Annotated in this window: 52 protein-coding genes and 2 pseudogenes (1 of these 54 cut by a window edge); 28 read left to right on the top strand and 26 right to left on the bottom strand. The window is 71.9% G+C overall.

Annotation, left to right across the window (positions count from 1 at the left end):
• The 8 genes from AB0D27_RS22205 to AB0D27_RS22170 all read left to right on the top strand — a co-directional run.
• Positions 1 to 747 carry the final stretch of a hypothetical protein gene (locus AB0D27_RS22205; RefSeq protein WP_362511370.1) on the top strand. The gene continues 894 nt to the left of window position 1, outside the view, so the window shows 747 of its 1,641 coding nt (coding positions 895-1,641); its start codon lies off the left edge, out of view; its stop codon occupies positions 745 to 747.
• 161 nt (positions 748 to 908) lie between these two features.
• Positions 909 to 1,751 carry a nitrilase-related carbon-nitrogen hydrolase gene (locus AB0D27_RS22200; RefSeq protein ID WP_362511367.1) on the top strand — a complete coding sequence of 281 codons (843 nt, stop codon included), beginning with the start codon at positions 909 to 911 and terminating at the stop codon, positions 1,749 to 1,751.
• A complete protein-coding gene (locus tag AB0D27_RS22195; RefSeq protein WP_362511364.1) occupies positions 1,748 to 3,031 on the top strand; it encodes an aspartate aminotransferase family protein in 1,284 nt (427 codons plus the stop codon). Before AB0D27_RS22200 ends, AB0D27_RS22195 begins: the two co-directional genes overlap by 4 nt.
• 161 nt (positions 3,032 to 3,192) lie before the next feature.
• Positions 3,193 to 4,755: a PucR family transcriptional regulator ligand-binding domain-containing protein gene (locus AB0D27_RS22190; RefSeq protein WP_362511362.1), complete on the top strand. Its 1,563-nt coding sequence runs from the start codon at positions 3,193 to 3,195 to the stop codon at positions 4,753 to 4,755.
• Positions 4,756 to 4,856: 101 nt separating this feature from the next.
• Positions 4,857 to 5,699 carry a nitrilase-related carbon-nitrogen hydrolase gene (locus tag AB0D27_RS22185; protein ID WP_362511359.1) on the top strand — a complete coding sequence of 281 codons (843 nt, stop codon included), beginning with the start codon at positions 4,857 to 4,859 and terminating at the stop codon, positions 5,697 to 5,699.
• A gap of 140 nt (positions 5,700 to 5,839) precedes the next feature.
• Complete coding sequence (gene hydA / locus AB0D27_RS22180; RefSeq protein WP_362511356.1) at positions 5,840 to 7,240, top strand: dihydropyrimidinase; 1,401 nt, start codon at positions 5,840 to 5,842, stop codon at positions 7,238 to 7,240.
• A gap of 18 nt (positions 7,241 to 7,258) precedes the next feature.
• The gene (locus AB0D27_RS22175) at positions 7,259 to 8,278 is read left to right on the top strand and encodes a TIGR03842 family LLM class F420-dependent oxidoreductase (RefSeq protein WP_362511354.1); all 1,020 of its coding nucleotides are present in this window, start codon (positions 7,259 to 7,261) and stop codon (positions 8,276 to 8,278) included.
• Positions 8,279 to 8,510: 232 nt separating this feature from the next.
• The gene (locus AB0D27_RS22170) at positions 8,511 to 10,037 is read left to right on the top strand and encodes an NCS1 family nucleobase:cation symporter-1 (protein ID WP_362511351.1); all 1,527 of its coding nucleotides are present in this window, start codon (positions 8,511 to 8,513) and stop codon (positions 10,035 to 10,037) included.
• 17 nt (positions 10,038 to 10,054) lie between these two features.
• Here AB0D27_RS22170 and AB0D27_RS22165 read toward each other — a convergent pair whose 3' ends face one another.
• A complete protein-coding gene (locus AB0D27_RS22165) occupies positions 10,055 to 10,720 on the bottom strand; it encodes a hypothetical protein (protein WP_362511348.1) in 666 nt (221 codons plus the stop codon).
• 230 nt (positions 10,721 to 10,950) lie between these two features.
• Entirely contained in the window at positions 10,951 to 12,015 is a 1,065-nt protein-coding gene (locus AB0D27_RS22160) for a lipoate--protein ligase family protein (RefSeq protein WP_362511441.1), read from the bottom strand.
• Positions 12,016 to 12,200: 185 nt separating this feature from the next.
• On the opposite strand from AB0D27_RS22160, the gene AB0D27_RS22155 reads away from it, so the two are divergent.
• The 5 genes from AB0D27_RS22155 (at position 12,201) to AB0D27_RS22135 (ending at position 18,335) form a co-directional block, all read left to right on the top strand.
• On the top strand, positions 12,201 to 14,027 hold the full coding sequence (locus tag AB0D27_RS22155; RefSeq protein WP_362511346.1) for a gamma-glutamyltransferase: 1,827 nt from the start codon (positions 12,201 to 12,203) through the stop codon (positions 14,025 to 14,027).
• A gap of 87 nt (positions 14,028 to 14,114) precedes the next feature.
• Positions 14,115 to 14,960, top strand: coding sequence for an inositol monophosphatase family protein (locus tag AB0D27_RS22150; protein ID WP_362511343.1), 846 nt, complete (start codon positions 14,115 to 14,117; stop codon positions 14,958 to 14,960).
• 419 nt (positions 14,961 to 15,379) lie between these two features.
• Positions 15,380 to 16,789 (top strand): NAD(P)/FAD-dependent oxidoreductase, encoded by a 1,410-nt coding sequence (locus AB0D27_RS22145; protein ID WP_362511340.1) that lies wholly within the window; start codon positions 15,380 to 15,382, stop codon positions 16,787 to 16,789.
• The gene (locus AB0D27_RS22140; protein ID WP_362511337.1) at positions 16,786 to 17,301 is read left to right on the top strand and encodes an O-acetyl-ADP-ribose deacetylase; all 516 of its coding nucleotides are present in this window, start codon (positions 16,786 to 16,788) and stop codon (positions 17,299 to 17,301) included. The genes AB0D27_RS22145 and AB0D27_RS22140 overlap by 4 nt, the downstream gene beginning before the upstream one ends.
• Before the next feature lie 170 nt (positions 17,302 to 17,471).
• Positions 17,472 to 18,335, top strand: coding sequence for a hypothetical protein (locus AB0D27_RS22135; RefSeq protein ID WP_362511334.1), 864 nt, complete (start codon positions 17,472 to 17,474; stop codon positions 18,333 to 18,335).
• 41 nt (positions 18,336 to 18,376) lie between these two features.
• On the opposite strand, the gene AB0D27_RS22130 is transcribed toward AB0D27_RS22135, so the two are convergent.
• Together AB0D27_RS22130 and AB0D27_RS22125 are read right to left on the bottom strand one after the other, a co-directional pair.
• Positions 18,377 to 19,276 carry a M56 family metallopeptidase gene (locus AB0D27_RS22130; protein ID WP_362511331.1) on the bottom strand — a complete coding sequence of 300 codons (900 nt, stop codon included), beginning with the start codon at positions 19,274 to 19,276 and terminating at the stop codon, positions 18,377 to 18,379.
• On the bottom strand, positions 19,273 to 19,656 hold the full coding sequence (locus AB0D27_RS22125) for a BlaI/MecI/CopY family transcriptional regulator (RefSeq protein ID WP_362511328.1): 384 nt from the start codon (positions 19,654 to 19,656) through the stop codon (positions 19,273 to 19,275). The genes AB0D27_RS22130 and AB0D27_RS22125 overlap by 4 nt, the downstream gene beginning before the upstream one ends.
• A gap of 213 nt (positions 19,657 to 19,869) precedes the next feature.
• Between AB0D27_RS22125 and AB0D27_RS22120 the strand changes: the two genes are divergently transcribed.
• Entirely contained in the window at positions 19,870 to 21,372 is a 1,503-nt protein-coding gene (locus AB0D27_RS22120) for a hypothetical protein (RefSeq protein ID WP_362511325.1), read from the top strand.
• Positions 21,369 to 22,331, top strand: a complete 963-nt coding sequence (locus tag AB0D27_RS22115; RefSeq protein WP_362511322.1) for a lysylphosphatidylglycerol synthase domain-containing protein — start codon at positions 21,369 to 21,371, stop codon at positions 22,329 to 22,331. The genes AB0D27_RS22120 and AB0D27_RS22115 overlap by 4 nt, the downstream gene beginning before the upstream one ends.
• Before the next feature lie 27 nt (positions 22,332 to 22,358).
• Here AB0D27_RS22115 and AB0D27_RS22110 read toward each other — a convergent pair whose 3' ends face one another.
• The 5 genes from AB0D27_RS22110 to AB0D27_RS22090 are packed head-to-tail and all read right to left on the bottom strand — an operon-like array spanning position 22,359 to position 27,825.
• Positions 22,359 to 23,081 carry a response regulator transcription factor gene (locus tag AB0D27_RS22110; protein ID WP_362511319.1) on the bottom strand — a complete coding sequence of 241 codons (723 nt, stop codon included), beginning with the start codon at positions 23,079 to 23,081 and terminating at the stop codon, positions 22,359 to 22,361.
• Between the two features lie 29 nt (positions 23,082 to 23,110).
• Positions 23,111 to 25,759 (bottom strand): FtsX-like permease family protein, encoded by a 2,649-nt coding sequence (locus AB0D27_RS22105; RefSeq protein ID WP_362511316.1) that lies wholly within the window; start codon positions 25,757 to 25,759, stop codon positions 23,111 to 23,113.
• Positions 25,756 to 26,481 carry an ATP-binding cassette domain-containing protein gene (locus tag AB0D27_RS22100; RefSeq protein ID WP_362511313.1) on the bottom strand — a complete coding sequence of 242 codons (726 nt, stop codon included), beginning with the start codon at positions 26,479 to 26,481 and terminating at the stop codon, positions 25,756 to 25,758. Before AB0D27_RS22100 ends, AB0D27_RS22105 begins: the two co-directional genes overlap by 4 nt.
• The gene (locus AB0D27_RS22095; RefSeq protein ID WP_362511310.1) at positions 26,468 to 27,145 is read right to left on the bottom strand and encodes an ABC transporter ATP-binding protein; all 678 of its coding nucleotides are present in this window, start codon (positions 27,143 to 27,145) and stop codon (positions 26,468 to 26,470) included. Before AB0D27_RS22095 ends, AB0D27_RS22100 begins: the two co-directional genes overlap by 14 nt.
• A gap of 47 nt (positions 27,146 to 27,192) precedes the next feature.
• On the bottom strand, positions 27,193 to 27,825 hold the full coding sequence (locus tag AB0D27_RS22090; protein WP_362511307.1) for a hypothetical protein: 633 nt from the start codon (positions 27,823 to 27,825) through the stop codon (positions 27,193 to 27,195).
• 160 nt (positions 27,826 to 27,985) lie between these two features.
• Between AB0D27_RS22090 and AB0D27_RS22085 the strand changes: the two genes are divergently transcribed.
• The gene (locus AB0D27_RS22085) at positions 27,986 to 29,290 is read left to right on the top strand and encodes a HAMP domain-containing sensor histidine kinase (protein WP_362511304.1); all 1,305 of its coding nucleotides are present in this window, start codon (positions 27,986 to 27,988) and stop codon (positions 29,288 to 29,290) included.
• Positions 29,291 to 29,375: 85 nt separating this feature from the next.
• Positions 29,376 to 29,603, top strand: a pseudogene (locus AB0D27_RS22080) (hypothetical protein); the annotation flags it as partial.
• Here AB0D27_RS22080 and AB0D27_RS22075 read toward each other — a convergent pair.
• From AB0D27_RS22075 to AB0D27_RS22060, 4 genes are read right to left on the bottom strand one after another with little or no spacing between them, the layout of a single operon-like run.
• A complete protein-coding gene (locus AB0D27_RS22075; RefSeq protein WP_362511301.1) occupies positions 29,584 to 30,945 on the bottom strand; it encodes a HAMP domain-containing sensor histidine kinase in 1,362 nt (453 codons plus the stop codon). The pseudogene AB0D27_RS22080 and the gene AB0D27_RS22075 overlap by 20 nt on opposite strands.
• Positions 30,942 to 31,604, bottom strand: a complete 663-nt coding sequence (locus AB0D27_RS22070) for a response regulator transcription factor (RefSeq protein ID WP_362511298.1) — start codon at positions 31,602 to 31,604, stop codon at positions 30,942 to 30,944. The genes AB0D27_RS22075 and AB0D27_RS22070 overlap by 4 nt, the downstream gene beginning before the upstream one ends.
• Before the next feature lie 9 nt (positions 31,605 to 31,613).
• A complete protein-coding gene (locus AB0D27_RS22065; RefSeq protein ID WP_362511295.1) occupies positions 31,614 to 32,237 on the bottom strand; it encodes a phosphatase PAP2 family protein in 624 nt (207 codons plus the stop codon).
• Positions 32,234 to 32,905 carry a DedA family protein gene (locus AB0D27_RS22060; protein WP_362511292.1) on the bottom strand — a complete coding sequence of 224 codons (672 nt, stop codon included), beginning with the start codon at positions 32,903 to 32,905 and terminating at the stop codon, positions 32,234 to 32,236. Before AB0D27_RS22060 ends, AB0D27_RS22065 begins: the two co-directional genes overlap by 4 nt.
• 115 nt (positions 32,906 to 33,020) lie before the next feature.
• On the opposite strand from AB0D27_RS22060, the gene AB0D27_RS22055 reads away from it, so the two are divergent.
• A complete protein-coding gene (locus AB0D27_RS22055; RefSeq protein ID WP_362511290.1) occupies positions 33,021 to 33,392 on the top strand; it encodes a BlaI/MecI/CopY family transcriptional regulator in 372 nt (123 codons plus the stop codon).
• Positions 33,389 to 34,318, top strand: a complete 930-nt coding sequence (locus AB0D27_RS22050) for a M56 family metallopeptidase (RefSeq protein ID WP_362511287.1) — start codon at positions 33,389 to 33,391, stop codon at positions 34,316 to 34,318. The genes AB0D27_RS22055 and AB0D27_RS22050 overlap by 4 nt, the downstream gene beginning before the upstream one ends.
• Positions 34,319 to 34,405: 87 nt before the next feature.
• Here AB0D27_RS22050 and AB0D27_RS22045 read toward each other — a convergent pair whose 3' ends face one another.
• Both AB0D27_RS22045 and AB0D27_RS22040 read right to left on the bottom strand, forming a co-directional pair.
• Positions 34,406 to 35,560 carry an MFS transporter gene (locus AB0D27_RS22045; RefSeq protein ID WP_362511439.1) on the bottom strand — a complete coding sequence of 385 codons (1,155 nt, stop codon included), beginning with the start codon at positions 35,558 to 35,560 and terminating at the stop codon, positions 34,406 to 34,408.
• A gap of 25 nt (positions 35,561 to 35,585) precedes the next feature.
• The gene (locus AB0D27_RS22040) at positions 35,586 to 35,948 is read right to left on the bottom strand and encodes a metalloregulator ArsR/SmtB family transcription factor (RefSeq protein ID WP_362511285.1); all 363 of its coding nucleotides are present in this window, start codon (positions 35,946 to 35,948) and stop codon (positions 35,586 to 35,588) included.
• Positions 35,949 to 36,005: 57 nt separating this feature from the next.
• Here AB0D27_RS22040 and AB0D27_RS22035 point away from each other — a divergent pair.
• The 3 genes and pseudogenes from AB0D27_RS22035 to AB0D27_RS22025 all read left to right on the top strand — a co-directional run.
• A pseudogene (locus tag AB0D27_RS22035) lies at positions 36,006 to 37,090 on the top strand (HAD-IC family P-type ATPase); the annotation flags it as partial.
• 197 nt (positions 37,091 to 37,287) lie between these two features.
• Complete coding sequence (locus AB0D27_RS22030) at positions 37,288 to 38,775, top strand: AlkA N-terminal domain-containing protein (protein WP_362511282.1); 1,488 nt, start codon at positions 37,288 to 37,290, stop codon at positions 38,773 to 38,775.
• 9 nt (positions 38,776 to 38,784) lie between these two features.
• The gene (locus tag AB0D27_RS22025) at positions 38,785 to 39,267 is read left to right on the top strand and encodes a methylated-DNA--[protein]-cysteine S-methyltransferase (RefSeq protein WP_362511279.1); all 483 of its coding nucleotides are present in this window, start codon (positions 38,785 to 38,787) and stop codon (positions 39,265 to 39,267) included.
• On the opposite strand, the gene AB0D27_RS22020 is transcribed toward AB0D27_RS22025, so the two are convergent.
• Genes AB0D27_RS22020 through AB0D27_RS22010 form a run of 3 tightly spaced genes read right to left on the bottom strand, consistent with a single transcriptional unit; the run spans position 39,264 to position 41,411 of the window.
• Positions 39,264 to 39,992, bottom strand: coding sequence for a Sir2 family NAD-dependent protein deacetylase (locus tag AB0D27_RS22020; RefSeq protein WP_362511276.1), 729 nt, complete (start codon positions 39,990 to 39,992; stop codon positions 39,264 to 39,266). The two genes, AB0D27_RS22025 and AB0D27_RS22020, sit on opposite strands and share 4 nt — an antisense overlap.
• A gap of 55 nt (positions 39,993 to 40,047) precedes the next feature.
• Entirely contained in the window at positions 40,048 to 40,539 is a 492-nt protein-coding gene (locus AB0D27_RS22015; RefSeq protein ID WP_362511273.1) for an NUDIX hydrolase, read from the bottom strand.
• Positions 40,536 to 41,411 (bottom strand): helix-turn-helix transcriptional regulator, encoded by an 876-nt coding sequence (locus AB0D27_RS22010; protein ID WP_362511270.1) that lies wholly within the window; start codon positions 41,409 to 41,411, stop codon positions 40,536 to 40,538. The genes AB0D27_RS22015 and AB0D27_RS22010 overlap by 4 nt, the downstream gene beginning before the upstream one ends.
• Before the next feature lie 84 nt (positions 41,412 to 41,495).
• Here AB0D27_RS22010 and AB0D27_RS22005 point away from each other — a divergent pair, with 84 nt between their 5' ends.
• A complete protein-coding gene (locus AB0D27_RS22005) occupies positions 41,496 to 41,672 on the top strand; it encodes a hypothetical protein (RefSeq protein WP_362511267.1) in 177 nt (58 codons plus the stop codon).
• Positions 41,669 to 42,361 carry an SDR family NAD(P)-dependent oxidoreductase gene (locus AB0D27_RS22000; protein ID WP_362511265.1) on the top strand — a complete coding sequence of 231 codons (693 nt, stop codon included), beginning with the start codon at positions 41,669 to 41,671 and terminating at the stop codon, positions 42,359 to 42,361. The genes AB0D27_RS22005 and AB0D27_RS22000 overlap by 4 nt, the downstream gene beginning before the upstream one ends.
• A 10-nt stretch (positions 42,362 to 42,371) precedes the next feature.
• Here AB0D27_RS22000 and AB0D27_RS21995 read toward each other — a convergent pair whose 3' ends face one another.
• A complete protein-coding gene (locus tag AB0D27_RS21995) occupies positions 42,372 to 43,478 on the bottom strand; it encodes an ADP-ribosylglycohydrolase family protein (protein ID WP_362511263.1) in 1,107 nt (368 codons plus the stop codon).
• A 195-nt stretch (positions 43,479 to 43,673) separates the two neighbouring features.
• Between AB0D27_RS21995 and AB0D27_RS21990 the strand changes: the two genes are divergently transcribed.
• Positions 43,674 to 44,810 carry a glycerate kinase gene (locus AB0D27_RS21990; RefSeq protein ID WP_362511261.1) on the top strand — a complete coding sequence of 379 codons (1,137 nt, stop codon included), beginning with the start codon at positions 43,674 to 43,676 and terminating at the stop codon, positions 44,808 to 44,810.
• A 124-nt stretch (positions 44,811 to 44,934) separates the two neighbouring features.
• On the opposite strand, the gene AB0D27_RS21985 is transcribed toward AB0D27_RS21990, so the two are convergent.
• From AB0D27_RS21985 to glmS, 3 genes are all read right to left on the bottom strand, one after another.
• A complete protein-coding gene (locus AB0D27_RS21985; RefSeq protein ID WP_362511258.1) occupies positions 44,935 to 46,365 on the bottom strand; it encodes an NAD(P)H-hydrate dehydratase in 1,431 nt (476 codons plus the stop codon).
• Between the two features lie 64 nt (positions 46,366 to 46,429).
• On the bottom strand, positions 46,430 to 46,801 hold the full coding sequence (locus AB0D27_RS21980; protein ID WP_362511255.1) for a holo-ACP synthase: 372 nt from the start codon (positions 46,799 to 46,801) through the stop codon (positions 46,430 to 46,432).
• A gap of 35 nt (positions 46,802 to 46,836) precedes the next feature.
• Entirely contained in the window at positions 46,837 to 48,684 is a 1,848-nt protein-coding gene (gene glmS, locus AB0D27_RS21975) for a glutamine--fructose-6-phosphate transaminase (isomerizing) (protein ID WP_362511252.1), read from the bottom strand.
• A gap of 169 nt (positions 48,685 to 48,853) precedes the next feature.
• Here glmS and coaA point away from each other — a divergent pair, with 169 nt between their 5' ends.
• Together coaA and AB0D27_RS21965 are read left to right on the top strand one after the other, a co-directional pair.
• Entirely contained in the window at positions 48,854 to 49,843 is a 990-nt protein-coding gene (gene coaA, locus AB0D27_RS21970; RefSeq protein ID WP_362511249.1) for a type I pantothenate kinase, read from the top strand.
• A 16-nt stretch (positions 49,844 to 49,859) separates the two neighbouring features.
• Positions 49,860 to 50,795 (top strand): DUF389 domain-containing protein, encoded by a 936-nt coding sequence (locus AB0D27_RS21965; RefSeq protein ID WP_362511247.1) that lies wholly within the window; start codon positions 49,860 to 49,862, stop codon positions 50,793 to 50,795.
• Here AB0D27_RS21965 and glmM read toward each other — a convergent pair.
• The 4 genes from glmM to AB0D27_RS21945 all read right to left on the bottom strand — a co-directional run bounded on the left by glmM (position 50,792) and on the right by AB0D27_RS21945 (position 54,745).
• Entirely contained in the window at positions 50,792 to 52,150 is a 1,359-nt protein-coding gene (glmM, locus tag AB0D27_RS21960; RefSeq protein ID WP_362511245.1) for a phosphoglucosamine mutase, read from the bottom strand. The genes AB0D27_RS21965 and glmM overlap by 4 nt on opposite strands.
• A 180-nt stretch (positions 52,151 to 52,330) precedes the next feature.
• A complete protein-coding gene (gene rpsI, locus AB0D27_RS21955) occupies positions 52,331 to 52,852 on the bottom strand; it encodes a 30S ribosomal protein S9 (protein WP_362511242.1) in 522 nt (173 codons plus the stop codon).
• Positions 52,853 to 52,894: 42 nt separating this feature from the next.
• Positions 52,895 to 53,338 carry a 50S ribosomal protein L13 gene (gene rplM, locus AB0D27_RS21950; RefSeq protein ID WP_362511239.1) on the bottom strand — a complete coding sequence of 148 codons (444 nt, stop codon included), beginning with the start codon at positions 53,336 to 53,338 and terminating at the stop codon, positions 52,895 to 52,897.
• A 186-nt stretch (positions 53,339 to 53,524) separates the two neighbouring features.
• Positions 53,525 to 54,745, bottom strand: coding sequence for a glycosyltransferase family 87 protein (locus AB0D27_RS21945; RefSeq protein WP_362511236.1), 1,221 nt, complete (start codon positions 54,743 to 54,745; stop codon positions 53,525 to 53,527).
• Between the two features lie 74 nt (positions 54,746 to 54,819).
• Between AB0D27_RS21945 and AB0D27_RS21940 the strand changes: the two genes are divergently transcribed.
• Complete coding sequence (locus tag AB0D27_RS21940) at positions 54,820 to 55,707, top strand: hypothetical protein (protein WP_362511233.1); 888 nt, start codon at positions 54,820 to 54,822, stop codon at positions 55,705 to 55,707.
• Positions 55,708 to 55,723 lie beyond the last annotated feature (16 nt).

Below are 55,723 nucleotides of genomic sequence, written 5' to 3'. Positions count from 1 at the left end.
CCGGAACCCGCCACCCCCAAGCAACGCTCCAAGCGCCGCCCCCGGGGCAGTGCCCGCTTCGCCGGGATGATGGAGCAGGAGACCGCCCCCGAGGTCGTGCCGGAAACGGCGGCGCCGCCCGCCCCCACCGCGCCGGGCGGCGGTCGCACCCCCCGGGGTGCCCGATTCGCGGGGGTGGCCGAGGAGCCCGCGGCGCCGCGCAGGGAGCCGCTGGACGACGAGGCGCGGCGGGTCATCGCCGAGACCGTCGGGACGCTGACGCGGCTGCGGGGCGAGGGCAGGAGCGGTGAGGCGCACGCCCTGCTCGTGGAGGCCGCGTACTGGCCCGCCGCCCGTTTCCCGCTGCTCGCCGCACAGCTGCACCGTGCGGGCCTCGACGCGGACTGGGCCACCCTGCTGTGGGAGGCGGCCTCGCTTCCCGCCGACCGGCTGGTCGCCGCCGCCGACGCGCTCGTCGCGGCGGGCCGTACGGCGGACGGTCAGCAGATGCTGCGGCAGGGCGTCGTACGGCCCGCGCCGGAGATCGGCGCCGCCGTGCTGGGCCTCGCCGAGGCCGGTCGCCGACGTGAGATCCGCGCGCTGCTCGGCGCGTACGTGCGTGTGCGCACCCCGGAGGAGGCGGCCCGCAGCGCGGAGGCGGACCCGCAGCGGCTCGTGCCGCTCCTCCTGGAGGCCGCCCAGGGCGTCTCCCAGGAGCGCCACTGGGACCTGGTCCACGCTCTGAGGGTGGCCGGCTTCACCGTGTGACCGCTCCCGCCGCTCACCCGCCGGAGGTATGAAACGTGATCGACTCAGCGGGTTAACGACGATGGTCTTGGCAAGGCTGTCCATGGGGCTTACTTTCAAGCCTCTACCGCCTTTGTCTACGGGCGTAGAGGCTCTCTGACGGCCCGTCGAAGGAGCAGCTCATGGCCAACGTCGTACGTGCCGCTCTGGTCCAGGCCACCTGGACAGGCGACACCGCATCCATGGTCGCCAAGCACGAGGAATTCGCCCGCGAGGCGGCCCGGCGGGGCGCCAAGGTCATCGGATTCCAGGAAGTCTTCAACGCTCCTTACTTCTGCCAGGTCCAGGAGCCCGAGCACTACCGCTGGGCGGAGCCCGTGCCGGACGGGCCCACCGTCACTCGTATGCAGGAGCTGGCCCGCGAGACCGGCATGGTCATCGTCGTGCCCGTGTTCGAGGTCGAGCAGTCGGGTTTCTACTTCAACACGGCGGCCGTGATCGACGCCGACGGCACGTACCTCGGCAAGTACCGCAAGCACCACATCCCCCAGGTGAAGGGCTTCTGGGAGAAGTACTACTTCAAACCGGGGAACCTCGGCTGGCCCGTCTTCGACACCGCGGTCGGCAAGATCGGCGTGTACATCTGTTACGACCGCCACTTCCCGGAGGGCTGGCGGCAACTCGGCCTGAACGGCGCGCAGCTCGTCTACAACCCGTCCGCCACCTCCCGGGGCCTGTCCGCCTACCTCTGGCAGCTGGAGCAGCCCGCGGCGGCCGTCGCCAACGAGTACTACATCGCCGCGATCAACCGGGTCGGGCAGGAGGAGTACGGGGACAACGACTTCTACGGGACGTCGTACTTCGTCGACCCGCGCGGACAGTTCGTGGGGGAGACCGCGAGCGACAAGGCCGAGGAGCTCATCGTCCGTGATCTCGACTTCGACCTGATCGAGGAAGTGCGGCAGCAGTGGGCGTTCTACCGCGACCGGCGACCCGACGCGTACGAGGGGCTGGTGCAGCCGTGAGCGACCTGTACGCGCGCCACAAGGCCGTCCTGCCCGACTGGCTCGCCCTCTACTACGAGGACCCGATCGAGATCACCCACGGCGAGGGACGCCACGTCTGGGACGCCGAGGGCCACAGGTACCTCGACTTCTTCGGCGGCATCCTCACCACGATGACCGCGCACGCGCTGCCCGAGGTCACCAAGGCGGTGAGCGAGCAGGCCGGGCGGATCATCCACTCCTCCACGCTCTACCTCAACCGGCCCATGGTCGACCTCGCCGAGCGGATCGCCCAGCTGTCCGGCATCCCGGACGCGCGCGTCTTCTTCACCACCTCCGGCACCGAGGCCAACGACACCGCCCTGCTGCTCGCCACCGCCTACCGCCAGAGCAACCAGATCCTGGCGATGCGCAACAGCTACCACGGCCGTTCCTTCAGCACCGTCGGTATCACCGGCAACAAGGGCTGGTCGCCGACCTCCCTCTCGCCGCTCCAGACCCTGTACGTCCACGGCGGCGTCCGCACCCGGGGCCCGTACGCCGATCTCGGCGACGCCGACTTCATCACGGCCTGCGTCGACGACCTGAGGGACCTGCTCGGCCACGTCCGCCCGCCCGCGGCCCTGATCGCCGAACCCGTCCAGGGCGTCGGCGGCTTCACCATGCCGCCCGACGGCCTGTACGCGGCCTTCCGCGAGGTCCTGAACGAGCGCGGCATCCTCTGGATCGCCGACGAGGTGCAGACCGGCTGGGGCCGCACCGGCGAGCACTTCTGGGGCTGGCAGGCGCACGCCGCCGCGGGCCCGCCGGACATGCTCACCTTCGCCAAGGGGATCGGCAACGGCATGTCCATCGGTGGCGTCGTCGCCCGCGCCGAGATCATGAACTGCCTGGACTCCAACTCCATCTCGACCTTCGGCGGCTCGCCGGTCACGATGGCTGCGGGTCTCGCGAACCTCACCTACCTCCTCGAACACGACCTCCAGGGCAACGCCCGGCGCGTCGGCGGTCTGCTCATCGAGCGGCTGCGGGCGATCGCCGCGCAGCTCGACGGCGTACGGGAGGTCCGCGGGCGCGGGCTGATGATCGGCGTCGAGCTGGTCAAGCCCGGCACCGGCGAGGCGAACCCCGACGGTGCCGCGGCCGTGCTCGAAGCGGCCCGCGAAGAAGGCCTGCTGATCGGCAAGGGCGGTGGTCACAACACCAGCGTGCTGCGGATCGCACCGCCGCTGACCCTCACCGTCGCGGAGGCGGAGGAGGGCGCGGCGATCCTCGAAAGCGCTCTGCGGAGCGTCCAGTAACAAGAACAGAGCAAGGGCGAGTGAGCCGAAGGGGCGCGCGCCTGTGTCGAGGGGTCGAACGCGCGGAGGCCCGAGGAAGAAGGGCCGAGCACGAGCGGCCCCTCGACACAGGCGTTGGCGCCCCGGCGGCGAACCGAGCCTCAAAAAAGGGGAACGTCGCCATGACCACCGCCACCGCCTTGGAACCCGCCCTGTCGGTACGTCAGGTCCTCACCCTGGACCGGGTGCTCGCCGGAGAGCCCGAGGTGGTGGCCGGGGCGGGCCACCTCGACCGGCCGGTGCGGTGGGTGCATGTCGCCGAGGCCGCCGATGTGGGCGTGATGCTCACCGGCGGTGAAATGGTGCTCACCACCGGAGTGTTGCTCGCCGGGAACCCCGACGCGCAGGCCGAGTACATCCGTTCGCTGCACCGCGCGGAGGCCGCGGCCGTCGTCCTCGGGCTCGGCCGGGCCTTTCCCGCGCCACCGGAGGTGATGCGCCGGGCCGCCGAGCGGTGCGGGCTGCCGATGGTCGTCCTCCACCGGCCCTTCCCCTTCGCCGAGTTGACGGAGGAGGTCCAGTCCAGGCTCGTGCGCAGCAAGTTCGCGGCCGTGAGCCTCTCCGAGGCCGTACGGACGGCTCTGACGGGGCTCATCACCACGGGCGCTCCCCTCCAGCGGATGCTCGACGAGATCGCCGGGCACGCAGCCTGTCCCGTCGTCGTCACCAACCTCGCCCACCGGGTCCTGGCCACGGCGGGGGAGCGGTCCGCCGTGGACGACGTGCTGCGCGACTGGGAGCGCATCGCGCGGCAGGCCGGCGGCAGCGAGGGCGACGGCTGGATCCGTGCGGAGCTGGGCGGGCGGGGCGAGCGCTGGGGCCGCATCGTGCTGTGCGGATACCGCGGCGACGCGGCGACCGGGCGGCTGCTCGCCGACCGCGCCGCCGAGGCCCTGGTCCTGCACCGGATGCTCGGCGGCTCCGCGCACACCTGGGAGGAGGAGTCCGCGCAGAGCCTGCTGACCGACCTGGTGAGCGGTGTCGTACCGGCCAGGCAGCTGCTGCCACGGGCACGGGCGGCCGGGCTGCCGGTCAACCGGCGGACCTTCGTGCCGCTGGTGGTGCGGGACGGCGACCCGGCCCAACTCGACCGGGTTCTCAGGCTGCTGGGCCTTCCCGGGCTCGTCGCCGAGCTGGCGGACGGGGCCACCGCGGTGCTGCTCAGCCTCGCCCGCGATCAGGACGCCGAGGCGCTGGCCACGCACTTCGCCACCCGGCTGCGTCATGAGACCGAAGCCCGTACGACGGTGGCCGCCGCCTCGCCCCGTCCGGCCTGGGACGACGTCCCCGGCGGCCTGCGTGAGGCCCTGCACGTCGCCGAGGCCGCCGCCGACGCACCCGTCGACCACGACCACCCGGTACTGGTGCGGCTGCGCGACGTACATCTGCGCGGCCTGGTCCGGCTGCTGCGCGACGACCCGAACGTGCAGTCCTTCGCCGAACGGGAGCTGGACGGCCTGCTGTGCGGGGCGGACGCCGAGTCGGAGCTGCTGCCCGTGCTGCGGACGTATCTCGCCACCGGCCGCAACAAGTCGCGCACCGCGCAGCTCCACCACGTCAGCAGGCCCGCCCTGTACCGGCGGCTGGAGGCGATAGAGGCACGCCTCGGCGTCGACCTCGACGACTTCGAGCAGGCCGCCTCCGTGCACATCGCGCTGCTCGCGCACGACGCGCAGCAGAGGTGACACGGTGGAACGGCAGATGTCCTCAGACGTGACACGGTGCAACTCGGTGGCGGCCGCCGGGCTTTCTAGGCTCCTCGCACACCGAGCGACCGGAGGTCCCGATGAGCAGAGTGATCCGCGCCGCCGTCTTCCAGACCGCATGGACCGGCGACAAGGAATCGATGATCCAGGTCCACGAGCAGGCGGCCCGCGACGCGGCCGCACAGGGCGCTCAAGTCCTGTGCTTCCAGGAGCTGTTCTACGGACCCTATTTCTGCCAGGTCCAGGACAAGGCGTTCTACGAGTACGCCGAGCAGATCCCCGAAGGCCCGATCGTCCACCGCTTCCAGGCGCTGGCCAAGGAACTGGGCATCGTCCTCGTCCTGCCGATGTACGAGGAGGAGCAGCCCGGCGTCCTCTACAACACCGCGGCCGTGATCGACGCGGACGGCTCGTACCTCGGCAAGTACCGCAAGCACCACATCCCGCAGGTCGAGGGCTTCTGGGAGAAGTTCTACTTCCGTCCGGGCAACGCCGACTGGCCGGTCTTCGACACCGCCGTCGGCAAGATCGGCGTCTACATCTGCTACGACCGGCACTTCCCGGAGGGCTGGCGCGCCCTGGGGCTCGCCGGCGCCGAGATCGTCTTCAACCCGTCGGCCACCTCCCGCGGTCTGTCCTCCTACATCTGGCAGTTGGAGCAGCCGGCGGCGGCCGTCGCCAACGAGTACTTCGTGGGCGCGATCAACCGCGTGGGCGTGGAGGAGCTGGGCTCCAACGACTTCTACGGAACGTCGTACTTCGTCGACCCGGAGGCCCAGTTCGTCGGGGAGGTGGCCAGCGACAAGGAGACCGAACTCGTCGTCCGCGACCTCGACATGGCCAAGCTGCGCGAGGTACGCGACCGCTGGCAGTTCTACCGGGACCGCCGCCCCGACGCGTACGAGCCCCTGACCGCGCCCTAGGCATACGAGGTTCCGCGCGCCCGGCTCACGGGGGGGCCGGGCCCGCGGGACCGTGTTCGCCCCGCCGAAACAGCGGTGACCTCAGCCTTTAACAGCTTCGGTATTCCCTCAGTGCACGCACGACCGGAAGGAGAGGGAGCATGAGCCGTACCGTCATCCGTGGTGGTCTCGTCATCACTGCGTCCGACGAGATCCACGCCGACGTCCTGATCGAGGACGGCCGGGTCGCCGCCCTCGCGGCGAGTGGCACCCCGGCGGCCGAGTCGTGGACGGCCGGGCGGACCATCGACGCCACCGGCAAGTACGTCATCCCGGGCGGCGTCGACGCCCACACCCACATGGAGCTGCCGTTCGGCGGCACCTTCGCCTCGGACACTTTCGAGACGGGGACCCGGGCGGCGGCCTGGGGCGGCACCACCACCATCATCGACTTCGCGGTGCAGAGCGTGGGCCGCTCCCTGCGCGAGGGCCTCGACGCCTGGAACGACAAGGCCGACGGCCAGTGCGCCATCGACTACGCCTTCCACATGATCGTCTCCGACGTCAACCAGGAGACACTCAAGGAGATGGACCTGCTGGTCCAGGAGGGCGTCACCTCCTTCAAGCAGTTCATGGCCTACCCCGGCGTCTTCTACAGCGACGACGGCCAGATCCTGCGCGCCATGCAGCGCTCCGCCGAGAACGGCGGCCTGATCATGATGCACGCCGAGAACGGCATCGCGATCGACGTGCTGGTGGAACAGGCGCTCGCGCGTGGTGAGACGGACCCGAGGTATCACGGGGAAGTGCGGAAGGCTTTGTTGGAAGCCGAGGCCACCCACCGTGCCATCAAGCTCGCCCAGGTCGCGGGCGCCCCGCTGTACGTCGTGCACGTCTCGGCGCAGGAGGCGGTCGCCGAGCTGGCACGGGCGCGCGACGAGGGCCTGAACGTCTTCGGCGAGACCTGCCCGCAGTACCTGTTCCTGTCGACCGACAACCTTGCCGAGCCGGATTTCGAGGGCTCGAAGTATGTGTGCTCGACGCCGCTTCGGCCCAAGGAGCACCAGGCCGCGCTGTGGCGGGGGCTGCGGACCAACGACCTCCAGGTCGTCTCCACCGACCACTGCCCCTTCTGCTTCGTGGGCCAGAAGGAACTGGGCCGCGGCGACTTCTCGAAGATCCCCAACGGCCTCCCGGGCGTCGAGAACCGTATGGACCTGCTCCACCAGGCCGTCGTCGACGGGCACATCTCGCGCCGCCGCTGGATCGAGATCGCCTGCGCGACCCCGGCCCGGATGTTCGGCCTGTACCCGAAGAAGGGCACCATCGCGCCGGGCGCCGACGCCGACATCGTGATCTACGACCCGCACGCCGAACAGGTCATGTCGGTCGAGACGCAGCACATGAACGTCGACTACTCGGCGTACGAGGGCAGGCGCGTCACCGGACGGGTCGAGTCCGTGCTCTCGCGCGGCGAACCGGTCATCACCGAGCGGGAGTTCACCGGGCGCGCGGGTCACGGCGTCTACACCCCCCGCTCCACCTGTCAGTACCTTCTCTGAGCGACTAGGAGTGGCGCCATGGACTTCGGACTCGTCCTGCAGACCGACCCCCCTGCCTCCCGCGTCATCGACCTGATGCAGCGCGCCGAGGGCAACGGCTTCACCTACGGCTGGACCTTCGACTCCGCCGTGCTGTGGCAGGAGCCGTTTGTGATCTACAGTCAGATCCTCGCGAACACCGAGAAGTTGACGGTCGGCCCGATGGTCACCAATCCGGGCACCCGTACCTGGGAGGTCACCGCCTCCACCTTCGCGACGCTCAACGACATGTACGGCAACCGCACGGTGTGCGGCATCGGCCGCGGCGACTCGGCGATGCGCGTCGCCGGACGCAAGCCGAACACGCTCGCCAGGATCAGCGAGGCGATGAAGGTCATCCGGGCCCTCGGACGCGGCGACGAGGCGGACCTCGGCGGCACCGTCATCAAGCTCCCGTGGGTCAGGCCCGGCGCCGAACTCCCGGTCTGGATGGCCGCGTACGGCCCCAAGGCCCTGAAGATGACCGGCGAGGAGGCCGACGGCTTCATCCTCCAGCTCGCCGACCTCTATCTGACCGAGTACATGGTGAAGGCTGTCAAGGACGCCGCCGTCGAGGCCGGACGCGACCCCTCCGACGTCAAGATCTGCGTGGCCGCGCCCGCGTACATCACCGAGGACGACTCTCCCGAGGCGCTCGCCCACGCGCGCGAGCAGTGCCGCTGGTTCGGCGGCATGGTCGGCAACCACGTCGCCGACCTCGTCTCCAAGTACGGCGAGCACTCCGCGGCCGTCCCCGAGGAACTCACCGACTACATCAAGGCCCGCGAGGGTTACGACTACTCCCACCACGGTCGCAGCGACAACCCCGACACCAAGTTCGTGCCCGACGAGATCGTCGACCGGTTCTGCCTGATCGGCACGGCCGAGCGGCATATCGACAAGCTGAACGCACTGCGCGAGCTGGGTGTGGACCAGTTCGCCGTGTACGACATGCACGACGCTCAGGAAGCCACCATCGACGCGTACGGGGCGAAGGTCATCCCGGCCGTCAACGCCTAGCGACACAAGGGCGGTTGAGGCGGCCTAGCGGTCACAAGGGCCGTTGAGGCGGCCCAGCGGCACTGGGGCCGTTGAGGCGGCCCACCAGCACAAGGGCCGTTGAGACGGCCTCTCCCTCCCCAATTCTCCCCTTCCCGCCGTCCCGGGAAGGGGGCCCAGGGCGCTCCCCGCGCACCCCCCCCGGGATGCCCGCACGGCCTTTCCTGTCACTCCTCATCCGATTGGCCTGCCCATGACCGAGACCGTCCCCCCGGACAGCCCGCCCGTCTCTCAAGTCACCCTCGCCGACGGCCGGGTGGAGATCGCCCCCGGCGCGCCCGCGCCGAGCGGCCCCTACGCCAACGAGGACCTGCTGCCGGTCCCGGTCGAGAAGCGCACCTGGACCACGTACAACTTCTCGGCACTGTGGGTCGGTATGGCCCACAACACCGCTTCCTGGACCCTCGCTTCCGGCCTGATAGCCGTCGGCATGGACTGGAAGCAGGCCGTGTTCACCATCGCGCTTGCCAATCTGATCGTGCTGGTCCCGATGCTGCTCACCGGGCACGCCGGCCCCAAGTACGGCATACCCTTCCCGGTCTTCGCCCGCGCCTCCTTCGGCGTCCGGGGCGCCAACCTGCCCGCTGTCGTACGGGCGTTGGTGGCCTGCGGCTGGTTCGGCATCCAGACCTGGATCGGCGGCGAGGCGATCTACTTCCTCGCGGGCAAGCTCTTCGGCGACGGCTGGAAGAACGCCTCCGAGGTCGGCGGCTACGCGTGGACCATGTGGCTGTCGTTCGCGATCTTCTGGGTGCTCCAGGTCGCCATCATCTACCGGGGCATGGAGACGATCCGCCGCTTCGAGAACTGGGCCGCGCCGTTCGTGCTCCTCGGCGCCGGTGTGATGCTGTGGTGGATGAGCAGCAAGGCGGGCGGCTTCGGTCCGCTGCTCGACCAGCCGTCCAAGCTCGGCTGGGGTGGAGACTTCTGGAAGCTGTTCTGGCCCTCGCTCATGGGCATGATCGGCTTTTGGTCCACCCTCTCGCTGAACATCCCCGACTTCACCCGCTACGGCAAGAGCCAGAAGGCGCAGACCTGGGGCCAGGCGCTCGGTCTGCCCACCACGATGACGCTCTTCGCCTTCCTGTCCGTCATGGTCACCTCGGGCTCGCAGGCCGTGTACGGCAAGGCGATCTGGGATCCGGTCCAGCTGGCCGCCAAGACGGACAACGTCGCAGGCATTCTGTTCGCGCTGGTCACCGTGCTCGTCGCGACCCTGTCCGTGAACATCGCGGCCAACCTGGTCTCCCCGGCCTTCGACTTCTCCAACATCGCGCCGCGGAAGATCAATTTCCGCACCGGGGCGCTCGCCACCTGTGTCCTCGGCGTGCTGATCTTCCCGTGGAAGCTCTACTCCGACCCGCAGGGCTACATCTTCACGTGGCTCGGTCTGGTCGGCGGTCTGCTCGGCACGGTCGCCGGCATCCTCATCGCCGACTACTGGATCCTGCGCCGCACCAAGCTCGACCTCGCCGACCTGTACCGCACGGGCGGCCGCTACTGGTACGACGGCGGCTGGAACTGGCGGGCCGTCGTCGCCTTCCTCACCGGCGGCGTACTGGCCGTCGGCGGCGCCGACTTCCACCCGCTGGTCGACGGGCGTCCCATCCCCGTGCTGGAGTCGCTGGCCGACTACGGCTGGGCGGTCGGGCTCGGTACGTCGATGGTGCTGTACGTGGCGCTGATGCTGCTGCGGGGCAAGGAGAAGACCGCGGTCTGACACGCCCGGGAGGACGGTCAGGCCTTCTGGCCGTCCTCCACCGCGGCGACCGCGTCCTTCGCGGCCTTGATGGCACCCTTGTTGATCTCGTCCGTACCGGGCGCCTTCTTCGTCTCGAAGTCGCTGCCGTTGTACGTGATGACCACCAGCGCGTTGGACACGCGGGCGATCACCACCCCCTCACGCGTCTGCTGCTTGTCCTCGGTGGTGAGGTTCACCACCGAGTAGGCGGTGTCGCCGAGCCCGGGTACCGCCCCTCCGCCGCTTTTGTCCGCGATGCGCTCCTCGTACGACTTCTGTGCCGCCGCGTCGGACTCCTTGATTTCGTACGAGATGTCCAGCCAGCGGTAGTTGTACCCCTTCAGCGCGTTCCAGGAGCAGGTGCGGCGCACCGACTTGTCGGTCGACGCGATCTCCTGGCCGGCCGTCTTGGCGCCTGGCACAAGGGCCTTGACCGTCTTCTCCGTCACGCCGTCACAGGGCGCGGGCGACGCGGTGTACGTCTTGGTGGCCGCGGAGGTCGACGGAGCGGCTGCCGTAGGGGTCGTCTTTCGCGTCGATTTGTGCTCGGCGGTGGGAGTCGCGGCGAACGGACCGGACGTCAGGGCCCAGCCTGCCGAGGCCAGTACGGCGACCGGCAGCAGGCGTGCGGTGAGAGCGAGCGGCAGAGGAAGAGAACGCAAGACGCACTTCTCGTGGGGGACGGTGCGGAAGCAGTCCGCACTGCGGACGGGACGCCAGTGTCACACGTGTCCCTGTGGGGCGGAAGTGCCAACTCGCTCCGTGCCTGTGCGGTGACAGTGGCTCACTGTTGACGGACCGTGGGCCGCGCCTGTGGGCCATGTGCCTTCGCAGCCGGGACGACCTCGTGGACGCCGGCGTCTTAGGGGAGTGCGGACCGCCCGGCTCGGGTCTACGGCACCCGCGCCGTCCATTCCGCGGAGCCGAACTTCGACCGGGCCAACTCCTGTGCCCGGCCCAGCTCCTCCGGTGTCACCTTGCCGTCCGTCAGCCCGTACCGGCCGCGGAACGAGTCGATCATCCGCTCGATGACCGCCGCGCGCGCCAGGCCCGTCTGGCGTCGCAGTGGTTCCACCCGTTTCTTCGCGCTCCTGGTGCCCTTGTCGGAGAGCTTCTCCCGGCCGATGCGCAGCACTTCGAGCATCTTGTCGGCGTCGATGTCGTAGGACATCGTGACGTGATGGAGTACGGCGCCCGGTCCTCCGCCGGGTCCGACCACCCGCTTCTGCGCCGCGCCCGCGATCTTCCCCTGGTCGGTCGCGATGTCGTTCAGCGGCTGGTACCAGGCCTTGATCCCCATGTCGCCGAGCGCGCCGAGCACCCAGTCGTCGAGATACGCGTAACTGTCCTGGAAGGACAGCCCCTGGACGAGCGCTTCGGGCACGGAGAGCGAGTACGTGATGGTGTTGCCCGGCTCCACGAACATCGCGCCGCCACCGGAGATCCGGCGCACCACCTCGATGCCGTGCCGGGCGGCGCCCTCCGGGTCCACCTCGTTGCGCAGCGACTGGAAGCTGCCGATGATCACGGACGGGGCGCCCCACTCCCACACCCTCAGGGTGGGCGGGCGGTGCCCGGCGGCGACCTCGGCGGTCAGTACCTCGTCGAGGGCCATGTGCAGCGCCGGGGACTGCGGCCCCTCGTGGATCAGCTGCCAGTCGTAGTCCGTCCAGTCGGTGGCGTGCGCCAGCGCCCGGCGCACCGCGATGCCGATACCCTCGGAGGTCAGCCCGTACATGACCGTGCCCTCCGGCAGCGCGGCGTCGACGCGGGCGGCGAGGCCCGTCGCGTCGGTGTCCGCCGGGGCGCCGTTCAGCGCGTGGTTGACGGCGTCCAGTGCCTCGTCCGGTTCGAGGAAGAAATCGCCCGCCACGCGCGCGTGCCGCAGCACTCCGTCCTCGACGTCCAGATCCACCACGACGAGCTTGCCCCCGGGGATCTTGTACTCACCGTGCACCGACCCGCCTCCGTTCCGTTCCACGAGCACCAACGTCCGCCCAGGGCGAATGATTCCGATCATTCCGCTCGTTCCGCTCGTTCCGGGCGGGATCCGGGCGGGATCCGGGCCGCGCGGGCTCCCCCGAGGATCAAGTGCCATAGTCGGCAATGAGGTTGACCGCACCGCACAGCGAGGTGGCAGACATGTTCACGACCCGACCGACGCTTCAGGGCACGTTCGGCATGGTGTCCTCGACGCACTGGCTCGCCTCGCAGTCCGCGATGGCCGTCCTGGAGGACGGGGGCAACGCGTACGACGCCGCCGTCGCCGCCGGTTTCGTCCTGCACGTCGTCGAGCCCCACCTCAACGGACCCGCGGGCGAGGTCCCCATCATCCTCGCGTCGGCGGGCGGCGAGGTGCGGGTGCTGTGCGGACAGGGCGTCGCGCCCGCCAGAGCGACGATCGCCCACTACAGGGGACTCGGTTTGGATCTCGTACCCGGTACGGGTCCGCTCGCCGCCGCGGTACCGGGTGCGTTCGACGCCTGGATGCTCCTGCTGCGCGACCACGGGACCAAATCGCTCGCCGATGTCATGAAGTACGCCATCGGGTACGCCGAGGACGGCCACGCGCCCGTGGAGCGTATCGGCGAGACGGTCGAGACCGTACGCGAGCTGTTCGAGACGGAGTGGACCTCGTCGGCGGACGTGTATCTGCCGGGCGGCAAGGCACCGCGACCCGGCGAGCTGTTCCGCAACCCCGCCCTCGCCGCGACCTGGCGACGGCTGCTCGACGAGGTCTCCCAAGAGACCGACCGCACCCGCCAGATCGAGGCCGCGCGGAGTGTGTGGCGCTCCGGTTTCATCGCCGAGGCCCTGGTTCGTCAGGCCGGGCGGCCCACCATGGACACCAGCGGCGAGCGCCACACCGGCACCCTGGCGGCCGCCGACCTGGCGGCCTGGTCCGCGACCTACGAGGCCCCGGCGACGTACGACTGGCGGGGCTGGACGCTGTGCAAGGCGGGCCCCTGGAGCCAGGGCCCGGTCCTGCTGCAACAGCTGGCCCTGCTGCCGCCCGAACTGCCGCGCTACGGCTCCGCCGACTACGTCCACCTCCTCGTCGAGGGCAGCAAGCTCGCCCTGGCCGACCGCGAGGCCTGGTACGGGGACGCGGCCGAGGTCCCGCTCGACGAGCTGCTGTCGGAGCCCTACAACGCCGCCCGGCGTGCGCTCGTCGGCGACAAGGCGTCGTACGAGCTGCGGCCGGGGAGTCCTGGGGGACGCAGTGCGCGGATGAGCGGGCACGCGCGCGTGCTGGTCGGTGACGAGCCCGGTTTCGACGCGTTGGGCGCGGGTGAGCCCACGGTCGCAAAGAGCTCGCGGTCCCCGGTGCCGGGCGAACCGGACGTGCGCGCCGACGGCGGCACCCGGGGCGACACCTGCCACGTCGACGTCGTCGACCGCTGGGGCAACATGGTCGCCGCCACCCCCAGCGGCGGCTGGCTGCAGTCCAACCCGGTCGTGCCCGAGCTGGGCTTCCCGCTCGGTACGCGGCTCCAGATGGCGTGGCTGGAGGAGGGTCTGCCCAACTCCCTGACCCCGGGCCGCCGCCCCCGCACCACACTCACCCCCTCCCTCGCCCTGCGCGACGGAGTGCCGGTCATGGCGTTCGGCACCCCGGGCGGCGACCAGCAGGACCAGTGGCAGACCCACTTCTTCCTGTCCGTGGCGCTGCGCCGTGAGGTGCGCGGTGGCCTCGACCTCCAGGGCGCGATCGACGCCCCGAACTGGCACCACGACAGCTTCCCCGGCTCCTTCTACCCCCGCGGCATGCGCCCCGGCAGCCTCACTGTCGAGTCCCGTATGGACGACGGCGTCGTCCAGGAGCTGCGCCGCCGTGGACATGACGTCACGATCGGGGGGCCCTGGTCCGAGGGGCGGTTGTGCGCGGTCGCGCGGGATCCGGGCACGGGGGTGCTGTCGGCGGCGGCGAATCCGCGCGGGATGCAGGGGTACGCGGTCGGACGCTGATCACCGAGCCCCCGGTATTCATGGGGATTCCACCCCAAGTACACCGGGCGGCTGGGGATTGTCAGTGGCGCGTGCTGTCATGGAGGCGTGATCGAAGACATCGAAACCATCGACGAGTTTCTCGCCCAGCGCACGTCCGACGTGGAAGAAGCGGTCCGCAAGGCGGCCGCCGCCGAGATCATGCCGCGTTTCAGGCAGCTCGCCGCGCATGAGATCGACCAGAAGAGCGGCCCGCACGACCTGGTGACGGACGCCGACCGCAAGGCCGAGGAGTACCTCACCGAGACCCTCACCGCGCTGCTGCCCGGCTCGGTCGTGGTCGGCGAGGAGGCGGTGCACGCAAACCCCGTGACGTACGAGGCGATCCAGGGCGCGGCGCCGGTCTGGATCGTCGACCCCGTCGACGGCACCCGTCAGTTCGTGCACGGAGACTCCGGATTCTGCACACTGGTCGCGCTCGCACTGGACGGAGTGGTGCGCGCCTCGTGGACGTTCGCCCCCGCACGCGACGAGTTCGCCACCGCGATACGCGGCCGTGGCGCCGTTCTCGACGGCGTGCCCCTGCGCTCCGGCTCGCCCGAGCCCGGCCGCGACCTCGACATCGCCATGTCCCACCCGGACTACACCACCGACGAACAGAAGCGCGCCCTGCTCGGCCTGCGCGTCGAAGGAATCGTCTCGCGCGCGTGCGGCTCGGCGGGGCTGGAGTATCTGGCCATCGCCCGCGGGGAGTTGGACGCCACGGCGTTCTCCTGGGAGGCCGCCTGGGACCACGCCGCCGGTCTGCTGCTGGTCGAGGAGGCGGGCGGCGCCCACCTGACCCGCACCGGCGAGCCCTTCCGTATCACGGGGGGCAACGCGCTGCCGTTCACTGCGGCCCGGGACGAGGCCACGGCCCGCCGCGTGGCGGCACTGCTGGCGACCGGAGCCTGATCGGACGGTGCGGCTCGAGCGTGGCGGTGGCTGATCGGACGGTGCGGCTCGAGCGTGGCGGTGGCTGATCGGACGGCGTGGCTCGAGCGTGGCGGTGGCTGAGCGGACGGTGCGGCTGGAGCGTGGCGGTGGCTGAGCGGACGGTGCGGCTCGAGCGTGGCGGTGGCTGATCGGACGGTGCGGCTGGAGCGTGGCGGTGGCTGAGCGGACGGTGCGGCTCGAGCGCGACGGAGCCTGATCGGACGGCGCGGCCCGAGCGCCCGGTGGCTGATCAACGGCGCCCCGAGCCTGGTCAGGAGACTCGCGCGCGTTCCAGGGCGCCCGCCGCAACCCCCCCGCGCCGACAGGGCTGTCAGTCCCCCGGCATATCCTGATCCCCAGTGGCCATCGGCTGACGAAGGAGTCCGAAGGTGCCGTCGATGCTCGATGTGGTCGTGGTGGGTGCGGGGCCGAACGGACTGACCGCTGCCGTGGAGCTCGCCCGCCGGGGCTTCTCCGTGGCCGTGTTCGAGGCACGCGACACCGTGGGCGGGGGAGCGCGCACCGAAGAGCTGACGCTGCCCGGTTTCCGGCACGACCCGTGTTCGGCGGCGCACCCGCTGGGCGTCAACTCACCCGCCTTCAAGATGATGCCCCTGGAGAGGTACGGCCTCGAGTGGCTGCACGCCGAGCTGCCCATGGCCCACCCGTTCCTCGACGGCACGGCGGCGGTGCTCGCGCGGTCCGTGGCCGAGACGGCCGCCTCGTTCGGGCCGCGCGACGCCGGCGCGTACCGCAGGCTCGTCGCGCCCTTCCTGCCCAAGTGGGACACCCTCGCGCACGACTTCATGTCGCTGCCGCTGAGCAGGCTGCCCCGCGACCCGGTCACCCTCGCCCGTTTCGGCCTCGTCGGGCTGCCGCCGTCGACCTGGCTGACGCGCCGCTTCCGCGACGAGCGCGCCAAGGCCCTGTTCGCCGGGCTCGTGGCCCACGTCATCGCCCCACTGGACGGCATTGCCACGGGCGCCGTCGGCCTGGTCTTCGCCCTGGCCGCGCACGCCGGCGGCTGGCCCGTCGCACGCGGCGGCTCCCAGTCCATCTCCGACGCGCTCACCGCGTATCTCCAGGACCTCGGCGGCAGCGTCCACACGGACTACGAGGTCAAGCGCCTGGACGATCTGCCGCCCGCCCGCGCCTACGTCTTCGACACCTCCCCCACCGCCCTGGCCCGGATCGCGGGCTTCGGACGGTACTACGAGCGCTATCGGTACGGGGCGAGCGTCTTCAAGGTCGACTACGCGCTGGACGGCCCCGTGCCCTGGACCGCCAAGGAGGCGCGGACCGCCGGGACCGTGCAGATCGGGGCGAGCAGCGCGGAGATCGGCAGCGCCCTGCGGGCGGCCTCGCGGGAGGGCAGGGCGCCCGACCCGCCGTTCCTGATCGCCGTGCAGCCCAGCATCGTGGACCCCTCCCGCGCCCCTGAGGGAAAACAGGTCTTCTGGGTGTACGGGCATGTGCCGAACGGCTGGACCGGGGATCTCACGGACGCGCTCGAGCGGCAGCTGGAGCGGTTCGCGCCGGGCTTCCGCGACCGGGTACTGGCCCGGGCGACGGCGGGCCCACCCGAGCTCGCCGCCCGCAACGCCAACTACGTGGGCGGCGACATCGCCTGCGGCGCCGCCTCCGGTCTCCAGCTCCTGCTGCGCCCCAAAGTGTCGCTCTTCCCGTACAGCACCCCGCACCCTGCTGTCTTCCTCTGCTCGTCGGCCACCCCGCCGGGCCCCGGCGTGCACGGCATGTCGGGGCACAACGCCGCGAAGGCCGTCTGGAGGAGGCTGCGGCAGGCATGACCACGATCACGCTGGTCCAGGGCGACATCACCCGGCAGAGCGTCGACGCCGTCGTCAACGCGGCGAACTCCTCGCTGCTCGGCGGCGGAGGCGTCGACGGAGCCATCCACCGCCGGGGCGGGCCCGCCATCCTCGCCGAGTGCCGCAAGCTCCGCGCCTCCCGGTACGGCAAGGGCCTGCCCACCGGCCGGGCGGTCGCCACCACCGCGGGCGAGCTGGACGCGCGATGGGTGATCCACACCGTCGGCCCGGTCTTCAGCCGTGCGGAGGATCGCTCGGCGCTCCTCGCCTCCTGCTACCGGCAGTCCCTGCGGGTGGCCGCGGAGCTGGGCGCGCGCACCGTCGCCTTCCCGGCGATCTCCACCGGGATCTTCGGCTGGCCGATGGAAGACGGCGCACGGATCGCCGTACGGACGGTGCGAGAGAGCGCGGATCCGTCCGTCGAGGAGGTACGGTTCGTGCTCTTCGACAAGGAGGCGTACAACGTGTTCGCCGAGGTGCTGGAGGCGTAGCCGAGAGCTGAGGCGCCCGCTCGGGAGGCGTACCGGCAGCTGTGTTGCGTGCTCAGGAGGCGTCGGCCGCGGACTGATCCACGCGTTGAGGATGTGTTCAGGATGCGGCTGCCACGTTGATCATCTTGCGCCTCGGGCAAGTGCTCCGTCCCCCACAGGAGAACTGAACATTGGACAAGCCGGAACTCGTCACCGATCCGGGTGCCACCGATCTGAACGTCGCCGATCCCGGCGCGTCCGTCATGAAGAAACTGCCGGAGGTGACCCTCGCCTTCTGGGTCATGAAGATCGCGGCGACGACACTCGGCGAGACGGCGGGCGACCTCTTCGCCCAGACCCTCAAGCTCGGCTACTTCGTCACCACCGTGCTGCTGTTCCTGATCTTCGTCGTCACGCTGGTCGTGCAGCTCAGATCTCGGCGGTACAACCCGTTCTTCTACTGGACCGTCATCCTGTCCACCAGCATGGCGGGCACCACGATGTCCGACTTCATGAACCGCGACGCGAGCGCCAAGTACCTCTCGGACGGGGCCACCTCGCTGGGCTGGGGACCGCAGGGCCTTGGGCTCGGGTACCCCGCCGGCGCCGCGATCCTGATCTCGCTGCTGATCGCCATCTTCGTCGGCTGGAAGCTGACCGGGCAGACGTTCGTCATCCGCGACATCGTGACCTTCCGGGGCGAGTCCCTCTTCTGGTCGGCGATCCTCGTGTCGAACACGCTCGGCACCTCGATGGGCGACTTCCTGTCCGACAGCTCAGGACTCGGCTACGCGGGCGGCGCGCTGCTGGTGGGCGGCCTGCTCGCGGGGCTCCTGGCGCTGACTCGCGTGCCCGTCGTACCGAACGTGCTGCTGTTCTGGATCGCCTTCGTGCTGACCCGCCCCCTCGGCGCCACCGCCGGTGACTTCCTCACCAAGCCGGTCGCCAAGGGCGGCCTCGACCTCGGCACGGTCGGCTCCTCGGCCGTACTGCTCGCTCTCCTCGTCGGCCTCATGGGCTACGCCCGGGTCAAGGAGCGCGCGGCCACCGCGTGATCGGCCGGGCGGGAGCACGGCTCCCGCCCCGCCTGGGGCGATTACCAGCCGGGCAGTGTCTGAGCCAGCAGTCGCAGCAGGTCGCCGGTGGCGTCGGCCGCGCCCAGCGCGGGCAGCGCGCCGAGGGTGAGGACGGCCGCCCCGATGGTCCACAGATCGGGCGGCGGAGCGGTCTGCAGGGCCGCGATCCGGCGGGTGACGGCGTGCTCGGAGAAGTGCAGGGCACATCCCGGGCGGGCGCGCTGGGAGACGAGGGCGGCGCGAGCGAGGGCGCGGGCGGTGGCCCGCCGGTCGCCGACGCTGCCCGCGGCCACCTCGTCGGCCCAGCGCTCCAGCAGGAACGTGACGGTGTCGCGCACCGGCGCGAGCAGCGGATTGGCCGCGGACGCCAGGGCGACGGCGGTCGACAGCGCCGAGTGCCGGTGCGTCAGGTGAGCCCGTTCGTGGGCGAGCAGGACGCGCCGCTCCGCGGGCTGCAGCGCACCGAGCATCGCGGAGGTGACCAGGATCCGGCCCGGCTTGCCGGGGATGGCGAAGGCGTGCGGGGTCGAGGACGCGGCGACGACCAGTTCGCTGTCGGGCGGGTGTCCCTCGCACAGCCTGAGGAGCACGCGTCGGGTCGCGCAGCGTGCGCGTACGACATGGAAGAGCCGGAATCCGACCACGGCGAGGGCGGCGACCGCCACGACGGCGATGGTCTCCGGGACGGGTTCGGGCAGCGCGCGGCCGTCCTCGCTGGCCTCCGCGGTCACCGACGGGGCCCGGTCGATCAGCGTGGCTGCGAGCAGGATCAGCGCCCAGGTGGAGGCGGCCGCGGTCAGCGCGGCGGCGGCGGTCAGGACACGGGCCGCGAGCGCGGGCGACACCCGCCGGCCGACCTGCGGTGCGATCGCGGGGAGCAGCAGCGACAGTACAAGGGGAACGTAGACGTCGATCCTCATGATCCGCTGCCTCCGAGGAGGTCGCGCAGGGCCTCTTCCTCCCGGGGGCTGAGCCTCGTGACGAACTGCTGGAGGGCCGCGATCGGGTCGGGCCCGCGGCCGAGCGCCTCGTGCATGGCCGCGGCGGTCAGTTCGGCGGCGTTTTTGGCGGGCCGGTACGCGCCGCGCCGGCCGTCCACCACGCGGAGCACCAGGCCCTTGTCGTACAGACGTTTGAGGATGGTGTGCACGGTGTTGTAGGCGAGACCGCCGCCGATCTCGGCGTGGATCTCGGCCGGGGTCAGGGCGTCGTCGGTGGCCCACAGGGCGGCCAGGACTTCGCTCTCCAGCTCACCGGCGCTGCGCCGTTCCGCCCTGCCATGGGGGCCTGTGCCAGCCATGTCCGTCACCTTACAGCGCGTAGGGGACACGGAGGGTGGCGCCGACGGCCGGGCAACGGCCGTCGTACGTCGGATGTCGAGCCCGGATGCCCTCCCTGGACTGCACCCCTGACCGGTGCGAGGTAACTTATCCGTGTTTTCCCGACTCCCACCTTCACCCTACGTCTTGTAGGGTGAAGTAACCCTACAGCTTGTAGGGCTGAAGGGTGGACGATGGTCAGGACCTTGAACGTCCCGCTCGTCGGCGCCAGGCGCCACGGCTCGCCCACGGCTGCCCGCACGTCACGGCGCCCCAGCGGGTCGCAGTGGCTCGCCCTGGTGGCGGGCGCCTTCACCTTGGCCCAACTGGTCCTGGTGCGCCCCGGGATGGGCCTCGGCTGGGACGAGACGGTGTACGTCAGCCAGGTCAGCACGCACGCCCCCGCGGCTTTCTTCAGCGCCCCGCGCGCCCGCGGCGTCCCGCTGCTCGTGGCACCGATCGCCTCCTGGTCGTCGTCCACGACGCTGCTGCGGATCTATCTCGCCGTGCTGTCCGGCCTCGGCCTCTACCTGGCACTGAGCGTCTGGCGGACGCTGTTCCTGACGCGCGTGCTGGCGACGGCCGGCGCCCTGTTCGCGACGCTCTGGGTAACCCTGTTCTACGGCCCCCAGGCCATGCCCAACTACTGGGTCGCGATCGGTGCGCTGGCCTGCGTCGGGTGCTTTCTGCGGGTCCAGGCCGACCGATCCGACCGGGCGGCGCTGTGGGGCGTGGGCCTGAGCGCGGCGCTGATGGCCCTGATGCGGCCGACCGACGCGGTCTGGACGACCCTGCCGCTCCTCGTCCTCGTCGTGGCCGTCCGTGGTTGGCGGCGGTCGTGGCTGCCGGCCGCGCTGTTCGCGGGCCTGGTGGCCGGGGCGGGCGAGTGGGTGATCGAGGCGTACGTCAGCTACGGCGGTCTGGGCAGGCGGCTCGCCGACGGCTCACGCATCCAGGGCGGCCTGGGCTGGAACATCGCCTTCGGCGACCAGATGCGCACCCTGGGCGGACGCGTCCTGTGCCGCCCGTGCACCGCGGCGATGCCGAACCCGGCGGTGATGCTGTGGTGGTTCGTGCTGCCGCTGCTGGCCGCCTTCGGACTCGTGGTCGCCGTCAAGGCGCGGCGCGCACTGGCCACGTCGCTGCTCCTGGCCTGCGCCACCACAGCGGGCGTCCCCTACCTTTTCATGATCGGATACGCCGCTCCACGCTTCCTGCTGCCGATGTACGCCCTCCTCGCGATCCCGGTCGCCGACGCCCTCGTCCACCTGGTCACCGCCCCGGGCCGGGCCTGGCGCCCGGTGGCCGTGACCCTGGTGGCGCTCGGCCTCGCCGGACATCTGGCGGTGCAGTTCGCGGTACTCGAGGCCACCGTGCAGCGCACCACCGTCTCCCACCGGGGCTGGGCGGACACGGCGGCCGAGCTGCGCCGGCTCGGCGTACGGGCGCCCTGTCTGCTGACGGGGGATCAGTCCGTGCCGATCGCCTTCTACGCCGGTTGCTCCTCCGTCGCGACCGGTGGCCACAACGCCAACATCACCCAGCAGGACATCGTGCGGGCCGGACAACACGAGCCCGTCGCCGTGCTCACCACACCGGGAGGGAAGCCGCCCGCCTACGCCCGCGACTGGGCCCCGCATCCCGCCGGTGACCTGCGCGTATATCTCGCGCCAGGAGCGGAGGGCCGAGCGGCATGACCGTACCGCCCGACGCCCCCGCGACAGCCGTCGACCAATACCCCGTCACCAGCCCACAGATCCGTCGGGTCTCCTGGCACGCCGGGGTCCTGCTCGTCGTGACGGTGTGCGCGGTGTATCTCGCCCGGCGCCACTGGCCGGTGATCGAGACGGGCGTCGGCCGGCTCGCCTCCGCCGACCGCGGCTGGCTGCTCGTGGCCACCGCCGCCGCCGTGGCGACCTGGGTGTGCTCGGCCCTCGCCCAGCAGGGCGCGGTGGCACGGCCGTTGCCCGCGAGGCGCTTGCTGGCGGTGCAGTTCGCGGCCTCCGCCGCCAACCACGTGTTGCCCGCCGGCTTCGGTGCGGGCGCCGTCAACCTGCGCTTCCTGACCCGGTGCGGGCTGCCCGTCGCCCGGTCGGCGACCGCGCTGGCGGTCAAGGGCACCGCGGGCACCGTGGTGAGGGGCTGTCTGATCGCCGCCCTCGCCCTGGCCTGCCCCGGTGCGCTCCGCTTCCCGCACATCTCCGCGACGGCCTGGGCGGTGACCCTCGCGCTGCTCACCAGCGCCCTGATCCTCCTGTCCGGGCCGCTGCGACGCGTGCTGCGTGCCGTACTCGCGGACGTCCGCGCCGTGCACGAAGCACCGGCGCGGGCAGCCGCGTTGTGGGGCGGCTCGCTCGCCTTCGCGGCGCTGCACGCCTGCGTGGTCATCTCCGTCACCCAGGCCATCGAACTGCCGCTGCCCCCGGCCCAGGTGGCACTGGCCTACCTCGCCGCGAGCAGCGCCGCCGTCCTGCTGCCCACCCCGGGCGGCCTCGGCTCCCTGGACGCCGCCCTCGCCCTGGCCCTCACCCTCGCCGGAGCGCCCGGCAGCGCGGCGGCGTCCACGGTCCTCGGCTACCGGCTGCTGACCGTGTGGCTGCCCCTGCTGCCCGGCCTGGTGACGCTGGGGTTGCTGGTACGCCGCCGGGTGCTGTGACCCCGCCCGGGCCAGGAGCCCGGAGGGCTACCCCTGCTCCAGCCGGTAGCCGTGCCCGCGCAGCGTGGTGATCCGAGGCACCCGGTACGGCCGCGCCACCGCGTCGGTGAGACGGCGGCGCAGTCCGGCCATCGTGACATCGAGCGTCTTCGTCGAGCCGAACCAGTTCTCGTCCCAGACCTCGGCCATCAGCGACTCGCGGGACACGGCCTCGCCCGTGTGCCGGGCGAGCACGGCGAGCAGCTCGAACTCCTTGGGCCGCAGCGCGACTTCGTGGTCGTGCAGCGTGCACCGCCGCGCCGTGACGTCGACGACGAGATCGCCGAGCCGGATCGGCTCCTGGGGCGGCGCGGCGATCGCACGACGCCGCAGATGGGCCCGCAATCGCGCGAGCAGCACGGTCAGACTGAAGGGTTTGACCAGATAGTCGTCAGCCCCGGCATCGAGCCCCGCGATGACGTCGATGTCGTCCGTGCGGGCGGTCAGGATGATGATCAGCAGGTCGGGGAAGCGGGCCCGCAGCGTGCGCGCGACATCGAGCCCGTCCATGTCCGGCAGGCCCAGGTCCAGCAGCAGGACGTCGTACGGCGATCGCGCGGCCTCGGCCAGAGCGCCCGCGCCGGTCCTGCTCCACGCGGGCGCGTAGCCGTTGCCGAGCAGTCCCGATTCCAGGTGACGACCGATGGTGTCGTCGTCCTCGACGACGAGGACACGGAATCGGGCAGGGTCCGGTGCGGCGGGCGTGCGCATGGTCGGCAGCGTAGAGCGGGACCGGCCGTTCACAGATCCCGGAGTTCCTCGACGGCGGGTCGCGCGGCCCGGCGCACTCCGTTCAGGGCCGCGGCCAGGACGGCCACCACCGCCGCGCAGGCGGTGAGCGTCAGGTAGGCGCCGGGCACCGAGAGGGCGGCGGGCGGTGGGTCGAACACCCCGGTCAGTACCTTGACCAGCATCTCCGACAGCGCCCAGCCGATGAGCGCGCCACCGGCCAGTCCGCCCGCGGTCAGCAGGAGTGCCTCGGTGAGGACCATGCCGCGCAGCTGACGTGGCCCGGCGCCCAGCACGGTGGCGATGGCGAAGGTTCGACGCCGTTCCGCGAGACCGAGCGCGAGGACGAGTCCGCCCGCTCCGGCGGCCAGCAGCACCGCGAAGGCCAGCTCGATCCTGGTGAGTCCGGCCAGGTCCACGGAGGTCAGGCTGGTGCCGACGGTGCCGCGGGTCTGGGTGAGGTCGGTGACGGCGGCGCCGGTGCCGAGCGTGTGCCGCAGCCGCGCCGCGATCTGCCTCTGGTGCGTGCCGCCGGTGTCCAGCAGGAACGAGCCCACCGCGTCACTCCCCGTCGCCTTGGCCACGTACGAGGCGTTGGCGACGAAGAAGCTGTCCTTCGGCGCGGTCGGGAACTCCTTGGCGACGCCCACGTAGTGGAACGGCACGGTGCGCAGCGCCTTGGTACGGGCGTCCTGGACGCGCAGGTTGACCGTGTCGCCCGGCGAGAGCTGGAAGTCGTTGACGGTCTCCGCGCTGACCAGCAGTCCGTCGGGCTGGTGGGCGAGCTTGTTCATGAGGGTGCGCGCGCTGCCTCCGGAGAAGTACGCGTCCTGCAGGGAGGTGGCCGAGGCGATCGTGTCCGGGCGTACTCCGTAGAGGTCCTGGAGATCGGAGCCCACGTACGCGAACCGGTGCTGGAGCGGCTCGACATGATGGACTCCGGAGATCTTCAACGTGCTCGCCGCGCTCGGCGGTGTCCGCGCGCCGGGCGGCTCGGTGACCGTGACGTCGGCACCGTTGGTGAGCCGCGCGTCGACCTCGGCCTGTTGCTTGTACGTCGCGTTGAAGGTCGCCGTGGACACCGCGAACGACACGGCGAGCGCCAGCAGCACCACCGAACGGGCCAGCGGACGCCGGCGCCGGGACAGCACGGCGGCCGTCGTCCCGGCCAGGCTGGAGGCCAGCGGACGCGACAGCCGGGCCAGCACGCCACGTCCGTGGGTGAGCGCGAGGAGCGTGAGCCGCCACAGCAACAGGGCGGCACCGATCCACAGCAGCGCCGGGCCCAGGAAGGCCCAGTACGAAACGGAGACGCTCGGCACGCCCTCCGGGGCGAGGACGAGGGCGTACTGGTTGCCGGACGAGGCCCGGAACACCAGCCAGGAGCCGATCAGCAGAGCGACGTCGAGCCCGTAGCGAAGCCACCACGGGGAGCCCGTGCGGCGCTCGGCCCTGCGCGTGTCGGCGACCGTCACGCTGCGCAGGTCGCGCAGCGCGGGGACGAGTACCGCGCCCGCGGCGACGGCGGCACCGAGCACGAAGGCGAGGACGTACCACAGGGCCCATTGGCCCGCACTCGTCCCGAACGAGGCCGATCCGAAGGCGATACGACCCGTCAGCGCGGCGATGCCGAGTCCGGCGAACCCGCCGCTGACACCCACCAGCGCGGCTTCCAGGCCGGACAGGGAGGCGATCCGCCCGGGCCGCAGGCCACGCAGCCGCAGCAAGCCCTGCTCCTGGCGTCGCCGTTCGCCACCCGCGGCGGCCACCGCGGCGGTCAGCGCGGCGGCCAGGACCGCGCCCGGCACACCGAGGAACAGGAAGAGGATCTGCGCGTACAGCGCGTCCTGGCGGGCGGAGTCGAGGGCGGCGCCGAGGTTGTTCCCGACGATCAGGCCGCCCGAGGCGCGAGCCTCCAAATTGTGGGCGGAGCGGGTCACGGTGTTGAAGGCGGAGGCCGGATCGGTGGGCAGCTTGGCGTCGCGGGCGGCATGGATCTGGGTGGTGACGGAGGCGCCGGACGCGTGAGCGGTCAGCGAGGTGAAGGCGGCCGGGGGCAGCAGGACGACGTTGTCGGGCGGCGCGGCGGGCTGGGTCTGACTGGGAGCGCCGACCTTCTGGAACAGTGAGTCGGCCTGCGGGAGGTCGACGACACCGCTCACGCGGACCTGCCGCACGCCGGTACCGGGGAGCCGGATACCGATGCTGTCACCGGGGGCGACGTGCAGGTTGGAGGCTGTCTGCTGGGCCAGCAGGACTCCGTCGGAGCTGCCGGTCAGCGGACGGATCTCGCCCGGGAACAGCTTCTGGTAGCCGTTGGGGAGGCCGAGCACCATACCGGGCCCGGTGGTCTGCGTACTGCCCTGCACCTGGGCCGTGAACGCGCTGCTGTGCGCGAAGCCGACCGGGACGGCGGTCTGGATGCCGGGTGTCTTGCGGACCAGCGAGAGCATCGCGTTCGGATCGGTGCCGGGCTGCACCTCGGCCTGCCAGTCGACGGCGACCGAGCGCACGGCGCGCTGGGTCATGGTCGCCTTCGACGCGGTGAGGAAGGAACCGAGCGAGGCGATGAGGGCGACGGCCAGGGCGATTCCGGCGAGGGCGGCAAGGAGCCGTCCGGTGCGGTGTCGGGCGAGTCCGCCCGCCCATGCGGTGTTCATGACGCCTCCTGCGACTCGGCGGTGCTCCGCGCCGTGCTGAGCAGCCGGCCGTCCCGCATGGTCAGTCGGGTGGTGAGACGGGCGGCGACGGCCGGGTCGTGCGTGGTGACGACGAGGGCCGCGCCCGTCCGGTCGGCGGCGGTCAGCAGCGCGTCCAGGACATGCCCACCGGTGGCGTGGTCGAGCCGGCCGGTGGGCTCGTCGGCGAGGATCAGCCGTGGGGCCTGAGCCAGCACGCGTGCGGCGGCGACGCGCTGCGCCTGACCGCCGGAGATCTCCTCCGGCAGCCGGTCGGCCAGTTCGGCGGCGTCCACCTGGGCGAGAGCTTCGATGGCTTCCGCGCGGGCCCGCTCGTCCGCAACGCCGGCGAGCACCAGCGGCAGCGCGGTGTTCTCGGCGACGTCGAGGGCGGGGATCAGGCTGTCGCCCTGGAAGACCAGCCCGATGCCGCGCGGACCGCCCAGGGCGGGCCAGGTGACGGCGCCGCTCGTGGGCTGTTCGAGTCCGGCCAGCAGATGCAGCAGGGACGACTTGCCCGACCCCGAGGGGCCGACGACCGCGAGCCGGTCACCGGCTCGCACGCGCAGGCTGGCGCCGTGCACGGCCACCACGGCGTTCGCGCCCCGGCCGAAGGTGAGGGCGACGTCCTCGCAGGCGACGAGCGCGTCGGCGGCGGACATCGCGGGCTCGTCGACGAAGACGGCGGGGTCATTCGGGGACATCGTCGGCCCTCCCGTCATCCAGGGTGATCACCCGGTCGGCGACCCGTACGGCCTCGGCGCTGTGGGTGACGATCAGCACCGCGCAGCCCAGGGCGGCACGGTCGCGCAGCATCTGGAGGATCAGGCGTTCGGTGTCGCCGTCGAGTTCGCCGGTGGGTTCGTCCGCGAGCAGGACCTCCGGGGAGTTGGCGAGAGCGACGGCAAGACCCGCCCGCGCCAACTCCCCGCCGGAGAGCTGCCGGGGTAGCGCGTGCGCCCGCCCCGCCAGTCCCACCTGGTCCAGCAAGTCCCCTGCCGGTACGGCGGGTCGGCCCCGGACGGCTCCGTGCGCGAGGCCGACGTTGTCTCGCACGCTGAGATGGGCGACGAGGTTGCGCGTCTGGAGGAGGACGCCGATGTGGCGGGCCCGCAACCGGGCGCGCTCGGTCTCGGGCCGATGGCTGATACGTACGCCCGCGACCCGCACCTCCCCGCCCGAGGGTTCGTCGAGCCCGGCCAGACAGGACAGCAGCGTGGACTTGCCCGCCCCGGACGGCCCGACGACGGCGACCGTCTCACCGCGCCGCACCCGCAGCGACACTCCGCGCAGGGCGAGCGTCTCCTCCTCACCGGCCCGGAAGAAGCGGTACAACTCCCGGGCGGAGAGGGCGTCTTCGGATCCCACGGCGGTATCGCTCCCGGCAGGTGCGGGACGTCGCATGACGCTCACCGTCACTTCCACGCGAACGAGTCGCTGACGATGCGCCAGGGATCGACGTTGTCGGCGTTCACCGGCCCGGACAGGGTGAGGTCCACCTCGTGTCCCTGCCGGTAGAACGCGTAGCGCTCGAACGCGTCGCGAACGACCTTGCCGGTGACCGGATCCGCCGCGGAGTCGCCCTGGTACTTCAGCAGGACGACAGGCCCCGCGTGCCGGGTCACCTGCGACACCTTGGGATGAGCGAACTTCGGTACCTGAGCGCTCAGTTGGGGAACCACTTTGTTCGTGACGGAGGTGACGGTGGGCGCCGTGGACGCGGACACGGCGGAGATCTGGACGCGGTTCAGCTTGTCCGTGAAGACCGCGGTAGCGCCGTTGACCGTACGGGCCCAGCCCTCGGGCACCTTCACCGTGAAGCCACCGCCGGACGGCTGATAGGGGACGTAAGCCTGGTTGTCGGGGATGTCACCGGGTGGATTCGACTCGGTGGGTGCCGGGGCCGGGGCGCTGCCGCCGGCGTTCGAGGCGGAGCTGGAGCCGCTCCCGGAACCTGAGCCGGACCCCGACGCGGATGCGGAACACCCCGCGGTCACCGTCGCCGCGAGTACGAGCCCGACGACACCGATGGTACGTGCGCGTGCCATGGCCACTGCCCTCCTGAGAACTCTTGCTGAGCCGACCGGACGGTCATGGCACCGACGCTAGGAGCCGGCCGGTTAACGCCCCGCACGGCGAGGGTTAGACGACGGCAAAAGCGCGTGGCGGGCTCGGCGCGAGAGGGCGGACGGCCCGCATGATGAAGGCATGAGACAGCGTGTCGTGCGGGTGGCCCTCACCGCGGTCCTGGTCGCGCTGATCCTCCTCGCGATCCCGCTGGCCCTCGCCATCCGGTCCTCCCTGTACGCCGACCAGCGGGACACCCTCGAACGGGCGGCCTTGGCCGCCGCCGTCCGCGTGAACCCGGACTACGCGACCGGCGACCCGCCGGAGCTGCCGTCACCGGGGGCCGGCGAACGCCTCGGCCTGTACGACCCGAGCCTGCGCCTGCACGCGGGCAGCGGTCCCCAGACGGGGGACGACACGGTCCGCCGGGCGTTTCGCGGGGTCGCCCGTTCCCAGTCGGACGGCGAGCTCGTGGTCGCCGTACCCGTCTCCCACGCCGAGCGGGTGATCGGTGTCGTCCGGGCCTCTTCCGCCGTGTCGGCCGTGCGCAACCGGGTGTTCCTGGGCTGGGCGGCCCTGCTCGGGGCGGCCGTGCTCGCCCTCGCTGTCGCCGTCCTCGTCGCCCGTCGGCAGGCGTGGGTTCTCGCAGCGCCGCTGGAGGACCTCTCCCGGCACTGCCGGGCCGTGACCGACGGCGACCTGACCGCCCGGGCCGCCCCCAGCACCATCGCCGAGATCGACCAGGTCGCCCGCACGCACAACGACATGCTGCACAGCCTCTCCGAACTCCTGCGGCACGAGCGCGACTTCACCGCCAACGCCTCCCACCAGCTGCGCACCCCACTGACCGGCCTCCAGCTCACTCTTGAGGCGGGCCTCGAACGGGACGACGACCAGCTGCGTCCCGTCCTGGAGGAGGCCCTCGCGTCCACCCGCCGTCTGCACCACACGGTGGAGGAGGTGCTGCGCCTGGCCGGCTCACCCGGCCCACCGCACCGGGCCACGGCGGACCGGCCGGTGGCACAGCTCCTGGAGGAGACCGACGAGCGCTGGCACGGGCTCTTCGCCCAGGACGGCAGACGCCTGGACAGCGATACCCGGGACGCGCCGGCCGACGTACGCGTCCCGGGCGGGCCCGTCGCCGAAATCCTCGGCGTCCTGCTGGACAACGCCCGTGCACACGGACACGGCAGCGTCCGCGTCGCCGTCCGGGACCTCGACGACGCCCTCGCCTTCGACGTCACCGACGAAGGCACCCTGGACACCGAACCGGCCCGGCTCTTCGCCCGCGGGCAGACGGGCGGCGGCGCGGGCGGTACGGGCATCGGTCTCGCCCTCGCCCGCGACCTGGCCGTCTCGCTGGGCGGCAGGCTCTTCCTGGCGAGCGGTGACCCCACCACGTTCACCCTGCTGGTCCCGGTCCGCCAGGACGATTCCGCGCCGTAGCCGTCCGCCGGACGGATGCCGCGCCGCAGCCGTCGGCCAGGACGGCCCCGCACAGCAGTCAGGATGCGTTCTGGCTCCAGGTGCCGGCCTGAACGCCGTGCTGAGCTTCTGGATCGCGTACATCCTCACCCGCCCGCTGGGCGCCTCCATCGGCGACTACCTGTCGCAGCCGACCGGCGACGGCGGCCTGGGCTTCGGCACCGTGGTCACCAGCGTGCTGTTCCTCGCGGTCATTCTCGGCCTGGTGGTGTACCTCACGGTGACGCGCCGGGACGTCGCCGAGACCGAACGGCTCACCCCGCAGGAAGGCTGACCACGAACTTCGCGCCGGAGGTGTGCCGCTCGTCGTGGCGCACCTCCCCACCGGCGGAGCGGGCCAGGCGTCGCGAGAGCGGCAGCCCCAGGCCCGCTCCGCCGTGTCCGTCCAGGGGATCGGCGCGGCGGCCGGGCTGGAAGAGCTGCGCCGTGAACGACGGGGGTACGCCGGGGCCGTCGTCCAGGACGTCGACCCGTACGCCGCCGGGGCGCGCGCAGGCCCGGATCTCGACCCGGGTGTGCGCGTGCCGCAGCGCGTTGTCGAGCAGGGGGCTGACGATGCGTTCCAGGAGGGCGTCCGGCACACCCGCCGCCAGGCCGGTCTGCTGCCCGGAGACGACGACCTCCACCCCCGACCTCGCCGCGGCGCGGTCCGCGAGCCGGCGCAGCACGGGCACCACGTCGGTGGTGCCGGGCGCGCTGGACGCGCTGTCGCGGGCGTCGTCGAGGAGGGTGTCGCAGATCGTGCGCATGGACTGGGCGGCGTCCGCGATGGCCTCGTGCGTGGTCCGCGTGTCGGCGGCGGAGCGGGGGCGGGCCTGCCACCAGTCGAGCTCGGCGATGATCCGGGCGAGCGGATTGCGCAGCTCGTGCGAAAGCTCCCGGGTGAGCTGCTGCTCATGCCGCAGCACTGCGCGGATGCGGTCCAGGAGGGCGTCCAGCGAGCCGCCGAGCTGGGCCAGTTCGGCGGGCCGGGCAACGCTCCCGAAGCGTTCCTCGGAGGCTATGGCGCTCCACTGGGTGGCGTGGTCGGTCATGGTGCGCACGGGACGCAGCGCGCGCCCTACTGCCAGCCGGGTCAGCGCGTACGTGCAGGCGAGCATGACCGCGTCGAGCGCGAGCGACGCGAGGAGCAGGGTGTCGGCCGAGCTGCGATAGGGGGCCAGGTCCAGCGCGGTGACGACGGCCGCGGCGCCCTTGTCACCGGGCACGGGCCGCGAGCAGAGCCGGGCCGCGCCGTTGCTGTGGACCGTGACGCAGTGCGGGCCGTGTTGCGCGGCGAGCCGGTCGGCGGCGCGGGTCAGCGGGCCTGTGGCGGTGGCGGAAGGGGGTTTTTCCAGGAGCTGGTCGTCCGCGTAGAGCCACACGTTCGTATCCAGGAGTTCCTCGCCCGGCGTCTCCAGGACCCGCACCCGGGAGCCGCTGGTGTCGACGGTCGCGGCGACGGCGGCGGCTCGCGCGCGCAACTCGTCGTCCGCCTGGTGCTGGAGGTGGCGCTGTACGACGGTGTTGAACGCGACGGTGAGGATCACCATCAGCAACGTGGCGGTGGTCAGCGCGACCAGAGACAGCCGGCCGCGCAGGGTGTGCGGCCACCACCGGGAGGCGAACGCCGTCATGACAGGCGGTGCCCGATACCGCGCGCGGTCGTGACGGTCATCTTGCTGCCGCCGTCCCGAAGCTTGCGGCGCAGCCGGGTCAGATACTGGTCCAGCGTGTTGTCGCTGACCTGGGCGCCTTCCGGCCAGCCCGCCCTGATCAGCTCCCGTCTGCGCACGATGTCCCCGGCCGCCGCCATGAGCACGGCCAGCAGGCGGAACTCCGTCGGGGTCAGATCGACCCGGGTGCCCCGCACGGTCAGGCTGTGCCCGACCGGGTCCAGGGTGAGATCGCCGGTCGTCGCCGTCGGAACCGGGCCGGTGCGCTTGAGGGCCGCTCGCAGCCGCGCGGCCAGCTCCGTGAGATGGAACGGCTTGGGCAGATAGTCGTCCCCTCCTGCCGAGAAGCCCGCCAGCCGGTCCGTGAGGTGGTGATGGGCCGTCAGAAAGATCACGGGGGAGAGGAAGCCGTTGGCCCGGATCGCCTGGCACACGTCCCGCCCGTCCGCGTCCGGCAGCCCGACGTCGAGCACGGCCGCGTCCACGTCGTCCCCGGCCAGCCGGAGCGCGGTCGCCCCGTCCGGGGCGGGCACGGTGTCGAAGCCCTCGTCCCGCAGTCCGCGCAGCAGGACATCACGCAGGGCGTGGTCGTCCTCCACGACCAGGATCCGCTGGCGCATGCTCCTGCCTCACCCGCTCCGCGCGAGCTGCGGGGCGACCAGCAGGACTCTCAGCCTCGACCGGGTCAGCCGGTGGGCCAGTGTGTCGGGGGCCCTGGACAGCCACGCCGCCAGCGGCATCGCGGTCAAGGTGCCGACCAGGACACCGGCCGCGACGTCGTGCGGATAGTGCACGCCCACCCAGACCCGGGAGACGGCCATGGCGCAGGCGGCCAGCACCGCGAGGGTGCCGAGTCGGCGGGACACGAAGAGCAGCGCGACGGCCGCCGCGGCGGCGATGGCCGCGTGGTTGCTGGGGAACGACCAGTCACCCGATGCCGGACACGCCTCCAGCGTCGCCACCCGCAGGCTCTGACAGGGCCGGTCCTCGCGCACCACCAGTTTGAGGCCGAGATCGACCGCGTACGCCACGACCACGATCAGCGGTACGGCGAGCGCGACCAGCGCGGCCCGGGCGCTCACCCGCCGCGCCTGCCACCAGCCCAGGGTCATGAGCACGGCGAACAGTCCGAGCCCGTACGTCGACCAGGTGGACACCAGGCTGTCCAGCCACGAGGGGGAGTCCTGGGCGAGGTCCACGACATACGTGTAGGCGGAGCCGTCGATGGAGGAGCCGTCGAAGGCCAGGGTCATCCCTGGGCCTCCTTCTCCGTGGCGGCGGTGCGGCGGGAGCGGTACAGCTCGGCGGCGAGCGGGATCAGCGACACGGCGACGATCAGCGCGATCATGGGAAGCAGATAGCGGTCGACGTTCGGAATCGACGAGCCCAGCGCGTACCCCCCGAGGGTGAGGCCGAGGCTCCAGACGAGACCGCCGACCACCTGCCATACGGTGAAGGTCCGCACGGGCACGTGCAGGGCGCCCGCCATGGGGTTCAGCACCGTACGCACCACTGGCACGAAGCGGGCCAGCACGATCGCCTTCGCGTATCCATAGCGCTCCAGCAGCTCCTCGGCGCGTTGCGCGCCCGCGTGCAGCCGGGGCGAGTCACTGCGGGCGAGGAGCGTCCCGCCCGCCTTCCGTCCGATGAGGTAACCGCACTGCGCACCGGCCAGCGCGCCCACCGCGGCGGCGACCAGCAGCGGGGCCAGCGACAGCTTCAGGCCGCCATGGCCCGAGCCGGTGCACAGCAGGCCCGCCGTGAACAGCAGGGAGTCGCCGGGCAGGAAGAAGCCGATCAGCAGCCCGGTCTCGGCGAACATCACCACGCCCACGCCCAGGACGCCGAAGGCGGCGAGCAGGGACTGGGCGCTGAGAATGTTCACCGCGAGCTGTGAAGCCTCGAGCAAAGGTGCGGTCATCGGCGCGTGCCCTCTCATACTGGACGGGTGGGTACGATCGAGCCGTACCCGAGTGACTACAATCCTGTAGACGGTCTACTGAACTGTAGACGATGGCGGGGTGAGGATCGTTCCCATGAGCAGTGCGAAGGACGAACGCCGGCCGGCGGGCGAGCTGGAGGCCGGCGTGATGGCCGCCCTCTGGGCCGCGGGCGCACCTCTCACGCCGGGGCGCGTCCAGATGGAGCTGAACTCCGGCCTGGCGCGCACGACCGTGACCACGATCCTGTCACGGCTGCACGAGAAGGGCATCGTCGGCCGGGAGCGGCAGGGACGGGGCTACGCGTACTTCCCGGTCCAGGACCCGCACGGTCTCACCGCCCGACGCATGCACTCCGAACTCGACCGGGACGACGACCGTGAGACGGCGCTCGCCCGGTTCGTCGCCCAGCTCAGCCCCGACGACGAGCGCCTGCTGCGCGACCTGCTGGAATCGGGTGAGGAATGACGGCTCTGCTGCTGATCCCGCTGCTGGTGCCCTTCGCCGTGCCGCCGCTGGCCCGCCGCTGCCTCGAGCGTCTCGCGCCGGCGGCCGCGCTGTGGGCGCTGACCCTCGCGATCGTGGTGCTGGCCGGAGCCTCCGTCGCCGCACTGGGCGCGCTGGTCCTGACCGGGCTGTTCAAGCTGCCGGTCTTCGCGGGCCTCGGCGACCTCGTCCATCCCCTGCACACCGCCTCGGACGTCGTCGTCCTGCCCGCGGCGGCCGCCGCCACCGGCGCGCTCACCGTCGGCGCCTGGACCCTCGCCCGCTCGGCCCTGCGGCAACTGCGCGCCTTCCGCGCCGCCCGTACGCAGGCCGACCGCCGTCCCACCGCGGGCGACCTGTGCGTCATCGACTCACCGCACCCGGACGCGTACGCCCTGCCGGGCCGTCCGCATCGCATCGTCGTCACCACGGCGATGCTCCGCACCCTCGGCCCCGACGAACGCGAGGTCCTCTTCGCGCATGAGCGGGCCCACAACGCGGGCGGCCACCACCGCTTCCTCGTCGCGGCCGAACTCGCGGCCCACTGTCACCCCGGTCTGCGCCCGGTCCGCGCGCTCGTCGCGCTCGCCGTGGAACGCACCGCCGACGAGGCCGCGGCCATCGCGGTCGGAGACCGGCGCCTGACCGCCCGCGCCATCGCCCGTGCCGCCCTGGCCACCCGGGCGTCCCGTTCCACCCGTCCCGACTTCGCCCCCGCGGCCACCACCGGCCCCGTCCCCCAGCGCGTGGCGGCTCTCCTCGCCGCCCCCGCGCGCCGCCCCCGCGCCGCCCCCTGGGTCGCCCTCCTCCTCGCCGTCTGCGCGACCGTCTCAGCCAGCGCCTCAACGGCCGGCATCCTCGCCTTCCACCACGAGGTGGAGGTCGCCCAGGGCGAAGAACCCCGCTGACGGCCACGCTTGCGGCCGCCCCGGGTGGCTGACCTCGCGCCTCCGCGCCTCCGCGCCTCCGCGCCTCCGCGCCTCCGCGCGGCCGGGCTACCGCCTCGCCCGAAGTCCCGCGTGCCCGCGCCCCCGCATCACGCACCCGACCACCGGGCCCACCACCAGCACCACGGCCATCGCCGCGAACCCGTACGTCAAGGTCGCCGCGGTGGCGACCGTCGCGACGAGTAGCGGGCCGCCCGCGTCGCCCAGTTCACGCCCGAGTTCGGCGGCGCCCATCGTCTGGCCGAGTCGTTCCTCGGGGGTGGTGGAGGCGAGGGAGGCGAAGCCCAGGGGAGTGATCAGGCCCGTGCCGGTGCCGATCAGGGCCGCCGCGAGGAGGACGCCCGTCAGGCCGGGCAGCGTCGCGCAGCCGAACCCCGCGGCGGCGGTCAGCAGTCCGGCGCCGATCCCCGCGCGGGCGGTCAGCCGGCCGGCGTCCAACGCCCGCCCGGCGCGCGGCTGGACGACCGCCGCGCAGGCCGCGAGGACCGAGACCGCGGCGCCCGTGGTCACCGTCCCGAGGCCCGCGGCGGCACCGGAGACGGGGAGGAAACCCACGCCCACGGAGAGCGCGGCCGTCGCGCCCGCGAGGGCCGCCGTCGGCGTGAGGAAGGCGGGGTCGGCCAGCCGCCGCGCCAGATCGAGAACCGTCTGCCGGGCACGCGGCAGCGGCGGCACCCGGGGTACCGACAGCGCCGCCCACCCGGCGACGACCGCTCCCAGCGCCGTGAGCACGCCGAACAGCAGCCGCAGCCCGCCCGCCCACACGAGCACACCCCCCAGCAGCGGACCCAGGGTGTAGCCGAGGGACTTGTAGAAGCCGTAACTCCCGTACGCCCGCCCGCGCTTCGCGGCCGGATTCAGCCGGGCCACCAGCGCGGAGGCCGCGGGCGAGAACGCCGAGGCCGCCGCCCCCTGGCCGAGCCGGGCGGCCCACAGCAGGCCCGGACGGTCCGCCACGACATACAGCGCGGAGGCGGCGGCGAAGGCGACGAGCCCGCCGAGCAGTACGGGCCGCGCACCGATCCGGTCGGCGACCGTGCCGAACACCGGCTTCAGCAGCACCTCGGCCCCGTCGTAGAGGGCCAGCAGTCCGCCCAGAACGAGCAGCGAGGTGACACGGTCCCCGGAGTGAGCGCCCAGGTTGGCCGCGATGCCGTGCGCCCCGAACGCGGTGGTGAACCCGGCGGCGTACAGCGGCCGCATCTGTGACGCGGGCGCCCGCGTCACCTCAGTCGGGCGCGTCACTGAGGCCGAGCCGCAGGTGCTCGACGTGGAAGACGGCCTGGTCGAGGAGTTCGGCGACATGGTGGTCGTGCAGCGCGTACACCACCGACCGGCCGCTGCGCTCACCGACGACCAGGCCCAGATTGCGCAGCAGGCGCAGCTGGTGCGAGCAGGCGGACTGCTCCATGCCCACCGCCGCCGCCAACTCGGTGGCCGGCAGCGGGCCTTCGCGCAGTCGCGCGAGGATCAGCAGGCGGGAGGGGGTCGACAGCGCCTGGAGCGTGGTGGCGACCTTCGTGACGTTGGCCGCGTCCAGCCGTACGCGCGCGGTGGCGTCCTGCGTGGCGGTGACCGCTCCATGACCCATGGGCGGTATCTTACTCACCGCGCATGAAGGAATGAACGACTCTTCATATGTTCCTGTATGGTGCCGCACGTGTCTCCCACTCTCGCCCCGTCGCCCGTCACCGGCCGCCCCGCCCCGGCGCCCCCGCGACGCCGCACCCGTCCTCTCGCGCTGCCCGAGGCCCGCTGGGCGCTCCTCGCCACCGCCGCCTTCCTGCTCGCCCTCCCCCCGCACCTGGGCGGCGCGCCCGGCTGGACGTACGGACCGCTCTACGCGATCGCGTACGCCGCCGGAGGCTGGGAGCCCGCCCTCGAAGGACTGAGGGCCCTGCGGGAGAAGACCCTGGACGTCGACCTGCTGATGATCGTCGCCGCCCTGGGTGCCGCCGCCATCGGGCAGGTCCTGGACGGCGCCCTGCTGATCGTCATCTTCGCCACCTCGGGCGCCCTGGAAGCCCTGGCCACCGCCCGTACCGCCGACTCCGACGGGGACTGCTCGACCTGGCACCCGCCACGGCGACCAGGGTGACTCCCGACGGCGAGGAGTCGGTCCCCACCGACCAATTCGCCGTGGGCGACGTCCTGTTGATCCGGCCGGGGGAGCGGATCGGCGCCGACGGGCGGGTGATCGACGGCACCAGCGAGGCCGACCAGGCGACCATCACCGGCGAACCGCTGCCGGTCGCGAAGGCCCCCGGTGACGAGGTCTTCGCGGGCACCCTCAACGGCACCGGCGCGCTGCGCGTCCGCGTCGAGCGCGACCCCGCCGACTCGGTGATCGCCAGGATCGTCACCCTCGTCGAGGACGCCTCGCGCACCAAGGCGCCGACGCAGCTGTTCATCGAGAAGGTCGAACAGCGGTACGCGGTGGGCGTGGTGGCCGCCACGCTCGGCGTCTTCGTGGTGCCGCTGGCCTTCGGCGCGGACCTCACGGGCGCCCTCCTGCGGGCGATGACCTTCATGATCGTGGCATCGCCGTGCGCGGTGGTGCTGGCCACCATGCCGCCGCTGCTGTCCGCGATCGCCACCGCCGGCCGGCACGGCGTGCTGGTCAAGTCGGCCGTGGTGATGGAGCGGCTGGGACAGGTCGACGCGATCGCGTTCGACAAGACCGGCACGCTGACCGAGGGGATGCCGCGGGTGACGGAGGTCCGGCCACTGCCGCTCGGCGTCGCGGGGCACGAGGGGTCCACGGTCATCGTCGGCCTCAACGGACTGCGGCTGCTGCGGGAGAGCGCGTGGCGCGGGGCGGCCGGTAGGGTGAAGGCGGCTCAGGCCGCCGGAGAGCGCGGCCCAGGCCACGCCACGTAGATGTCGGATTTCTGCCAGCCCCGGCCCCGCCCTTCGTCGATGCTGGAGGCATGCAGAACGGGATGCACACGGATACCGAGCGCTGCCTGCGCGCCGTCCAGTCGAAGGACGCACGCTTCGACGGATGGTTCTTCACGGCGGTTCTCACCACGAGGATCTACTGTCGGCCCAGCTGTCCTGTCGTGCCGCCGAAGGCGGAGAACATGACGTTCTTCCCGAGCGCCGCCGCCTGCCAGCAGGCCGGATTCCGGGCCTGCAAGCGGTGCCGCCCGGACACCAGCCCCGGCTCGCCCGAGTGGAACCAGCGCGCCGACCTGGTCGCCCGCGCGATGCGCCTGATCGGCGACGGTGTCGTGGACCGCGAGGGCGTACCTGGCCTGGCCACCCGCCTCGGCTACAGCACCCGCCAGATCGAGCGGCAGCTCCTGGCCGAGCTGGGCGCCGGACCGCTGGCGCTCGCCCGGGCCCAACGCGCCCAGACCGCGCGGCTGCTCATCGAGACCACACCGCTCCCCATGGCGGAGATCGCCTTCGCCGCGGGTTTCTCCTCGATCCGCGCCTTCAACGACACCGTGCGCGAGGTCTTCGCGCTCTCACCGAGCGAGCTGCGCGCCCGCCTGCCCAAGAAGCGCGCGGGAGCCACCCCCACGCCGGGCGTGCTGAGCCTGCGGCTCCCCTTCCGCGCCCCGCTCAACCCCGACAACCTCTTCGGCCACCTCGCGGCCACCGCCGTACCCGGTGTGGAGGAGTGGCGCGCGGGCGCGTACCGGCGCACCCTGCGCCTGCCGTACGGACACGGGATAGTCGCTCTGACGCCGCAGCCGGACCACATCGCCTGCCGCCTGACCCTCAGCGACCTGCGTGACCTGCCCGTCGCGATCAGCCGCTGCCGCCGCATGCTCGACCTGGACGCCGACCCGGTCGCGGTCGACGACCAGTTGCGTACGGATCCGGTGCTGGCGCCGCTGGTGGACAAAGCCCCCGGCCGCCGGGTGCCGCGCACCGTCGACGAGTCCGAGTTCGCCGTACGGGCCGTGCTGGGCCAGCAGGTCTCCACGGCGGCGGCGCGCACCCACGCGGCCCGGCTGGTCACCGCGCACGGCGAAACGGTCGACGACCCGGAGGGCGGCCTCACCCATCTCTTCCCCTCGCCCGAGGCGCTCGCCGCACTCGACCCCGAGTCGCTCGCCATGCCGCGCACCCGCCGCATCACGTTCACCACGCTGGCACGCCAACTCGCCGACGGCACCATCCACTTGGGGGTGGAGAGCGACTGGGCCGAGGCCCGGGCCCGGCTCCTCGACCTCCCCGGCTTCGGCCCCTGGACCGTCGACGTCATCGCGATGCGCGGCCTGGGCGACCCCGACGCCTTCCTCCCCACCGACCTCGGAATCCGGCGCGCCGCCCAGGAGCTGGGTCTGCCCTCCACCCCGGCCGCCCTCACGGCCCGCGCCGCGGCCTGGCGTCCCTGGCGCGCCTACGCGGTCCAGTACCTCTGGGCAACCGACAGCCACCCCATCAACTTCCTGCCCGTATAAGGACGTTCAGTGAAGCAGCACACCGTCATCGACAGCTCGTACGGCCCCCTCACCCTCGTCGCCGACGACGGTGTCCTGTGCGGCCTCTACATGGTCGGCCAGCGCCACCGCCCGCCCGAGGAGACCTTCGGCGAGCGCGACGACACGCTCTTCGACGAGGCGACGGACCAGCTACAGGCCTATTTCCGTGGCGAGTTGAAGGAATTCACCCTCGAACTGCGGATGTCCGGCACGCCCTTCCAGCGCAGTGTCTGGGAGCAGCTCCGGAAGATCCCGTACGGCGAGATCTGTTCGTACGGCGAACTCGCGGACACTCTCGGCAACCCCAAGGCCTCGCGCGCGGTGGGTCTCGCCAACGGCAAGAACCCCATCGGCATCATCGTGCCCTGCCACCGCGTGGTGGGCGCCGACGGAAGCCTCACGGGCTACGGCGGCGGTCTGGAACGCAAGCAGCGACTGCTGGACTTCGAGCAGGGCGCCGCGCTGTTCTAGCTGTTTTGGAGGCCGCGCAGCAGTTCGGGCAGCGCCGTGCCGATCGGCTCCCGTACGACCTCGTCTGCCAGAGCGTCGTACGGGGTCGGCTCGGCGTTGACGATGATCAGCCGCGCCCCGCCGTCGGCGGCGACCCCGGCGAGTCCCGCGGCGGGCTGCACCTGCAGACTGCTGCCGACCGCGAGGAACACCTGGCAGGCCTTGGTGATCGCGACCGCCTCACCCAGCACCACCGGATCCAGCCGCTCGCCGAACATCACCGTCGCCGACTTCAGGATCCCCCCGCACTCCAGGCACGGCGGATCGGCCTCACCGGCCTCGACCCGCCCGAGCGCGTCCTCCATCGGACCGCGCGCATGACACCCGGTGCACACGAAACTGCGCGCACTCCCGTGCAGTTCGAGCACCTTGCGGGCGGGCATCCCGGCGAGCTGGTGCAGCCCGTCCACGTTCTGCGTGATCACGCGCACCGGCACCCCGGACCGCTCCAGCCCGGCCACCGCGCGATGCGCCGCGTTCGGCTCCGCCTGAAGCGTGCGGTTCCTGCGCCGCATCTGCCAGGACCGCCGCCGGATCTCCGGATCACCCATGTAGTACTCGTACGTGACGAGCTTCTGGGCCTCGGGATCGCGCCGCCACAGCCCGTTCGGGCCGCGGTAGTCCGGGATCCCGGAATCCGTCGAGATCCCGGCGCCGCTGAGGATGGCGACGAGGGGCTTGGTCATGTCATCGAGGGTAGGACGGGGGAACGGGGTGGGCGAACGGATATCGGTGGCCCGGTCAGCCCACCCGGTGGCCGTTCTCCAGCTCCGCCGTCCCCGCGCCCTCGGCCAGCACGTCGAGGCCGGCGAGGACGCGCCGTCCCAGGGCGCCCGGCAGGTACTCGGCCAGTTCCGCGCGCGGCACCAGCCGCCAGGACAGCAGCTCCTCCTCCTGCAGGCGGATCGCCTTGAGGTCGTCCTCGCCGAGGACCCCGCCGTCGTACAGGTACGCGACCAGCGGAGGCCGGGCCGTGCCGTGCACCCAGTCGACCGCGAGGAGCTGGCCGAGTTCGACGTTGAGGCCGATCTCCTCGGCGGTCTCGCGGCGTGCGCCCTGCCGCGGGGTCTCCCCGTCGTCCGACTCGACGGTGCCGCCCGGAAGGGCCCAGCCCTCGCGGTAGTTCGGCTCGACGAGCAGCACACGCCCCTCGGCGTCACGGAAGAGGGCGGCGGCCCCGGCGAGGACACGGGGCAGTCCGGCGATGTAGGTGGCGAAGTCAGGAGTGGTCATCCACGAAGCGTAACGAGACTCCGCAGTCGATCCTCCGACTCGCTGCCCGGCTCGGCGAAGTGACAGATCAGACTGAGCCGGGGCGCCTCCTCCAAGGCCAGGCGTACGTACGACAGCTCGAGGTCGCCGGCCTCCGGGTGCCGGTAACGGCGTACGGAGGAACGGAACTCGACGACGTCATGGGTCTCCCAGACCTCCGCGAAGTAGGCGCTGGTTTCGATGAGTTCAGCGACCAGTTCGGAAAAGCGCGGGTTGTCCAGTTCGTACGCCGCCTGCTGGCGCAGCAGTCGGGCCATCCAGCGGGCCTCCCGCTCCCACTCCGGCATCAGCGCGCGGATCTCCGGAACGCGGAACAGCATCCAGGCGCTGTTGAGTTCGCGTCGGGGTCGGTCCAGCAGGGCCGGGCCGAGGATGGACTCCTGGGCCCGGTTCCACGCGAGGATGTCGAAGCAGCGGTCGATGACGAACGCCGGACTGGGCATGAGCTTGTCCAGGAAGGTGCGGACGGCGTCCGGGACCTCCAGGGAGCGCTCGGCGGGCTCGGGCGCCGGGAGGCGGGCGAGCCGGAAGAGGTGGGCCCGTTCCACCCCGTCGAGCTGGAGGACGCGGGCCAGCGCCAGCAGGATCTGCGGGGAGACGTTGATGTCACGGCCCTGTTCGAGCCAGGTGTACCAGGTCAGGCTCACACCGGAGAGCAGCGAGACCTCCTCGCGGCGCAGCCCGGGAGTGCGGCGGCGGCCCCCTGGTGGCAGCCCGGTCGCCGCGGGGTCGGCGCGCTCGCGGCGGGAGCGCAGGAAGGCGGCGAGCGCCTTGCGGCCGTGATCCTTGGATGCCTGTCCAGGGCCGGCCCGCGGTACTGGTGTCGGTGCCACCAGTAAATTCTGCACTCTTCAACCGGGGCGCGGCCCGGCGGAGGGTGGGAGGGACAGCGAACTCCCGCGTGAAAGGCGGCCCTTGTGGCTGAGCTGACTCCTCGCCGTACTGTTGTGATCACCGGCGCCACCGGCGGTGTCGGCGGCGCCCTCGCGCGGAGACTGAGCGCGGACGGCTGGATCGTCTACGCCGCGCACCGCAAACCCGCGGACGCCGCGGCCCTCCGCGACGCGGGGCTGACCCCCTCCTCCTCGACGTGACGGACGAGGGGTCCGTCACGGCTGCCGCGGACCTCGTCGGCCCCCGGCTCGACGGCCTGGTGAACAACGCGGGCATCATGGGGCAGGGCCCCGTCGAACTGGTGCCGGCCGAGGCATGGCGCCGCCAGTTCGAGGTCAATGTGATCGGGCAGGCGGCCGTGACCCGCGCCTTCCTGCCCGCGCTGCGCGCGGTCGGCGGCCGGATCGTGAACCTCGGAGCCGTCTCCGCCCGCGTCACCCCGCCCTTCTTCGGGCCGATCGCCGCGTCGAAGGCCGCCCTCGCGGCGCTCACCGAGGCCCTGCGCATGGAGCTGCGCCACCAGGGCGTCAAGGTCTGCCTGGTCGAGCCGGGGGCCATGGACACCGCCATCTTCGCCACGGCGGACAAGGCGAGCGCCGACCTGGGCTGGGTGGGCTCTGCCGAGACCCGGCACCGGTACGCGGGCGCCCTGGACGCCGTACGGACCGCGGCGGCCCGGCAGCCGCTCGGGCCCGTCGCCCCGGCCGTCAACGCCGTCGTACGAGCCCTGACCGCCCGCCGCCCCGCCACCCTCTACACCACCGGACGCGACGGACGGGCCCTCGCCCTGCTGCGCTTCCTCCCGGACGGCCTGCGCGACCGGCTGCTGCTGCGGGCGATGGGGGTGACGGCGGAGGCGTTCAGGACGGGCGCGCCTGCCGCGGTCTAGGCACCCGGTTCTAGGCTTCGGCCTTCGCTTCGGCTTGGGCTTGGGCTTGGGCTTCCGCGAGCGCGACCGTGCGCGACGCGAGCTCACTGATCCGCACCCCGTCGAAGCCGAACACCGCACTGCGCACGGTGTCCTCGAGCGGATCCCGCCATTGCGAGGGGACCGCGGCGGCCCCGCACAGGACGCCCGCGACGGAGCCCGCGGTCGCGCCGTTCGAGTCGGTGTCCAGACCACCGCGGACGGTCAGCGTGATCGTGCGGGTGAAGTCGCCGTCGCCGTAGAGGAGCCCCGCCGTGAGCACCGCGGCGTTCGGGACAGTGTGGATCCAGCCGAGGCCCGCGGTCTCCTCGGCGACCGTGCTGAGCGTGTCCTCCCAGGTCATCCGGGTCTCGTGCAGCGTCAGCACCCGGCGTACGGTGCGCGCGAGGCGGCTGCTCGCGGGGATCACCGTGAGCGCCGTGTCCAGTGCGTGCCGCACGGTCGGAGCCGTGAAGGCCGCCGAGATCAGCGCCGCCGCCCACATCGCCCCGTACACGCCGTTGCCGGTGTGGGAGAGGACGGCGTCCCGGCGGGCCAGCGAGGCCGCGCGGCGCGGCAGACCCGGGCAGGTCCAGCCGTAGACGTCGGCGCGGATGAGAGCGCCGATCCATTCCTGGTAGGGATTCTCGTACGTCGCCGTCAGGGGCGGTTTCAACCCATTGGCGAGGTTGCGGTACGCGGCCCGCTCCGCCGTGAACGTCTGCAGATACGGCAGCCGCAGCAGCCACAGATCACCGACCTGCTCGGTACTGAAGCCGAAGCCGTGCGTCTCCAGGAGGTCGAGGCCGAGGATCGCGTAGTCCACGTCGTCGTCACGGCAGCTGCCGTGGATACGGCCGCGCACGCACTGCCGCCACTCCGGCCGCAGCTCGAACTCGTCGGCCCCCACGCCGCCGTCGATGGGCTCGGGGAGGTAGTCGGTGAGGGGCAGGGCCGCGGCCTGCCGCAGATAGCGGTCGATGCGATCCCGCGTCCAGTGGTCGCCCTGCTCGACCGGCTTGCCGAGCATGTTGCCCGCGATCCGGCCCAGCCAGCCCCCGAGGACGCGGTCGGCGAGCTCAATGCCCAGGGGGGTCATAGCTCCGGTTTACCCAATTCCCGGCGGGCCCGCGCGGAATTCCGTGAGCCGGGCGAATCCTGGAGCCACGCGGTCCCGGGGGCTGGTCAGGGCATGACGGCGGGGGCTTCCTCCGGTTAAGGTCGCAGCGGCGCGACTGCCTTGACGTGAGCAAGGCCCGGAAAGCAAGGGGAATGCAAGGTGGCGGACGCTGCTGTGGATCGGACCCCGCGTGTGCTCATCGCCGCGGACAAGTTCAAGGGATCGCTGACGGCCGTACAGGTCGCGGAGCGGGTGACGGCCGGACTGCGCCGGATCGCGCCGCGCGTCGAGGTCGAGGCGCTGCCCGTGGCCGACGGCGGCGACGGGACCGTGGACGCGGCGGTCGCGGCGGGTTTCGAGCGGCGCGAGGTGCGGGTCGCCGGGCCGTTGGGCGACGAGGTGAGCGCGGCGTACGCGCTGCGCGGTGACACCGCGGTCGTGGAGATGGCGGAGGCGAGCGGGCTCCAGCGGCTGCCCAAGGGCGTCTTCGCGCCGCTCACCTCCTCGACCTACGGCTCCGGGGAGCTGCTGCGCGCGGCGCTGGACGCCGGCGCGCGCACGATCGTGTTCGGCGTTGGCGGCAGCGCGACGACGGACGGGGGTGCGGGCATGCTGGCAGCGCTCGGGGCGCGCTTCGTGGACGCGGACGGCGAGCCGGTCGCTCCCGGCGGCGCCGGACTGCGCGATGTCGTCACCGCCGATCTCTCCGGCCTCGACGCCCGCCTGTCCTCGGTCGACCTCGTCCTCGCCAGCGACGTGGACAACCCGCTCACGGGGCCCAAGGGCGCCCCCGCCGTCTACGGCCCCCAAAAGGGCGCGAGCCCCGACGACGTGGAGACTCTGGACGCCGCCCTCGCCCACTTCGCCAGGATTCTGGAGAAGGCCATCGGCTCCAAGGCCGCGGAGTACGCCGCCGCGCCCGGCGCCGGTGCCGCGGGGGGCATCGGGTACGGGGCTCTGGTCCTCGGCGCCCGATTCCGGCCCGGGATCGAGGTCATGCTGGACGTGCTCGGCTTCGCGCCGGCGCTGGACCGGGCCACCCTGGTGATCACCGGTGAGGGCTCGCTCGACGAACAGACCCTGCACGGCAAGGCTCCCGCCGGGGTCGCCGCCGCCGCTCGTGCGGCGGGCAAGGAGGTCGTCGCGGTGTGCGGCCGCCTCGCCCTGCCGCCGGACGCACTCGGCAAGGCCGGGATCCGTCGCGCCTATCCGCTCACCCAGGTCGAGCCCGACATCGCGAAGTGCATCGCCGACGCCGGGCCGATCCTGGAGCGGGTCGCGGAGAACATCGGCCGGGACTTCTTGAGCTGAGCGGTTCTAGCCCGTCCGGCGTTTGAGGACGAGCGCGAAGCGCGACAAGGGGGGCCTGGGGGGCGGAGCCCCCCAGATACGGGACGGGCAGGGGCGGAGGGGGCGAAACCCGCCGGCCCACACCTCAGTCGCGGACGTCCCGCCACGCCTCAGGGATCGCGGAGGCCACATCGTGGGCGCCCGCCGGCGCACCGTCGGCGGCGAAACGCCCCGCCAGCCCATGGACGTACGCCCCCACACTCCCCGCGTCCAACGCGGACAACCCGGCCGCGAGCAGCGACCCGGCAAGCCCGGACAACACATCCCCGCTCCCCGCCGTGGCCAGCCACCCCGTCCCCGTCGGATTCACCCGCACCACTCCACCCCCCGCATCAGCGACCAACGTCGTCGACCCCTTGAGCAGCACCGTCGCCCCATACCGCCCCGCAAGCTCCCGCACGGAAGAAAGCCGAGCCTCCTCGACGGCCTCCCGCGAGACACCGAGCAGCGCGGCGGCCTCCCCGGCATGCGGGGTCATCAGCGTGGGCGCGCTGCGGGCCCGAACGGCGGCCAGGTCCGCGAGCCGCAGTCCGTCCGCGTCCACCAGCACCGGCACCTCCGCGGTGAGCACCTCCGCGACCGCCGCCGCGTCGTCCCCGGCCCCGGGCCCCACGACCCACGCCTGCACCCGCCCGGCCTTCGTGGGCCCCCGATCGGATACGAGGGTCTCCGGAAAGCGGGCGATGACGGCGTCCCCGGCCGGCCCGACGTACCGCACGGCCCCGGCCCCGCCCCGCAGCGCCCCGGAGACGGCGAGCACCGCGGCCCCGGGATAGCGGGCGGACCCGGCGGCGATCCCGACGACACCGCGCCGGTACTTGTCGCTCCGGGCCCCCGGCACGGGCAGCCGCGCCGCGACATCGTCGTGCTGCAGGGCCTCCAGCTCGGCCTCGGCGGGCAGTTCGAGCCCGATGTCGACGAGGCGCACGGAACCGGCGTACTCGCGCGCCGGATCGATGAGCAGCCCCGGCTTGTGCGTGCCGAAGGTCACCGTCAGATCGGCGCGGACCGCAGCGCCGCGCACCTCTCCGGTGTCCGCCTCGATCCCGCTCGGCAGGTCGACGGCGACGACGGCGGCCCCGGAGTCCTCGGCCAGGGCGGCGAGCACCGCGGCGTCCGGGCGAAGGCCGCCCTTGCCGCCGATCCCGACGATGCCGTCGACGACGAGGTCGGCCCGCAGGATCGGTCCCTCGGCGGCACCGGGAGTCGCCGCGGTGCCCCCGGCCCGCCGCAGCGCGGTCAGCCCCCCGGCATGCGTCCGTTCGGGGGAGAGCAGCACCGCCGTGACCCCCGCCCCGCGCCGGGCCAGCCGGGCCCCGGCGTACAGGGCGTCGCCGCCGTTGTCCCCGCTCCCCACCAGCAGCACGACCCGGCTGCCGTACACCCGCCCCAGCAACTGGGCGCAGACGGCGGCCAGTCCGGCGGCGGCGCGTTGCATCAACGCGCCCTCCGGAAGCCGCGCCATCAGCTCCCGCTCAGCGGTTCTCACGGTCTCCACGCTGTAAGCAGTACGCATACCGTCGAGTCTCCCGTACGGTCGCTCACCATGCTGCCTCGATGGGGTGGGCCGGCGGCACGCACTACCCCTCAGCCACCACCACCGCCGAGGCCACCCCGGCGTCATGGCTCAGCGACACATGCCAGGACCGCACGCCGAGTTCGGCCGCACGGGCCGCCACCGTTCCCTTCACCCGCAGCCGGGGCTGGCCGCTGTCCTCCACGTAGACCTCGGCGTCGGTCCAGTGCAGGCCCGAGGGGGCGCCCAGGGCCTTGGCGAGCGCCTCCTTGGCGGCGAAGCGCGCGGCCAGCGACGCGATGCCCCGGCGCTCGCCGCTGGGCAGGTACAACTCCCGCGTCAGGAAGACCCGTTCGGCCAGCGCGGGCGTGCGCTCCAGCGACGCCCGGAACCGGTCGATCTCCGCCACGTCGATTCCGACCCCGATGATGCTCATGCTCCGCACCCTAAGGGGCGGGGATCAGGAGCCCGTCACTCGACCGTCACGGACTTGGCGAGGTTGCGTGGCTGGTCCACCTCGTTCCCCCGGGCGGTCGCCAGCTCGCACGCGAACACCTGCAAGGGGACGGTGGACACCAGCGGCTGAAGGAGCGTCGGGGTGACCGGGATGCGGATGAGGTGGTCGGCGTACGGAACGACCGCCTCGTCGCCCTCCTCCGCGATCACGATCGTCCGCGCGCCCCTCGCCCGGATCTCCTGGATGTTGGACACGATCTTGTCGTGCAGGATCGAGCGCCCGCGCGGGGACGGCACCACGACCACCACCGGCAGGTCCTCCTCGATCAGCGCGATGGGCCCGTGCTTCAGCTCGCCCGCCGCGAAGCCCTCGGCGTGCATGTACGCCAGTTCCTTCAGTTTGAGGGCGCCTTCGAGCGCGACCGGATAGCCGACGTGCCGGCCCAGGAACAGCACGGTGTTCTTGTCGGCGAGGGAGCGCGCCAGCTCCCGTACCGGCTCCATCGTCTCCAGGACGCGCTCCACCTCGCGGGAGATCCGGGAGAGCTCGCGGATGACGGCCTGGATCTCGTCGCCCCACTTGGTGCCGCGCACCTGGCCCAGGTACAGGGCGACCAGGTAGCAGGCCACGAGCTGCGTCAGGAAGGCCTTGGTCGAGGCGACGGCGACCTCCGGGCCCGCGTGCGTGTACAGCACCGCGTCCGACTCACGGGGGATCGTCGAGCCGTTCGTGTTGCAGATCGCCAGCACCTTGGAGCCCTGCTCGCGGGCGTGCCGCAGCGCCATCAGCGTGTCCATGGTCTCGCCGGACTGCGAGATGGCGATGACGAGCGTGCGGGGATCCAGGATCGGGTCGCGGTAGCGGAACTCGCTCGCCAGCTCGACCTCGCACGGGATCCGCGTCCAGTGTTCGATGGCGTACTTGGCGATCAACCCGGCGTGGAAGGCCGTACCGCACGCGACGATGACGACCTTGTCGACCTCGCGGAGGACGGCGGCCGGGATCCGGACCTCGTCGAGTGTCAGCGAGCCGGACGCGTCGATACGCCCCAGCAGCGTATCGGCGACCGCCTTGGGCTGCTCGGCGATCTCCTTGAGCATGAAGTAGTCATAACCCCCCTTTTCGGCCGCCGAAGCGTCCCAGTCCACGTGGTAGGAACGCACCTCGGCGGGCCTGCCGTCGAAGCCGGTGACCGTGACGCCGTCCCGGCGCAGCTCCACCACCTGGTCCTGACCCAGCTCGATCGCCGACCGCGTGTGGGCGATGAACGCGGCGACGTCCGAGGCGAGAAAGGCCTCGCCCTCTCCAACGCCCACCACGAGCGGCGAGTTCCGGCGGGCCCCCACGACCACGTCCGGCTCGTCGGCGTGCGCCGCGACCAGCGTGAACGCGCCCTCCAGGCGCCGGCACACCAGCCGCATCGCCTCCGCCAGGTCCTCGCACGAGGAGAACTCCTCGGCGAGCAGATGGGCGACGACCTCGGTGTCCGTCTCGGAGGTCAGCTCATGCCCGCGCTCGGCCAACTCGGCACGCAGCAGGGCGAAGTTCTCGATGATGCCGTTGTGGACGACGGCGACCCGGCCCGCGTTGTCGAGGTGCGGATGCGCGTTGGCGTCCGTGGGGCCGCCGTGGGTGGCCCAGCGGGTGTGCCCGATTCCCGTCAATCCGGTCGGCAGCGGCCGGTCGACCAGCTCCTTTTCCAGGTTGACCAGTTTCCCGGCCTTCTTGGCGGCGGCGAGTCCCCCGTCCGCCAGGACGGCGACACCCGCCGAGTCGTACCCCCGGTATTCCAGCCGCTTCAGTCCGGCCATCACCACGTCAAGCGCCGACTGCGACCCCACGTATCCCACGATTCCGCACATGCGCCGCAGCCTACGGGCCGAGCCGGGCCCGAACACGGCATCGCGTGCCCGATATCGGAAATTCCAGCCGCCCTTCGCACAGGCCTCCGGGGCCCCCGGCGCCGTCCCGGGTGACCCCGCGTGACGGAGCCCACGCCCCACGCCGTCCATACTCCCGTAACAATGGACTGTGATCTCTCCGGTCTCCTCGTTGCCGCGGAGCGCCCACCGGTCCAAGCCGGAGGCGACTCCCTACGTCGACCTCACCCGTGCCGAGTGGAGCGCGCTGCGCGAAAAGACGCCGCTCCCGCTGAACGCCGAGGAGGTCGAGAAGCTGCGCGGCCTGGGCGACGTCATCGACCTCGACGAGGTGCGGGACATCTATCTGCCGCTGTCCAGACTGCTCAATCTGTACGTCGGCGCCACCGACGGACTCAGAGGGGCGCTGAACACCTTCCTCGGCGAGAAGGGCTCCCAGTCCGGCACTCCGTTCGTCATAGGGGTCGCCGGTTCCGTGGCCGTCGGCAAGTCCACCGTCGCCCGCCTGCTTCAGGCGCTGCTCTCCCGCTGGCCCGAACATCCGCGCGTCGAACTGGTCACGACAGACGGCTTCCTGCTGCCCACCCAGGAGCTGGAAGCGCGCGGCCTGATGTCGCGGAAAGGTTTCCCCGAGTCGTACGACCGCCGCGCCCTGACCCGTTTCGTCGCCGACATCAAGGCGGGCAAGGACGAGGTCACCGCCCCCGTCTACTCCCACCTGATCTACGACATCGTGCCCGGCCGGAAGCTCACGGTCCGTCGCCCCGACATCCTCATCGTCGAAGGCCTGAACGTGCTGCAGCCCGCCCTTCCCGGCAAGGACGGCCGCACCCGCGTCGGCCTCGCGGACTACTTCGACTTCAGCGTGTACGTCGACGCCCGCCCCGAGGACATCGAGCGCTGGTACCTCAACCGGTTCAAGAAGCTGCGCCAGACCGCCTTCCAGAACCCCTCCTCGTACTTCCGCAAGTACACCCAGGTCTCCGAAGAGGAGGCGCTCGACTACGCCCGCACGACCTGGCGGACCATCAACAAGGTCAACCTGCTGGAGAACGTGGCCCCGACGCGCGGCCGGGCGGCCCTCGTCGTACGCAAGGGCCCGGATCACAAGGTGCAGCGGCTGAGTCTCAGAAAGCTGTGAAAGCTACGCTGCGCCCATGCTGCATCTGCGCCTGATCACCCCGGCCGACCGGACCGACGACGTGGTGCGCCTGATCGAGAAGACGGTCGGCGCCACCCATCTCGTCGTCATGCCAGGCGCCGCCCGCAACCCCGTCGGAGACGTCGTGACCTGCGACGTCGCACGTGAGGCGGGAGACGAACTCATCGGCGGGCTGCGGGAGTTGGAGCTCGACAGGACCGGCTCGATCGCCGTGGAGAACATCGATCTGTCGCTGTCGAAGCGCGCCGACAAGGCGGAGGACGAGGCGCCGGGCGAGGGCGCGGACGCGGTGCTGTGGGAGCACCTGGCGGAGGCGACGCACGAGGAGTCGACGCTGACCGTCACCTATGTGGCGTTCCTGACGATCGCGACGATGCTCGCGGCCTGCGGTGTGATGCTCGACAACGCGATCCTCATCGTGGGCGCGATGGCGGTGGGCCCGGAGTTCGGACCGCTCGCGGGGATCTCCACGGCGCTGGTGCAGCGCACCCCGCACCTGGTGCTGCGGTCCCTGTGGGCGCTGCTCGCCGGGTTCGCCGTCGCCATGGTGCTGACCGCGGGCTTCAGCTGGCTCCTTGACGGACTGGGGCTGTTCGACAGGTCGATGGTGGAGGCGGCGCGACCCAACACGGCCTTCATCTGGAAGCCCGACTGGATGTCGTTCGTGGTGGCGTTCCTGGCGGGCATCGCGGGCACCCTGTCCCTCACGTCCGCGAAGTCGGGCGCGCTGATCGGCGTGGCAATCTCGGTGACCACGGTCCCGGCCGCCGCCAACGCCGCCGTGGCCTTCAGCTACACGGAGTACTCCCAGACGTGGGGCTCCACTTGGCAGTTGCTCGCCAATCTCGGCGGCATCGTCCTGTCGGGCACGCTCACGCTGCTCACCCAGAAGTGGTTCTGGGCGAGGCAGCGCAAGACGGAAATCGCTTAGCCGAGCGCGGACTTGACCGCGTCGGCGAGCCGTGCGGCGACCGACCGGGCGTGTTCGAGGTCGGCGGCCTCGACCATCACCCGTACGAGCGGCTCGGTGCCCGAGGGACGCAGCAACACCCGCCCGGTGGAGCCGAGTTCGCGTTCGGCGTCGGACACCGCGGTGGCCAGCTCGGCGGAGGTCCCGACCCGCGACCTGTCGACGTCGGGCACATTGATGAGCACCTGCGGCAGACGCTCCATGACCGAGGCGAGGTCCTGGAGCGTACGGCCCGTCTGGGCGACCCGCGCCGCGAGCAGCAGCCCGGTCAGCGTGCCGTCGCCGGTGGTGGCGTGGTCGAGGATGATGACGTGCCCGGACTGCTCGCCGCCGAGCGCGTAGTCGTGCTCCTTCATCTCCTCCAGGACATAGCGGTCGCCGACCGCCGTCTGCACGAGCGAGAGGCCCTCGCGCTCCATGGCCAGCTTGAAGCCCAGATTGGACATGACCGTCGCGACAACGGTGTCGGAGCGCAGTGCGGAACGCTCCCGCATCGCCAGCGCGAGTACGGCCAGGATCTGGTCGCCGTCGACCTCGGCGCCCGTGTGGTCCACGGCGAGGCAGCGGTCGGCGTCGCCGTCGTGCGCGATGCCGAGGTCGGCGCCGTGCTCGATGACGGCGGCCTTGAGGAGACCGAGGTGGGTGGAGCCGCAGCCGTCGTTGATGTTCAGGCCGTCGGGATCGGCGCCGATCGTGATGATCTGCGCGCCGGCCCGGGTGAAGGCCTCGGGAGAGACCTGAGCGGCGGCACCGTGCGCCTCGTCGAGGACGACCTTCACGCCGTCCAGACGGTTCGGCAGGACGCTGATGAGGTGGGCGACGTACTGGTCGAAGCCCTGTTCGTAGGAGCTCACCCGGCCGACGCCGGCGCCGGTGGGCCGGTCCCAGGGAGCGCCGGTGCGGTGCTCCTCGTAGACGGCCTCGATCCTGTCCTCCAGCTCGTCGGCGAGCTTGTGGCCGCCGCGGGCGAAGAACTTGACCCCGTTGTCGGGCATGGCGTTGTGGCTGGCGGAGAGCATCACGCCGAGGTCGGCGCCCAGCGCACCGGTGAGGTACGCCACCGCGGGGGTGGGCAGCACACCGACGAGCAGGACGTCCACGCCCGCGCTGGCCAGGCCCGCGACCACGGCCGCCTCCAGGAACTCCCCGGACGCGCGCGGGTCCCGCCCGACCACCGCGACCGGCCGGTGGCCTTCGAACGTGCCCGCCTCGGCCAGTACGTGCGCCGCCGCCACGGAGAGTCCGAGCGCAAGCTCGGCTGTCAGATCCGCGTTGGCGACACCGCGCACGCCGTCCGTGCCGAAGAGTCGTCCCACTTGTCCTCCTGAGGAAACTTCAGAATTCGGAAGTCATCCGATCACACGAGCCTTTGAGCACCTTGTGCCGTTATACGCCCAAGGCCTGTGATAAACGAACGCCCCGGCGGCACTGTGGCGTGCCGCCGGGGCGATCGGAGTACGACGCGTAGCGCTACGCGTACGAGCAGGCAGCGAAGATTAACGCTTGCTGTACTGCGGGGCCTTACGGGCCTTCTTCAGACCGGCCTTCTTGCGCTCGACCGCACGGTCGTCGCGCTTGAGGAAGCCGGCCTTCTTCAGGGCGCCGCGGTTGTTGTCGACGTCCGCCTCGTTCAGCGCGCGGGCGACACCGAGACGGAGCGCACCGGCCTGACCGGAGACGCCGCCACCCGAGATACGGGCGATGACGTCGTAGCGGTTGTCGAGCTCGAGCACCTTGAAGGGCTCGTTGACTTCCTGCTGGTGCACCTTGTTGGGGAAGTAGTCCTCAAGGGTGCGACCGTTGATCTTCCACTTGCCGGTGCCCGGGACGATCCGGACGCGGGCGATGGCGTTCTTGCGACGGCCCAGGCCGGCGGCCGGCTGGGGGTCGCCGAAGCGGGAGGCCAGCGACTCGGAGGTGTACTCGCCCTCGACGGGGACCTCGGACTCGGTGGTGTAGTTCTCGATGTCGACAACCTCGGTCTCTTCGACCGGCTGCTCAACGGTGGTCTCGGCCACGATTCTCCTCAGATTTCTGTTCGTCTTAGGGGGTGGCCGGAACTACTGCGCGACCTGGGTGATCTCGAACGGCACCGGCTGCTGGGCAGCGTGCGGGTGCTGGTCGCCCGAGTAGACCTTCAGCTTCGAGAGCATCTGACGGCCCAGGGTGTTCTTGGGGAGCATGCCCTTGACGGCCTTCTCGACGGCCTTCTCGGGGTTCTTGTCCAGCAGCTCGTCGTAGCGGACGGAGCGCAGACCACCCGGGTAACCGGAGTGGCGGTACGCCATCTTCTGGGTCCGCTTGTTGCCGGACAGGTGCACCTTGTCGGCGTTGATGATGATGACGAAGTCACCGGCATCGACGTGCGGGGCAAAGATCGGCTTGTGCTTGCCCCGCAGAAGGGTGGCGGCGGTGGTCGCCAGACGGCCGAGGACGACGTCCTGGGCGTCGATGACGTGCCACTGGCGAGTGATGTCGCCGGGCTTGGGGCTGTACGTACGCACGGTTCGTAGCCTTCGCTTCTTCAGTGAGTGGGTCCTGACAAGGCCACCACGGACGATCACGACAGCCCTGACCGCACTGCGGTGACGCATACCGCGTGCTGGTCGCTGGTCATCGGCCCCGGTGGACCGGTGTAAGGGCCTCTCACGTGAGAATGAGCAAGCCAATACACATAACGAAGGGCAAGCCTACCCGTGCTGCCCCGGACGGGTCAAAACGCGAGCCGCTACCGCTGTGGGCTCGGCCGGCTCCGGGCGACCGTGCCGTGACCCCAGGGGCGGCCCCGGCCAGCGGACGGCCACCGCGAAGGCCATTACACACAACGTAAGGCAGTCCCGGAAGGCCCGCCGGGTCACCGGCTCCAGCCAGGGCCAGCTGAACCCGGGCACCTGCGGCACCAGAGCGAGCCAGAACCACGGCGTACGGGCCACCGCGCCGGAAAACGGCAGCCCCGCGAGCAGCAGCGGCACGGCGACCAGCAGATAGTGGTCGTACGACGGCCGGGACACCAGGAACGCCGAGAGCATCAGCAGCACCGCCGTCTCGACCAGCCGCAGCGGCCCGGGATCGGCCCGACGCCACCGCCGGTACGCGCACCAGACCCCGGCCCCGGCGGCCGCGAAGGCGAGCAGCGCCGCCGCCCCGGCCGGCACCCCGACCCGGGGCAGCACCGCCACCGGCGAGGCCTCGTAGCGTCGTACGAATCCGTCGTGGCCCCGCAGCAGGAACGGCAGCGTCCGTGTGACGAACCCCGCAGGATCCGGCATCAGCAGCGCCGCCCCGCCGGACGCGACCGCGGGGACCAGCGCGACCGCGGCCAGCCCCCGCCACCGGCGCGCGAAGAGAAAGAGGAGCGCCACCGGCGCGAGCAAAGGCTTCAACGCGACCGCCGCGCCGATGACCACCCCCGCCGCGACCCACCGCTCCCGCGAGGCCAGCAGCAGCGCGAGGGGCAGCGCGGCGGCGGCGGTCACCGTCCAGTTGCCGAGGGTCACCAGGTGCCCGAAGGGCGCGAAGCCCAGCGCGAGAGCGGTGAGGCCGAGCACCGCGAGGCGGCTGCGCCCCGGAATCCCGTGGATGCGCAGGGCGCACGCCCAGCCCGTCACCAGCAGCGCGGTCACCGTCAGCGGGACCAGCACCCGCAGCGCGTACGGCGGGAGCAACGCCTGCGGCACCGCCGCGAGCACCGCGCTCGGCAGATAGAGAAAGTGCGGGTCGGCGTAGGGAGAGCCGCCGTCCAACCAGGCCCGGGCGGCCCGTACGACGATCGCGTTGTCCATCCCGCCGTCCGAGGCCCCTCGCGCGACGCCGACGACAGGGGCGCACAGCACCGCGCCCAGCGCCGCCCACGCGTGCCGGGAGGCCCGCCGTACCAACCACCCGGAGATGTCACTTTTGCCCTCGTTCATGCAGGTCACGCTAGGGGCTCGAGTGGGCTGTGACGCGGAACGGCACCCCCTGGGGCCCGTCTAAGATGCGGCGCATGAGTTATGGGCAGGGTGGGCAGGGGCAGCCCCCGTGGGATCCCTGGAAGCCGGGGTCTCAGCAGCCTCAGTGGAGCAATCAGAGCGCCGGCGGGACTCCTGACTGGGCGGCACTCGCCGAGGCGTCCGAGTCGCGCAACAAGCGCCGCAGACTGCTGCTGATCGGCGGCGGAGCGCTCGCCACGGTCGCGGTCGGCGCGGCCGTCGCCGTGGCCGTGGTCTCCGCGAACGGGGACGGCCAGGCCTCGAACCAGCCTTCCAACCTGCCGGCCACCGCGGACATCCCGAGCTCGACCAGCGCGCCGGCTCCGTCGTTCGAGCCGACCTCGGCTCCTCCCCCGCTGGATCCGAAGGACTTCATATCCAGCGCGAAGAAGGACACGGCGCCGCTCAGCCCGGACATCCTCTTCCCCGGTACGCAGCTCACGATGGGCGACCGCGTCTACCGCAAGGGTCCGACGGCCGACACGAAGAGCTGCGCCTCGGCCGCCAAGGGCACCCTCCCGGCGGTCCTCACCAAGAACGACTGCACGCGCGTCCTGCGCGTCACCTACACCAAGGACGGTGTCGCGGTGACGGTCGGCGTGGCCGTCTTCGACACCGAGGCCCAGGCGGCCAAGGCCAAGGGCGAGGCGGACAAGAAGAGCATCATCGCCTCGCTGGCCGGCAATGGCATCAAGCCCTTCTGCACCTCCGCCGTCTGCCGCTCGACCACCAACTCCTACGGTCGGTATGCCTATTTCACGCTCGCCGGCTTCACCAACGGCAAGGACGTGACGACGAAGGACACCAAGGTCTTCACGACCGGCGACGACCTCGCCGAGTTCGCGTTCCGGCAGATCCGCCGACGCGGCGAGGCGCAGGCGTCGGCCGCCGCCAACGGGTAGCGCCTCCCGCGGCGGC

Source organism: Streptomyces sp. NPDC048415 (genome assembly GCF_040651675.1).
In the GTDB taxonomy this organism is placed as follows: Bacteria; Actinomycetota; Actinomycetes; order Streptomycetales; family Streptomycetaceae; genus Streptomyces.
Note: the sequence above shows the minus strand (reverse complement) of the source record. Positions and strands in the feature narration are given on the sequence as shown.

Excerpts from the sequence above, each read along its gene's own strand:
- AB0D27_RS22200 (WP_362511367.1), top strand. The coding sequence starts at position 909 with ATGGCCAACGTCGTACGTGCCGCTCTGGTCCAGGCCACCTGGACAGGC.
- AB0D27_RS22190 (WP_362511362.1), top strand. The coding sequence starts at position 3,193 with ATGACCACCGCCACCGCCTTGGAACCCGCCCTGTCGGTACGTCAGGTC.
- AB0D27_RS22185 (WP_362511359.1), top strand. The coding sequence starts at position 4,857 with ATGAGCAGAGTGATCCGCGCCGCCGTCTTCCAGACCGCATGGACCGGC.
- hydA (WP_362511356.1), top strand. The coding sequence starts at position 5,840 with ATGAGCCGTACCGTCATCCGTGGTGGTCTCGTCATCACTGCGTCCGAC.
- AB0D27_RS22175 (WP_362511354.1), top strand. The coding sequence starts at position 7,259 with ATGGACTTCGGACTCGTCCTGCAGACCGACCCCCCTGCCTCCCGCGTC.
- AB0D27_RS22170 (WP_362511351.1), top strand. The coding sequence starts at position 8,511 with ATGACCGAGACCGTCCCCCCGGACAGCCCGCCCGTCTCTCAAGTCACC.
- AB0D27_RS22155 (WP_362511346.1), top strand. The coding sequence starts at position 12,201 with ATGTTCACGACCCGACCGACGCTTCAGGGCACGTTCGGCATGGTGTCC.
- AB0D27_RS22145 (WP_362511340.1), top strand. The coding sequence starts at position 15,380 with ATGCTCGATGTGGTCGTGGTGGGTGCGGGGCCGAACGGACTGACCGCT.
- AB0D27_RS22140 (WP_362511337.1), top strand. The coding sequence starts at position 16,786 with ATGACCACGATCACGCTGGTCCAGGGCGACATCACCCGGCAGAGCGTC.
- AB0D27_RS22130 (WP_362511331.1), bottom strand. The coding sequence starts at position 19,276 with ATGAGGATCGACGTCTACGTTCCCCTTGTACTGTCGCTGCTGCTCCCC.
- AB0D27_RS22125 (WP_362511328.1), bottom strand. The coding sequence starts at position 19,656 with ATGGCTGGCACAGGCCCCCATGGCAGGGCGGAACGGCGCAGCGCCGGT.
- AB0D27_RS22120 (WP_362511325.1), top strand. The coding sequence starts at position 19,870 with ATGGTCAGGACCTTGAACGTCCCGCTCGTCGGCGCCAGGCGCCACGGC.
- AB0D27_RS22115 (WP_362511322.1), top strand. The coding sequence starts at position 21,369 with ATGACCGTACCGCCCGACGCCCCCGCGACAGCCGTCGACCAATACCCC.
- AB0D27_RS22110 (WP_362511319.1), bottom strand. The coding sequence starts at position 23,081 with ATGCGCACGCCCGCCGCACCGGACCCTGCCCGATTCCGTGTCCTCGTC.
- AB0D27_RS22105 (WP_362511316.1), bottom strand. The coding sequence starts at position 25,759 with ATGAACACCGCATGGGCGGGCGGACTCGCCCGACACCGCACCGGACGG.
- AB0D27_RS22100 (WP_362511313.1), bottom strand. The coding sequence starts at position 26,481 with ATGTCCCCGAATGACCCCGCCGTCTTCGTCGACGAGCCCGCGATGTCC.
- AB0D27_RS22090 (WP_362511307.1), bottom strand. The coding sequence starts at position 27,825 with ATGGCACGCGCACGTACCATCGGTGTCGTCGGGCTCGTACTCGCGGCG.
- AB0D27_RS22085 (WP_362511304.1), top strand. The coding sequence starts at position 27,986 with ATGAGACAGCGTGTCGTGCGGGTGGCCCTCACCGCGGTCCTGGTCGCG.
- AB0D27_RS22075 (WP_362511301.1), bottom strand. The coding sequence starts at position 30,945 with ATGACGGCGTTCGCCTCCCGGTGGTGGCCGCACACCCTGCGCGGCCGG.
- AB0D27_RS22070 (WP_362511298.1), bottom strand. The coding sequence starts at position 31,604 with ATGCGCCAGCGGATCCTGGTCGTGGAGGACGACCACGCCCTGCGTGAT.
- AB0D27_RS22065 (WP_362511295.1), bottom strand. The coding sequence starts at position 32,237 with ATGACCCTGGCCTTCGACGGCTCCTCCATCGACGGCTCCGCCTACACG.
- AB0D27_RS22060 (WP_362511292.1), bottom strand. The coding sequence starts at position 32,905 with ATGACCGCACCTTTGCTCGAGGCTTCACAGCTCGCGGTGAACATTCTC.
- AB0D27_RS22055 (WP_362511290.1), top strand. The coding sequence starts at position 33,021 with ATGAGCAGTGCGAAGGACGAACGCCGGCCGGCGGGCGAGCTGGAGGCC.
- AB0D27_RS22050 (WP_362511287.1), top strand. The coding sequence starts at position 33,389 with ATGACGGCTCTGCTGCTGATCCCGCTGCTGGTGCCCTTCGCCGTGCCG.
- AB0D27_RS22045 (WP_362511439.1), bottom strand. The coding sequence starts at position 35,560 with ATGCGGCCGCTGTACGCCGCCGGGTTCACCACCGCGTTCGGGGCGCAC.
- AB0D27_RS22040 (WP_362511285.1), bottom strand. The coding sequence starts at position 35,948 with ATGGGTCATGGAGCGGTCACCGCCACGCAGGACGCCACCGCGCGCGTA.
- AB0D27_RS22030 (WP_362511282.1), top strand. The coding sequence starts at position 37,288 with ATGCAGAACGGGATGCACACGGATACCGAGCGCTGCCTGCGCGCCGTC.
- AB0D27_RS22020 (WP_362511276.1), bottom strand. The coding sequence starts at position 39,992 with ATGACCAAGCCCCTCGTCGCCATCCTCAGCGGCGCCGGGATCTCGACG.
- AB0D27_RS22015 (WP_362511273.1), bottom strand. The coding sequence starts at position 40,539 with ATGACCACTCCTGACTTCGCCACCTACATCGCCGGACTGCCCCGTGTC.
- AB0D27_RS21995 (WP_362511263.1), bottom strand. The coding sequence starts at position 43,478 with ATGACCCCCCTGGGCATTGAGCTCGCCGACCGCGTCCTCGGGGGCTGG.
- AB0D27_RS21985 (WP_362511258.1), bottom strand. The coding sequence starts at position 46,365 with ATGCGTACTGCTTACAGCGTGGAGACCGTGAGAACCGCTGAGCGGGAG.
- AB0D27_RS21980 (WP_362511255.1), bottom strand. The coding sequence starts at position 46,801 with ATGAGCATCATCGGGGTCGGAATCGACGTGGCGGAGATCGACCGGTTC.
- glmS (WP_362511252.1), bottom strand. The coding sequence starts at position 48,684 with ATGTGCGGAATCGTGGGATACGTGGGGTCGCAGTCGGCGCTTGACGTG.
- AB0D27_RS21965 (WP_362511247.1), top strand. The coding sequence starts at position 49,860 with ATGCTGCATCTGCGCCTGATCACCCCGGCCGACCGGACCGACGACGTG.
- AB0D27_RS21945 (WP_362511236.1), bottom strand. The coding sequence starts at position 54,745 with ATGAACGAGGGCAAAAGTGACATCTCCGGGTGGTTGGTACGGCGGGCC.
- AB0D27_RS21940 (WP_362511233.1), top strand. The coding sequence starts at position 54,820 with ATGAGTTATGGGCAGGGTGGGCAGGGGCAGCCCCCGTGGGATCCCTGG.